This is a genomic window from Acinetobacter sp. YH1901141 (assembly GCF_013416935.1).
GTDB lineage: Bacteria > Pseudomonadota > Gammaproteobacteria > Pseudomonadales > Moraxellaceae > Acinetobacter > Acinetobacter towneri.
The window spans coordinates 1-57,671 of sequence record NZ_VPEY01000006.1; the positions used below are offsets into that span (position 1 = coordinate 1).

Consider the following 57,671-nt stretch of genomic DNA (forward strand, 5'->3'; position numbering starts at 1 on the left):
TACATTAGCCAACCATTGAAAGAAACACTTAAAGAGCAAGGCATTGATTTAATTACTTATCCAAGAAAAAATATGAGAGTGACCTTATTGCCATTTTCTGATGAATTTCATCTACGACAACGTAAAAAAATTGAAACATTGATAGGATTATTGAAAGAAAAATATCACTTAGTTACGAGTAAACATCGTTCGATTGCTGGTTTTTTAGCAAGCGTATTTTCTTCACTATGTGCGTATCAACTTTGCCAAAAGAATAAGCCTAAAATTCATGTGATTAAATCTTTGGCTTATCCGTAACTGGGGTTATAGTAAGTTATTAAAAAATATCCAATTTCATTAAAATTAAAACTAAGTAGTTCATTTCAATAAAGTTTTTACCAAAAATTATAATTAAAATTGAATACCAGCATTAATCCATTATATTTTGTGACGCAGTTTACATTATTTTATGACGAACGGTATTGATAGGCAAATTTATATTGTTTTAATAAGTTAAATCCTAATTTATTTCATAGCTTGCGCCCCTATTTTTAAAATCAGCTAGGCAAGCTGAAATATCACAATCTATGCTGTTTTAAATGTCATTCATTATTAGATTGAAATTTTACACATAAAAATAAGGGCTGAATAATCAGCCCTTATTTGATCTTGCTTATCGCTCAACACTCGAACAAATCATAGATTTGCTCTTGCGTTTGCTTTTCCTAACTTAGGTCAACTGAGCAGCAGCAATTTTCTTGGTGTCTACATTCGCAGCAGCGTCTGTGTAGCTTTCCATCTGGTCAAAGTTCAAGTACTTGTAGATGTCAGCAGACATGCTGTCGATTTGAGAAGCGTACTGTTGGTATTCTTCTGGTGTTGGTAACTTACCAAGTACCGCTGCAACAGATGCAAGCTCAGCAGAAGCTAAGTAAACGTTTGCACCTTGACCTAAACGGTTCGGGAAGTTACGTGTAGAAGTAGATACTACAGTTGTGTTCGGTGCTACACGTGCTTGGTTACCCATACATAATGAACAACCTGGCATTTCTGTACGCGCACCCGCTTTACCATAAGTGTTGTAGAAGCCTTCTTCCATAAGTTGACGCTCGTCCATACGAGTTGGAGGCGCTAACCATAGACGAGTAGATAAAGAACCACCAGGAACTTTGTCTAATAACTTACCAGCAGCACGGAAGTGGCCGATGTTTGTCATACAAGAACCGATGAACACTTCATCAATTTTGTCACCTTGAACGTCAGAAAGAAGTTTTGCATCATCTGGATCGTTCGGGCAGCAAAGGATTGGTTCTTTGATGTCTGCAAGGTCAATTTCATACACTTTAGTGTATTCAGCGTCAGCATCAGCTTTAAGAAGTGATGGGTTCGCTAACCATTTTTCCATGTTCTCAACACGACGAGCCATAGTACGCGCATCGCCATAACCTTCAGAAATCATCCACTTAAGCATGGTGATGTTTGAACGAAGGTATTCAGCAACTTTCTCTTCAGAAAGTGTGATAGAACAACCTGCAGCTGAACGCTCAGCAGAAGCATCAGACAATTCAAATGCTTGTTCAACTGTTAAGTCAGTTTCCATTTCTGTTAAGTCGATTTCTAAGATACGACCAGAGAAGATGTTTTTCTTACCTTTCTTCTCTACAGTTAAGTCACCTTCTTTAATTGCGTAGTAAGGAATCGCATGTACAAGGTCACGTAAAGTGATACCAGGCTGCATTTTACCTTTGAACTTCACAAGTACAGACTCAGGCATGTCAAGTGGCATAACACCAGTTGCTGCAGCGAACGCTACAAGACCAGAACCCGCTGGGAAAGAAATACCAATTGGGAAACGAGTATGCGAGTCACCACCAGTACCTACTGTATCTGGAAGAAGCATACGGTTTAACCAAGAGTGGATAATACCGTCACCTGGACGTAAAGAAACACCACCACGGTTCATGATGAAGTCAGGAAGCGTGTGTTGCATTTGAACGTCAACTGGTTTTGGATACGCAGCTGTGTGACAGAAAGATTGCATTACTAAGTCTGCAGAGAAACCTAAACAAGCTAAATCTTTTAATTCGTCACGTGTCATTGGACCTGTTGTATCTTGAGAACCAACAGTAGTCATCTTAGGTTCGCAGTAAGTACCTGGACGAACACCTTGACCTTCTGGAAGACCACAAGCGCGACCTACCATTTTTTGAGCTTGAGTGAAGCCTTTGCCTGTGTTTTCAGGTTGTACTGGAGTACGGAACAAAGTAGATGGTGCAAGACCTAAAGCTTCACGCGCTTTAGCTGTCAAACCACGACCAACGATCAAGTTAATACGACCGCCTGCACGTACTTCGTCTAGAAGCACTGGAGTTTTAAGTTCAGATTCAGCGATTTGTGCGCCGTCTTTGAACGCTGTTACTTTAGCAGCAGCATGGTCGATTTTAAGCGTGATTTCATCACCCATGTTCATGTTAGAAACGTCGATTTCTACTGGTAAAGCACCCGCATCTTCCATTGTGTTAAAGAAGATTGGCGCAATTTTACCGCCTAAGCAGTAGCCGCCATCTTTTTTGTTTGGAATATGCGCGATTTCGTCACCGAAGAACCAAAGTACAGAGTTAGTTGCAGACTTACGAGAAGAACCTGTACCAACAACGTCACCCACGTAAGCAACTTGGTTGCCTTTCGCGATAAGGTCTTTGATTTGGTTTAATGGACCAACTTCACCAGGAACTTCTGGGTTGATGCCATCACGTACGTTTTTCAACATTGCATTTGCGTGCAATGGAATGTCTGGACGGCTCCAAGCGTCTTGTGCAGGTGACAAGTCGTCAGTGTTGGTTTCGCCAGTAACTTTAAACACTGTAAGTTTGATTTCTTCAGGAACATCTGGACGCGATGTGAACCACTCAGCATCAGCCCAAGATTGTAAAACTGCTTTCGCGTTTTCGTTACCTGCTTTTGCTTTGTCTGCTACGTCATGGAACGCATCAAATACAAGCAAAGTGTTTTTCAATGCTTCAGCTGCTAAGCCAGCCAATTCAGCATTGTCTAAAAGCTCTACTAAAGGTGCTACGTTATAACCACCAAGCATTGTACCTAGTAAGTAAACTGCGCGCTCTTTAGAAACGAGTGGAGAGGTTGCTTCACCTTTTGCTACAGCAGCTAAGAAAGCAGCTTTAACGTATGCCGCTTGGTCAACACCTGCAGGTACACGGTTTTCAATCAAATCAACCAAATAAGCTTCTTCGCCTGCTGGTGGATTTTTTAATAATTCAACTAATGCAGCTGTTTGCACATCATCAAGTGGCTTCGGTGGGACTCCGAGTGCGGCACGTTCTTCAACGTGTTGGCGGTAAGCTTCTAGCACGGTGTTATTCCTCTTTTTTAAAAAATTATTTGTGAATTCCTGCTTTTAAAGCATCACAAACAATATGGACTGCAAAATTTTACTAAACTTCTGGTTAAAAGTTAATGCAACTAGAGTGTTTCTTTGTGATGCCCATTATTTTATAACTAAATGATGCGCATATTGTTCAATTTACAGACAAAACACGACTTAATTTTAACTTTGTCTGTATGTACACTAACTTTTCGCCTAAAGTTTAACTCGTAAAAAAGGCAACACTCATGTTGCCTGTTCTAATGAATGAATGATATTCCACCTTAGTGTACTGTTGTGGCTTGAAGATAGTGCTGTAATTGTTCACGACTACCTTCAAACTTGAGTTGAATTTCATCTTCATGCAGCATGCAATGTTCTGCACTGGTAAACGAAATTTGAACTTGATATATCTTTGCAGGTGCATCAATTTGCTGACGTAAATACACCCGATCACCTAAACTTAAAACATAATGACTGCCGCCAATCACTGCGACACCTTGTTCATCTTCTAAGAGCAAATCTGCATTATGCAGGTAAGCAACCACTTCCATTATGCGCTCCTACTGTTTTTGTTATCTTTTTAATTATTCATGAAAAAGATAAGCTTTGCCAGTTTTAAGATTTAGAACTTGTCACAATTTATTTGTTATTTATTTTAGTTTTAGACGTTTTATTTACTTAGGCTATTTTTGATAAAAGATATAGAGGTACAAAACATATTTCAATTTTAATTCATAAAAAAACCGTTCTTTTAGAACGGTTTGTAATCAGGCATTTTATCATGCGGGGTCGCGATACATTTTTCAGTAAATTGCGTACGGACTTTTTCACGTGCCGCATCAACATCACCATTAATTTCTTCAAGTGGCAATGCATATACTTGCTCAATAATCTCTGAGATAAAATTACGGGTAATGTCATCTTCAATTTTATTGGCATGCTCAATGGCACGTTCTTTTTCAATCGCATTTTGACGATCTAGCATGATGGTACGCGCAGCATTGCCAACACTTCGGCAATAGCCTTGCCATTGTTCTTCAGGGGTTAAGGGTTTCTTTTCTGCACAGCCCATTAATGCAAGCACTGCAGTCACCACCAAAATCTTTTTCATTGAAGCTCTCCTGTTGTGCTTATGATAATCAAAAGTTTGCATAAATACGAAACTATCCATGTACAAGCTTAAAAAATGCGCTCTGATTGAACGCATTTTTAAGTGAAGTTGCCGTTAGAAGCGCCAGTTATAGAAAATATCCACGGCGCGTTCTAAAGCTTGACTAGCTTCCAAATACAGTCGTTTATTCATTTGATAACGCAAAGTCAACTTATTGACAGGTGTGAAAACCCCCACGCCATAACGAATAAACAAGTCTGGGGTGATATAACCCGTCAAACTGACTTGGGTATCATCGCCTGTACCTTGGGCATCAAGTGCCAAACCACTTAAACCGAATGTACGTCCAATTTGATTGGTCAAGGCACGTGTACCACCCAATCCCATACTAATACCTGCCGCTGCAATAGTATTGTTGACGTCTGACTTAAAGCTTTCGGTCTGACTCAAACCACTGGTACCTTCATTGATACGACCTGTAATCAAAGCATTTAATGCTTCTTGTTCAGATAAGCCTGCATCGTTATACACTTGAATGTTCGGACTGCTGGCTGTGCCTGTAACTCTAAAGCCGACCATGCTGCCCTGTACATTTTTATTGGCATCCATATCTAAAGTTGGGTTAGAAATTGGGCCATTAAAACGCGCAATGGCACGGTTCAAATCCAGACTTTGTCCATAGGCTTCAATTTTCACACGCTGGCTGACCCCAATCGCACCATTGGCACGCATCGCAGTTTCTAAACCACGTTGAGATAAATACAAACGTCCAATCAGTGGAATACGGCTATTAAAACCTTGGAAAATGACCCGATCACCCAAATTCAATTCAAGATCGGCACGAATATCCCATGGACGAGCTGAACGTAATAATGCCAGTTGATCTTGTCCTTCATGTACCACACGCACATCCGAAGACACGTTAACCACAGGTGCAGACACTTCAGGCATAGAAATTAAAGCCCGAGGTACATCTACACGTCCTTTTAAACTCAGTTTTTTCTGGAAAGGTAAAACATCTAAGGATACATCTGGCGTAATCATTGCAGTAATTAGCGGTGCTTGACGAATTAATAAGTCTTTACCGTTTAAATTTAACTGAATACGCGGATCATTTTTCCAATCCACACTGCCCGTTAAACGCCCTACACCACCACCGCTGTTAAATGCGCCATTAATGCTGGCTTGATCTTGGCGGATAGAGGAATAGACCTGCACATTGGTCAGATTTACAGGTAACGAAATCATGCTGATCGCACCATCTTTCAGGCGCATTTCACCTGTGAGCAATGGTGAAGTTAAAGTCCCATTGATCTTGCCAGCAAAGGACAAAATGCCTGCCATTGAGCGCACATCGGCAATAAACGGTTTAAAAACTTTAAGTTGTACCTGATCAAAGGCAATTTCACCGCGCATTGGCATATTTTTGGTGTAAGGATCAATCAGCACATTGGCATAACCCGTACCAATTTCAGGCGTTTTCACATCTATACGTAATTTCAAGCCTTCGGCAATACTTTTTGCGACCACTGCCACTTGTTCATAACGCAAGGTAGAGCCGATATCTTGTGGATCGTCCGCAGCAAGTCCAATGACGCCATCACGCGTGACCAAATGTGCATCAATTTTTGGCTTCTGTCCTTTTGCCCACGCCGCTTTGGCATACCCATTAACCTTGCCTGTAATCGCCAAACCTTCAGGCATAAATGCAGAAAAGTCATTTAAGTCTAAGTTTTGAGTCACAAATGATGCATTGGCTTTGGTTTTACTCACACGAATAGGTTGATCAAAACACAATTGGCTTTGCTGACTCATCCAACAATGCGCACCAACATACAACTCACTGGTTCTATGTTGATAAATCACGGCTGCGTTTTGGCGCTGTGCCAAGTGGGTTCTTAAGGAGTCAAAATCTCCTTTCTGAATTTGTCCCATCCAATCATTTTGTGCATTTAAACCACCCGCCAATTGTACATAAAACTTACTCAGCTTATTTTCGGCTTCTAGTTTTAAAATATGTGCCTGACGTGTACCTGCTAAAGAAATCTGCCCTTGCTCGATGCCACGGTTGCCACTGCGTAAATTTTCCATGGATGCCGTCATCAGCGTTGGCGTATTTTCAGAGGTTGGCAATTCACCTTGTAGGCGCAATTTACGCACGCTGAAAATATTATTTACACTGAACTGATCAACAGCGAAATTGGCAGTGGCTTGTAAGCGTGGCTGCGACTGCACATTGATATAGCCATACGCACGTCCACGTAAACCTGAATAGATTTCGTATAAAGCAGGCGCATTGACTTTAATACGCAGATTTTGTGCATTCCCCGTTGCTTGTAACTGATTTTTGGCATAAGACAAAAATAGATTATTGGCTTCAAACTGTTGTGGTAAAAAGCCTTTTTGATTAGCATCAATCAACATGGCTAAATTCCCCGTACCACGTACAGGTTTATTATTGAGCATGCCTGCCAAATTCAGACGTTCAATGTTGATCCGTTTTTGAGTGTCTGACCAAATACCTTGAGTGCGAATATTGCCCGATAATTCACCACGTACACTGGACACAAAATAGTGCGGCTTAAAGCGAATTAAAGAAGCGTTTAAATTCCAGCTCACCCCCTGATTCAAATGCAGCAAACCATCCGCCACAATTTGCCCTGCAACACCATTATGGCGTAAGTCGCTAATTTTAATTAGTTCCGGCGTACCCGATAATTTTAGTTTTAAATGTCCTTCACTGCCTTGAATGGCACTGGCATTTAACCCACCATCATAATTCACGGCAAAACTTTTAAAGCCACCACCAGCTTTCACATCATGGAACAATAAAGCGATGGTGCTTTGCCCAGTTAAATGTACGTTTTCATTTTGATTGACCAAACGCCCTGTCAAATTAATATCTTTCAAATGAATAATTTGCTGATTCGGCAATGCAAAACCATTGGCTTTAAACTGCCCATTTAACACATTAACAGGTGCTGCGGTGCTGATACTTTGCGGATTAAAGTTTTTCGCAGCCAATACCGCATTCCATTTCAACTGACGTTTATCAGTTGGTAAATCAATGACGGCGCTGCCTGCCAAATGACTATCTGCAGTATCAAATTTAAAATTAGGAATATTTAAACGATTATTCTTTAAATTCAATTTGGCTTGGTACATGCCCGCAGGTAACATGGTTTTTTCATGTGTGCTGACTTTACTCGCCACAAAAATATCTTGCTGACCTTCTACCAAGGCCAATTGCACATCACCCGATTCACTTTTCAACCAACCCACATACGGCACAGCACGGTCTATGTTGTTCCAGCGCACATCAAGCAACATCGGATTTGCCGCTTTGCCCTGCGCAGGTTTTTGATCGAGTTTTAAATTCCAAGTTTCATATTGGTCAAAATCGACTTGTGCAGTTAAGTGTGTGCCTTTTTCCAAATGACCTTTAGATGCTAAATTGGCATCTAAACTTGGCGGTAAAAAGTCTTTGACCACTTGAGGAATTAGTGGATCTTTAGGATTAATTTTATCCAGACGTCCTGTTAAATCCCAATTGACTTTTTTATCCCAACTGACAATGCCCGCTACATTGGCAGCACCTTGCATAAGTTGTGCATTTAAATTACTGATATTCAGTTGATGAACTAAATCGGTATACATCAGACCTGTATATTGACCTTTAGGGATGTGTTTACCGCTCAAATCCGTATTGACATCAATATCTAAACGCTTGATATCGCCTTTAAATTTAGCTGCACCTGCTTGGGTAAAAAGTTCCTGCTCGGTCAAAATAGGCCAACGGTAGTTTTTAAATTGTAACTCACCAAACATTGGCACTTGCTTACGCATTGGATGCAACACTACCCATCCCGTGAGCAAATCAGGCGTATTTGTTGCAACACCCGCCTGAATCGTGTCGAGTGTGCCTTTGCCTACTACTTTAATATCGTGAATATTTAAGCTGTCATGTAAAGAGGGAATATTTAAATCACCCACCACATTAAGCGGATATTTACCTTCAAATTTCATATCGCCTGTGGCATTGCGTACATTCAAATATCCCATATCCATATTGGAATCTTCAAATTTCAGTTCTGTACCCGACCACAAGGCATTATTTAAATCAATATCGTAAAAATCGACCTGCGTACCAGAGGCGGTTTGAATCAATAAATGATCGACATCGGCAGTATCTAAACGCAAAACAAAAGGTAAGCGAATTTCATTGAATTTGAATGGATCATCACTTGGTGGGCCTTTCGGATAAATCCGCAGATTACGCACATCGGCACGATTGAGATGGATTTCTTTATCTAAAATGGCACGCCAACCAAGAATGACATCGGCACGGTCAATTTTGACATCAACAGGCTTTAAACTGACGATGATATTGCGCAGAATAATCCCGCGCCATAAATTACCGCCTTCATATTCATAATGAATAATTTCTTGGCGCTGCAATACGCTGTCTAATAAGAACTTTGAGCCACGGTCTGTTGAGAACATCACCACCAAAGCGGACACCAATAAAACCAGCATCAACAGCAGTGACAGTAAAACACTCCTGAGTATTCGACGCTTTTTAGGTGGCGTTACTGGAGTTTCTGGTTGCTGTTCAACTTCAGCCATAATGTTCTCTAAGTCTTAAATTTATAGTTGAGAGCCAATAAAGAAATGTAAACGGATTGGATGGTTATCATCTGAAATACCAGAAGCCACATCAATCCGAATTGGGCCAATTGGTGATGCCCAACGTACCCCCAAACCTACGCTATATTCGGTGTCGTTGCTAAAGTCTTTATCGTAAGCATTACCAAAATCACTAAATACTGCTGCGCGCCACCCCTCTTTAAATTGAAAGTTATATTCTAATGAACCAACCGCCAAAGCCTGACCTCCAATTTTAAAGCCTTCAATTTGTGGTGTTAAAGACTTGTAGTCAAAGCCACGTAAAGACTGGTCACCACCAGTAAAATAACGCAAATTATAAGGCACTTTATTAAAATCTTCGGTGTAGATATAACCTAAGTCACTGCGTCCGACAAACTGATGATCGTCATTTTCACCCAATGAATAAATAAAACGCCAACCTGCATTTAGAATGGCTAAATCTGCATCGCTGAGCAGTGATTCACTCCCCAGTTCTATTTTATAAATTTGGCGGAAACCTTTGCTTGGGTTAACACGACGGTTACTGTCGGTACGTGAAACTTCATAGCCAAGCAATAACGATTGTTGCTCGACATCACCATTGGCAATAAACGCATCAGGCACTTTTTCCAAAAATACAGTGCCATCTTCAGTTAAGCGATCCAGTCGATAACGCAAGCCAAAAGTATGTTGCCAACTGCCCATTGGGTTTTTAATCACACGGTCTACACCTGCAACCGCAGATTCAATCATCAAGCCGCCACCTTGTGCAACATCGTCACGTTCTTCACGCTCATAACCGCCAACCAACGCGACATAATCATTCAAGGGATGGTTATAAGGAATATTATAACGTCCATCAATGGCTTGACGAATTTGCGAAAGCTCTAAGTTGGCATCGAAAGAGTGACCACGTTTATTGACAATGGCACGGCGATATTGCCCACGCAAACGCACGCCTGTGTCAGTTCCGTAACCTGCACCGACTTCGGCACTATTTAAGCGGTCTGCATTTAAAGTCACAACCACAGGAATTTTTTTGTCTATGCGTGCTTGCTGTTTTAAGCGTTCTTCTTCTGATTGTTTGTCTTCTTGCTGTGCTTGTAGCATGCGCAGCTTATCATTGCTCGCACCTTCTTCTGTGCCAGCAAATTCAGCTTCGTTCACCACAGATTGCGTCACTTCCTGAGATGACGCCACCCGTTTTTGATCGACGACTGTGGCATCGTAAACTGAGATTTTTTGTTGATCGACCAAAGCCTGAATATCAGGTGGCAATTCCAAAGGATGCTCTACAGGATCAGGACGGATCGTATCAACTAAGGTGTAGTTGAAATAACGCGAGTTGGTGAGGTTATTGGCCAAACCATTTACACGCCAAAAAGTATAGTCAGCATTGTCCTGCCAAGTGACCATACTTTGCAGAATATCCATATCCAAAGGGAATTCTTGATTTGGATCGCTCATACGAAATTCAACATTTCCGAGTTTATAACGCTCGCCTGTTTCATAACGTAAATTGATATCGGCTGTATTTTGAGGTTGAGCGACTTTAACGTCATGCAAACGCCAGTAACTGTCAAAATAACCGTTATCTGAAGCGGCATCGGTAATTCGTTTTTTGGTTTGCTCATACAAACCATGATTAAACACATCATCTACTTCTTGATCAGGCAAGACACCAATAACCTGAAATTGTGCCTCGTATTGTCCTTCACCTGTAAATTCAATATTTTGCTGTTTAATCGCCACAGGTGGATTTGGCACAACCTGCACACGCACGCGGCTATCACTGAGTTTTTCAAACTTAAACTCGGCATTATAAAAACCCACCGCCTGCGCAGCCTGATTTGACAACGTACGCAGTTGCGGCAATGCCGATGGAAAATCTGCAAAAGACTCCTGGGTAAAACTGGACAGTTTGGCCTTAATATTGGCACTTAACTGATCTACCGCTGTACGATAAGCATCGGGCGATACCTCTCCAATTGAGTTTTGTGTACCATTGGCGCCTTTTGCGGTAATGACTACATCTGCACTAATACGCGGCACTTTGGCTGTATTTAGCTCACGCGGTGGACGGACTTTATACAGTAAACGTCTGAAAAAACCGGGTTTATCGGCATTTTCCACCTGCGTCATCCAGCCCAATTCAGCCATTAAGGTATCGTTAGGATTGGCTTCCACTACAAAATTACTGTCTGCCTGAATATTGGTTATGAGCTGATCGACATTTACAGGCGCTTGATCAATTTGCAGTAGCTCCTGCTGTGTTGCGTCTTTAACCAACGTTTCTGGCACTTGACCATTGCGGTCTAGCATCGCTTCTTGTTTGGCTTGTTCTGCCACCTGAAAAATTTCATTGGCAAGCCCCTGATCTACAGGTGCAATGGGTAAATCTTCTAAGTCTTCAAATTCGATAGGCTGAAATTCAGCAAAAGATGCCCCTGCCTGTTGTTGCTGTTGCAGCATTTCTAGACTATTAAATTCAGGTGTTTGCGCTTGCTCTAAAGCTTCTTCTATTTTTTGTAGATCTTGGGCACTGTCTTTACCTTGTGCTGCTGCCAGTTGTTTAATTTCTGCAGCTAAATTTTGTGCTTCTTCTGCAGTTGGAGTCTGTAGCGGTACAGGATTTTCAGCAAGCTGAGCGTTTGAATTGGGTACAGTAAGACTTTCTGCAAAACTTGAAGATGCAACTAAACCTAAAAACAGACTTAGTCCGAGCTTTTTCGGCATATTCCAGCATAAAATTGCATGCATACTGGAACACAGTACTGATTTTTTAAAGTTTGTATTTACAAGCATAAAAAACTCTAAACTGATTTAATTTTTATGGAAAAACCCCAATGAACCCGCGTACAAACACCAATTTATTTGATTTTTTCATCAGTGAAAAGACTTGAAACATCATACATGATTTTCTGTACTATTATATCAAGCGGTCACATTTCTTAATAAAACTAAACGAAGTTAATCACGCATGGAAAAAAATGAACATTTGTTGAGGAGTCGTCGCTTTTTGCCGACGTTTCTCACTCAATTTTTTGGCGCACTCAATGATAACGTGTATAAACAAGCGCTGCTTTTAGTCTTTACCTATGGTCTGATTAGCCAGCAATCTGCAAATGTCAGCACCTTGAATAATTTAGCAGCCTTGTTGTTTATTTTGCCGTATTTTATTTTTTCTGCCACCGCAGGACAATTAGCAGACAAGTATGAACGTGCCCAATTGGTGCGTGCCATCAAACTGCTTGAAATTGTCATCATGCTGATTGGTACCGTTGGTTTTATTTTAGGAAATTTGTGGCTATTGCTGATTGCCTTATTTTTAATGGGCGCACAATCGACCTTTTTTGGCCCAATCAAATATGCCATTTTGCCTGAAGTACTCAAACCGCATGAACTGATGTCGGGCAATGCAATTTTCCAGTCAGGTACATCCATTGCAATTTTATTGGGGATGATTTTAGGCGGTGCAGTGATTTCGGTATCTGCAGGCAATTTAGTCTGGATTAGCTTAACTGTGGTGATTATTGCACTAATTGGTTATGCCTCAAGTCGTTTTGTGCTGACGCAGCGCGTCACGGCACCCGACATTCAAATTGACTGGAATTTTTTCCGTACCAGTTTCCAGACTTTAAAATATGCCAAAAGCCTGCCGATGATTTTTCTAATATTATTGGGCAATTCTTGGTATTGGTTTTATGGGGCAACGTATTTAACCCAAATTCCACAGCTCACTCAACAAAACTTGCATGCTTCTGAAAATGTGGTGAGTTTATTACTGACACTCTTTTCTGTCGGTATTGGCGTAGGTTCTTTGCTCTGCCGTAAAATAGGCGGTACCGAGGTCAATATTAAAATGGTGCCTATTGGCGCAGTCGGTTTAACCGTCTTTGCTTTTTATTTGGCAGGCACATTGGCTTTTGTACCAGAAAAAACAGGCGCACTACTGGGCTTAGCCGAAGTCTTTCAGCAAGGCTGGAGTTATTATCATGTCATGTGTGCAGTCACTTTACTGGGCATTAGTGGCGGTTTTTACATTGTGCCCTTGTATGCCATGATGCAAGCCTATTCCCCTCGCTCGCACCGCGCACGTGTGGTCGCAGCCAACAATATTTTAAATGCGGTATTTATGGTGTCATCTGCCATTTTTTCGATTTTAATTTTAAGCATTTTAAAAATTGATTTAAAAATTTTATTTAGTATTACGGCTGTTTTAAGTGCTGTTTTCACCTTTTGGCTCTTGTTAAAGCTCAAGCCAATGTTAGATACTGCACAGGACTCTTTGGAGGATTAATTTCATGCGTCATTACACAGGCATCGACAAGTTTATTCATTCATTTGACCAAGCCTTGCGTAGTTTAGTACCTGGCACAACTTCGGCTCAACGTGAAAACCCAGGCAATACGGTTGAAACCAAATTGGCAGTGAGTGAAGCACGTCATGTTGCAGGCTTAATGCGAGTAAACCATAGTGGTGAAGTCTGTGCACAAGCCTTATATCACGGTCAGGCTTTAACTGCGAAATTGCCCAATGTACGTCGTGAAATGGAACAGGCTGCAATTGAAGAACAAGACCATTTGGCGTGGTGCGAAGACCGCTTAAAAGAGTTAGACAGTCACACCAGTTTGCTTAATCCTGTATGGTATGGCTTGTCTTTTGGGATGGGTGCAATTGCAGGTATTGCGGGCGATAAATACAGTTTGGGTTTTGTGGCAGAAACTGAACGTCAAGTCAGCTTGCATTTAGAACATCATATTAGCCAATTGCCTGAACAAGATGATCGTTCACGTAAAATTCTAGTCCAAATGAATGAAGATGAATTGCATCATCGCGATACGGCGCTCAAAGCAGGTGGTGTAGATTTGCCTGTACCTGTACGTTTGACCATGACTGCGATTTCCAAGCTCATGACCAAGACCAGTTATTATATTTAATGAATTGATAACACTTAAACGCTCACAATTGTGGGCGTTTTTTTATGTCATTGGAATAGAAAACATCTCGATTAAAACGATCAAAAAATAACAGAGAAAGAGCCGATCTTGAGTTATCCCAAGATTTATCCGCAGATTTTGTGGATATTTTTTAAGTGCAAAGCCGTATAAATACAGAAAAATATTGTTTTTGATGGTTTTTCATACAAATATATCAGAAAGATATGACACGGTGATGTTAACCGAAACGAGATCACAGATCACAGCCAAAATTTAAAGATGTGTAGTACGAATCTACCCCTTTTATTGGCTGATTTATTCTTCACAACTCACAATGGGATAGTCATGCGCAGAATGCACAAAAGCCTCATCTTGCCAAATATCCCACATTGGAATTTTAACATCTAAAGCAAGTGGCATTTTTTTCGGATTGAATTGCATTTGAGCTAAATTTTCACCCCACGCAATAATATCAATATCCAGCGGAATATCATGCGATGGGCGCACACGCCCTGCTGCAACTTCCAATTCCTTAAGGATGACGTTTAGATGCTCAAAGCTTAAACGGCTTTTTAGCAAACAAGCAGAATTCCAATAGTCTGCACCAATTCCATCACGGCATGGAATCAGATAAATGTGCGAAAAATGCACTTCACCCAATGCAGCAATTTGCTGATAGGCATTTTTAAACTGACGCGGTGCTTCGCAGTTACTCGCCAGAGCGAGGGCAAAAATCGTTTCGGTGGCGTTCAAGACGAATTCCTACAGAATTGGCTTCTGGAATAATGGCAGGTTTGCGAATGGTGATGGTAATGGATTCAATGGCGGCAAAAGTCGTAAAAAGTGCATCCAATACCAATTGTGCGGCATGCTCAATCAATTTGGGCGCAGCCTGCTGAATCACTTGCGCTGAAATGCTGCAAATTTCTGCATAATTGAGCGTGTCTTGCAACTCATCTGAAGCTGCAGCTTGGCTTAAATTGGTGGCAATAATCAAATCCAACATAAGCGGTTGTTGAATCTGACGCTCCCATGCAAAACAGCCGACGACTGTTTCTACCTTTAAGCCTTCAATGATAATTGCATCCATGACCACACTCTATATTTCATTTTAAATCCTTCTATCTCTGTCTATTGAAAGGGATATTTGCCGTATTTTAAAGCCACACTGAACTCATAAAACAAAAGATCGGTGGCTTTAAAATATGCAACCAGAAGGCTTGATTCGCCCAATATGGATAATTAATGCTTTAACAACAAATTCGGATCAATACTTTGTACCATCTGCAGTCGTTGATCGGCATAAATATCGGTATAAGGTGCTAAAACGCGCATGAAACGGTCAAAGTACAACATTTGCTTGAACAGTAAAGCAAAGTCACGTGGGAAACGAATCCCATGACGCTCACCCACAGCAACCATATCAAGCATGATGTCATTTAAATCTGCAGGGTTAGAAGTCAGCAATTCTTGAGGATCAGCCAGCAATACGCCACTAAATAAACGCTCTAAATCTGCTGCCAAAACCTGAGTATCAATTTGCGTGTCAGTCATGCCCATTTTGAGCATATTTTCCGCCATAAGCGTGTAGTTGGTATTTTGCAAGGCATCCATAAAGGCCATACAAGCAGTCCACACTTCAGGATTTAGCTGTCCGACAATACCAAAATCAATAAAGCCGACACGCCCATCTTCAAGCAACATCAGGTTGCCTGCGTGTAAATCGGCATGGAAACTGTTACACATCATCAAGCTACCAAACCATGTATTCATGGCAGTAATCAACACTTGCGATGGATCGTTAGATACTTGTTTCACCACGTCAAAATCGGTCAAAGGTACGCCATACAAACGCTGCATGGTCAATACGCGACGGGTGGAATATTGATGATAGACCTTAGGTGCAGTGGCTTTTGTATTCTGGGTTAAATTCAGATAATTAATAAAATCATCTAGGTTACGTGCTTCTTCAATAAAGTCGACTTCACGCACCATACGGGTTTTGATTTCTTCGACAATATCGGCCAATGACGCAAATTTGACTTTAGGTACAGCTTTTTCGAGCAGTTTAGTCGCCCAGTGCAAGACGTTTAAATCGGTATAGAGAATAGTTTCTACCCCCGGTTTTTGCACTTTAATCACCACATCTTCTCCACTTACCAATTTTGCAGCATGCACTTGTGCGATAGATGCTGAAGCTAAAGGCTTTTCATCTATTGAGGCAAATATTTCATCTAAATTGCGCCCTGCAAATTCAGATTCCAATACTTGCTGCACATAGCTAAACGGTAAAGTTGGAGTTTGGTCTAAACAACCTTGAAACTCTTCGACATATTCACGCGGGAACAATGACGGTGTACTGGCAATAAACTGCCCAAGTTTAATGTAGGTTGAACCTAAAGATTCAAATGTTTCGCGCATGAGTTTGGCATTACTTGGCTTTTCAGTGGCATATTTAATGCCTGCTTTGGCTGCCACTACGGCAGTTTCACCCATGCGAGCAACTGAACGTAAACCATCTAACCAGATATTATTTTTCATCATGTCTGAGTCATATTAAAGTAGTGAGAGTTTAACAAAAAATTGCCAAGTAAAAAGGCTATCTTGCCTGACAAACTGGACAGTTGTGGTCTTGATCAAACGACAATAAGCGTTGTTTCATGCTTAAACCATCCCAAAGTAATAGCTTTTGTTTCAGCGCGGTGTTGCCTAAACCCAAGTACAATAAGGCATGATGCGCTTGTAAACTGGCCATGACGTTGGGAGTGGTTGCCAATACGCCACTGTCAGCGCAGCGCAAACTCTCATTGGCATGTTGTTCTTTCGGGAACAGACATTCATAGCAAGCAGAATCACCTTCGACCATGAACATTTGCCCTTGAAAACCAATGGCAGAGGCACTGAGTAAAGGTACATTCAATTGTCGGCAATATTGATTGACCAAATATCGGGTACTGAAATTATCACAACCATCTAAGACTAGGTCTTGTTGGGCAACTAAAGTGCCTGCATTTTGCGCATCTAACAGCGTGGTTAAACAAACAATCTCGATATAAGGATTAATTTGCATTAATCTTTTTGCGAGAATTTCGGCCTTATAAAAGCCTAAATCTGCGGGGGTATAGGCGATTTGTCGTTGCAAATTACTGGTTTCAATCACATCAGCATCAATCAGAGTGATTTTTCCCACGCCTGCACGTGCAAGTAATTCTGCGCTTAAACAGCCAATCCCGCCACACCCCACAACAAGTACGTTGGCCAGTTTTAATTTTTCTTGGGCTTCAATATCCCAGCCATCCAATAAAATTTGTCGGCTATATAGATGCATTTCTGCATCGCTCAATTCCAACTGAGTATCGAATATGCTTTCCAAGAAAATGCCCTATTCTGCAAAACCAAAACGCCAAGTATAACGGGTATTCAAAGCAAACCGCCATGACGGCGGTTGAATTGTTGCGTATTTGAACAGATGGAGATGTGCAACGACTTGCTTAAAAGTGCATCCGCATGCCTACGTTATAAGTAACGCCATCGGCATCGCCTATATATTCATTATAATAGGCAATTCCACCATTCCAGTAACATGCCGTATTCCCGACTTTGTCTGAGGTTGTCCCATCTTTACAGGTGGTATTCGAGGTGCTGTCATATAACCATTTATAACCAGCAGTGGCGTAAATCGAGAAATCAGGAACAAAGTTCAAACCGACTTCTACGCCCACAGGTAAAGTGACAAAATTGACATCATTGGCAAGCAGCTTTGAACTTGCGCCGCTATAACCTAGACCTGCGTATGTATTGAAATAAAAACCATGATAGCTGATCAGGTTTAAATTCCCGCCCATATTGAATTCATAATAATCCAAATCGTATTCATTGTTTTTTAAGAATTCCAATCTGCCATAAAAACCTGAGCGATGTGGCGTGGTGGAAACACCCAAAGCAAAACCATCTAGTTCTACTGTATCGCCACTGTCAAAATCTGCTTCAAAATTGGCGTATTCGGCAAAGACTGCATAATTTTTTTGTGGCGTTTTTGCTGCTGGATAGCTGGAATAGGCTGTACTTTCAGCAGTTGGCGCTGGGTTCCAGTTTTGTGCATAACTGCCAGAGGCACACAACAGTAAAGCTGCGCCCATCCATATCGACTTCGTAAATATCCGCTTTGACGGCTGCGTGAAGTTTAAATGAGCTGTTACCATGATGTTCTCCCCCAATATGTATTGCGCTGCCTACATGCTTTTATCGTAATCGAAGTACATGCAGCCTTGTTCATTGTGTCAGCATAAAGTTGAAAATATCACATCACCAATATGATGCACACATTTTCTATCGATTGAGTTCGTGCTTGCATAATCGGGTGGTTTAAATAAAGAATACAGATTTAAAAAAACGCCAATCTGTATGAATGGCGTTTTTCTTATGGCGCAATAATTAACAGGGCCTATTGGCTGAATTTAGCTCACTTTTTTAAAAGCATTTTGTTTTGCAATTTCTTGTTGCTTCAATAAATTACGCTGAATTTTTCCACTGGATGTTTTAGGCAAACTGCTGACAAATTCAATTTCTTTAGGATAGGCATGTTTCGATAAGCGTGAACGCACATACTGTTGCAGCTTTTCCTGCAATGCAGTGCTTGGTTGATATTGATTTTTTAACACCACAAAGGCTTTTACCACTTCTGTACGCTCTGGGTCTGGCTTACCAATTACTGCGGATTCAAGCACTTCCTCACATTCAAGCAAAGTACTTTCTACATCAAAAGGCCCGACACGATAACCCGAAGTTGTAATGACATCGTCTGCACGACCAATAAAATCAATCCCACCAAATTCATTTAAACGTACCGTATCACCCGTTAAATAATACTGTCCCACAAATGATTTACGGTCATCCCCATCGTAACCTTTGAACCACATTAAAGGCGATTGTGATTCATCCAGTGCAAGTGTGCCAATTTCGCCGTGAGCGACTTCCTGATGCTGTGCATTTAAAACCGCGAAACGATGTCCGGGAATAGCATAACCCGCAGAACCTACTTTTTTCTGATGTTCCAGTGCATGATGATTGGCAATCACCATCCCCAATTCGGTTTGTCCATATTGATCATAAATATTGACTTGTAAATCATGCTTAAACCAATGAATCACTTCTGGTGTGAGCGGCTCGCCTGCACTGCTAACCACACGCAGATGTCGTTGAATATCACCATCAAACTTTTCTTTAAAACCAAAGAACATTCTAAATGCTGTTGGTGAACCTGTTAAATTACTCACCTGATATTTACGGATAATTTCCAGTGCATGATCAATACTAAATGGACGTTCATCCATAATAATGCTATGCCCCAAACTCAGTGGCCCTGTAATACCGTAATACAAGCCATAAGCCCAACCAGGGTCGGCTAAATTCCAAAATGAATCTTCTGCTCTTAAATCGACTGCATGCTGCATATAACCTTTAAATGCCACAATGGCTTTTAAAGGCACAGGTACAGATTTAGCTAAACCCGTAGTGCCTGATGTAAACATCATCAGAAAATCATCTTCAAAACTGCGATACACGGTTTCAAAGTAGGTGTCTTGAGTGCTTAGAACTTGCCAAAAATCTGTATCATGGTTTTGAGCTTGATTTGCTGCGTCCACAGTTAAAATTTTCACATTAGACAAGGCATTTAGTTTTGGACGCTGCTCAGTATTGGTCACAATGAGCTGCGTCTTTGCAGTTTGAATACGGTGCTCAATCGCTTTAGATTCAAAGGCTGTAAATAAAGGCTGATACACTGCCCCAATGCGCCATGTGGCAAAAACCGTAATTAACAATTCAGGCGTACGCGGCAATAATCCTGCAATACAATCACCTGCTTTTAAGCCCAGTTGAGTAAAATAATTTGCCAATTTTCCAGATGCTTCTGCCAGTTGATCAAATGTCCACGATGCAGTTTGACCGTGTTTGCCTTCCCAAATTAAGGCAGTTTGTTGAGTACCCGTATAGCGTCCGCAACATTCTTCATAGGCATTAAGTGCCGTTGGCGTTCCTGCCAATTGGGTTTGAATCAGTTGCTCAATATCAAACTGTTGATATGCCTCTTGCAAAGTTTTCATTCTTTTAAGCTCCGTCTTAAACTGATGACACTGCAATTCATTTGCAGCAATATGCGTTATTGTTTTAACCGTTTTTACAAGTTAGGATTGAATCGCTCTTTAAAATTTAAATTAGGTTTGCTGTGTTGAAGTCGATCATGCAACGCAATCACGACATGATCTTCGCGTATTTTTCAATCAAGTTAGCTAAACATGATTTGAACATTTTCTCAATTTCCACATCCTGCAATAACCTTGCAAGCTTTGGACACCGACTAAAGTTTTAGATACTCAGCTTTAACGCTTAGTCACTTCACGTGCAATCACCAAACGCTGAATATCGGATGCACCTTCATAAATTTGGCTAACGCGCACATCGCGGTAAATACGTTCAACTGGGAAATCAGATACATAGCCATAGCCCCCATGTATTTGAATCGCATCTGAACACACACGCTCTGCCATGGTTGAAGCAAAAAGCTTGGCCATAGATGCTTCTTTTAAACACGGTAAGCCTGCATCTTTGAGGCTTGCGGCATGTAGAATAAGCTGTCGTGCAGCTTCAATCTGTGTTGCCATATCTGCCAAGCGAAACGCGACTGCCTGATGTTGCACAATTTCAACTCCAAAAGCTTTACGCTCATTGGCATAGTCCACGGCTGCATCTAAAGCTGCTCGCGCCATACCCACCGATTGCGCGGCAATACCAATACGCCCCGACTCTAAATTAGAGAGTGCAATTTTGTAGCCTTCACCTTCTTGCCCCAATAGGTTTTCTGCAGGAATACGGCAGTTTTCCAACACGATGGTGGCGGTATCGGAACAGTGCTGTCCCATTTTGTCTTCTAAACGTGCCACGATATAACCTGGTGTGTTCGTCGGGACTAAAAAGCAGGAAATGCCTTTTTTACCCGCAGTTTTGTCCGTTACAGCAAAAACTAAAGCAACATCTGCATATTTGCCTGTGGTGATAAACTGCTTGGTGCCATTTAAAACCCAATCCTCGCCATCTTTTTCAGCTTTACATTCAATCGCGCTGGCATCAGAGCCGACTTGTGGTTCAGTTAAACAAAAGCAGCCTAACCATTCGCCTGTTGCCAGTTTAGTTAAATATTTTTGTTTTTGCGCCTCTGTGCCGTAGCGTTGTGTAATTCCGCATGGCAATGAGTTTTGCACACTCACAATCGTTGAAATTGCACCATCACCCGCAGCAATTTCTTCTAAGGCTAAAACGAGAGATACATAATCTAAACCTGCACCGCCCCATTCTTCTGCAACGGTCATGCCCAAAGCACCTAGCTCACCCAGTTCTTTTAACTCCTTTGCAGGGAATTCAGCAGTTTTATCACGTGCCGCTGCAGTTGGTTTAAGCTTTTCCTGTGCATAACTGCGCAGCATATCCTGAATCATTTTTTGTTCATGGCTTAAAATCATGGTGACCCTCTGTTTATATGGTAGATGTTGTTTTTGTCAGGAATGCGCGCAACATCCTTGTGCTGTATTGCAACGGTTTTTTAGTATCCAGTTTTTCAATACTTGAATTTTTGCTTAGGCTATTTTATGGATATAGCATCGTCATAACTTATTTCGGTTGCATACGAATTGCGCCATCCAAACGAATCACTTCACCGTTTAAATAACCATTTTCAAAAATATGACCCACCAATTGCGCAAATTCTTCAGGCTTTGCCAAACGTGGTGGAAATGGCACCATTTGCCCTAAAGCATCTTGCACATGCTGTGGAAATGCTTTCAGCATCGGGGTTTCCATAATACCGGGGGCAATCGTCATCACCCGAATGGCTTCACGTGCCAATTCACGTGCCAAAGGCAGCGTCATCCCCACAATTGCACCTTTCGATGCAGAATACGCACTTTGTCCAATCTGCCCATCAAATGCTGCAACCGAAGCAGTATTCACAATCACACCACGCTCTTCTTCATCGGCGGCTAAGTCATATTTCGCCATCAGTTGTGCCGCAAAACGGATCATATTAAAACTGCCCGTGACATTAATATTCAGCACTTTTTGGAACATTGCCAAATCATGCAAACCATCACGTCCCAAGACTTTGGCAGACGGTGCAATGCCTGCACAATTCACCAAGCCATTTAACTGTCCGTATTTTTGCTCAATATGGTTAAAAAGCTGCTGTACTTGGTTTTCATCGGTCACGTCTACAGCTACGAAGTCTGCATTTTCGCCCAATTGCTGTTGAAGCTGCTGCCCAAGTTCTTGATTCATATCAACCAAAATAACTTTTGCACCTTGCGCAACTAAATGTTGTGCAGTCGCAGCGCCTAAACCCGATGCACCACCCGTGACCACACAGACTTTTCCTTGAATTTTCATTTTATTTTCCTTATAAATTTTCAGGTTGATACAACTTAAGAAACAGATTAATCACACTCAAGCTAGAGTACAATTTCCAAACCCTGCATCGACTATGATGTATTTGAACACTCAACTTGTAAATGGAATACCACGCCATCCCATGAATGCAACTCAGCTCACTTACAGCAAAGGTACAATTTCAATTGCTTTAGTCCATGAAGCTTTGCATACTGCACAGCAACGCGGTATGGATACGCATGCGATTTTGCAGACGGCGGGTATTCCTGCAGAGCTGTTACATTCCAACAAAGCGAGGGTGTCAATTCTGCAATATGGTCAATTGTGGATTGCACTGGCAGATGCCATGAACGATGAATTTTTTGGCATGGACAGCCATGCTATGCGTCGTGGCAGTTATCAACTCTTGTCTAAATGGGTGTACCAAGCAGAGCATTTAAAGGCCGCATTACAGGACATTTTAAATTTCTTTAATTTAATACTGGATGATTTTTCAGGTGAATTAAACGTAGATGGTGAATATGCAATCTTAACCATTCACGATAAAGATCAAGTGAAACCGATGTTTAGTTATGCCACTTATTTAATGCTGATTCATGGCTTGATGTGCTGGCTGACAGGACAACGTATCGCTATTTTAAACATGCAACTCAAATGTGCTGCCCCGCAGGATGATGCTGATTATCGTGTCCGTTTCTGTGATGAAATTGAATATGCGTGTACAGCGCATAAGATTTATTTTGAGGCAAAACATCTTGATTTAAAAATCAAGCAGGATAAAAAAAGTTGGAAACGCTTTTTAAAACAAACACCTTTTAACCTTTTGGTGCGTTATAAAAACCCACATGCGCTGAGTCATAAAATCCGTAAACAATTAATGCGATTGCCGCCGAGTGAGTGGTTAGAACTGAACGAATTAACCCAACATTTCAATATGTCTGAAGCGACGTTCCAACGGCGTTTAAAGCAGGAAGGCACCAGCTATCAGCAATTAAAAAATGAAATCCGTCGAGATACGGCAATTGAATTGTTGAGCAAAACCCAACAATCACTTCAGGAAATTAGCGATCAATTAAATTTCCATGATCCTAGCGCTTTTCATCGTGCCTTTAAAAAATGGACTGGGGTCAATCCTGGTGCATATCGACAATATACCGAAAGCTCATAATTGAAAGCTCATAATTGCGTGACTTATCACCTACTACTCAGCCACTATTTTGTGTATTTTACAAACAACTTAATTATAAAAGAAAACTCATCGCTGTGATTTCAAGGTTGAGCAGTGAACTGGACGTTCATCGGCACTGCATTGTCAAAGTATTAAATTTAGTTTACTTTTCAATCAATTTGAAGCATAAATTTTATGCAATTCGGCTGTCATACTCCCCCTGTAATATTAAATGTACGAGCATCTTTGGAGGTTTCCCCATGCTTAAGATGATGGATGTACTTGAACACAATCTAGTTCAAAATTTCTCTCACTCCCTCAACCAAGCTTCTGACCAATTAGATGAATTACTCAATCAAAGTATTCTAAATACCTCAGAAGAACAGTTACGCAATGTCATGTCTGCGTTTTTCAAACGTGAAGATGCACTTGAAGCAGCGCAAGCCCTAGATATTTGCCAAGAACATTTACAATCTTTACAAGCAGGTTTAGCACTCAAAGATGAACACCTGTGCGATACCGCTAAAATTGTTGCACTATGTTTAGCTTTAGAAACAGACAGTTTGGCACAAGTTGAAATTCCAGACTGTTTGCAAGATTACCCGATGTAAGCTAAAACTTTGAGCATTCAGTTGCTGAAAGTATTTAAAAAGTGATGTCTTCATGGCATCACTTTTTTATTGGCTGTTGCAATAATAAATAAGAAAAATTGACTTTAAGCCGCTTGCTGCTTTTTGAATCAAAAGCTAGCTATCATCTTGCCAAGCGTTGTTTGTCTATGAAACACTAAGGACAGCTTCAAGGATGCATCAAGATGATTATTCGCAATAAAAACAACAGTTTTACCCTACTGTTTGCATGGTATGGGACAATTTTACCCACGGTCTTACCTGCACTTGCAATTGTGGTCTTCCTTTCTACGGTCTTAGTGTATTTGTCTTCTCACCACTTTTTTCAAGTGCCGAGCGTACCAGCCATTGGCTTTACCATTTTCGGTATTATTTTGTCTATTTTCCTCAGTTTTAGAAATAACGCCAGTTATGAACGTTGGTGGGAAGGTCGAAAATTGTGGGGGACGTTAATTGCAACATCACGGCATATTTCACGTGACTCATACGTACTGCCAGATCAACAGCGTCGGGTCTTGATGTATCGGGTCATGTTGTTTAGTAATTTATTGCGTAACCGTTTACGCAATCAAAACCAACCTATCGATTTTTATCAAAACAAAGTCAACCTCACATCTGCAGATTATGAAGCATTATTTCCGCATATTAATGCCGCACAGTTTATTTTAGAAAGCATTCAAAAAGAGTTAGTCAGCGCACTGAAAACAGGTGAAATTTCCGATATTATTTATCAAGGCTTGAATCAACATATTGTTGAATTGGGTAATGTGCAAGCAGGTTGCGATCGAATTCTCAGCACACCCTTGCCTTTTTCTTATTCAGTCTTGTTGCACCGCACTGTGTATTGCTTCTGCTTTATTCTGCCTTTTAGTTTAGAAGCAAGTTTAGGAATCTGGACACCAATTTTGGTGGGTTTAATTGCCTATTTATTCTTAGGTTTAGATGCTCTCAGCGAACAACTTGAAGAACCTTTTGGCCTGCAAGACAATGATTTACCGCTCAACTCCATGGTGCGATTAATTGAACGGGAAATGCTGAGTTCACTTGGCGAAGAACTACCACCTGCAATTTTGGCAGTGAAAGGCAACCTAAGCTGACATCAGTTGAGTTGAGGCTCATAAATTGGTCTTGCACTTAAACTTTGCTAATCATTCGTCTATGTTTGCAAGCTGATAAATAGATCTCACAAGATTTTTAACTGATATAACACATCAGCCAGCAAGCCATTGTGCTAAAGTCACCCGATCATTGCCTGCATAATCTTTGACTGTACGAATGTCAGAAAAACCGTGTTCTGCAAAAATCGCTTGCACTGCTAAAGCTTGGTCATAGCCATGCTCTAGTGCAATCCATCCATTTGCTTTCAGCCAGTGCTTACCCTGCGAAATAATCTGCAGAATATCTGCCAAACCCTGATCTGCTGCCACCAATGCACGTTCAGGCTCTGCTGCCAAAGCAGACATGTGTGCATCATTAGCATCTATATACGGCGGATTAGATACAATTAAATCAAAACGTGGCTCGGCTGCTGAACCCAATGCCTCAAACCATGCACCACAGGCAAATTGCACCTGATTTAAAGCATGCTTGCTTGCATTTTCTTGAGCAACTGCAAGCGTTGGCAGGTAAATATCGGTTGCGGTTACCTGCCAATCTGGACGTTCAGATGCTAAAGCCAAAGCAATCGCCCCTGTACCTGTGCCTAAATCGACAATTACAGCATCACGTTGTAATGACAAAGCCAACACAGTTTCGACCAAAACCTCGGTATCAGGACGTGGCACCAAAGTATCGTGCGTGACTTTTAAATCCAGTGTCCAAAATGGCTGTGAACCTGTGATATACGCCAAAGGCTCGCCTGCTGCTATACGTGCCAAAGCCTGCACATACATCTGCTCTTGCGCGGCACTCAATTCCTGATCTGCACGATATTTTAATTCAAGCGCACTGAGTCCTAAAAAATGCTCTAACAACCAAATATTTTCTTGACGCTCATAGCTATCGACTTCACCACGTAGCGCCAAGGCTTGTGCAATATTCATTAACCACCGTTTTGCTGAGCAAGCATCGCCAACTGATCTGCCTGATATTCACGATGCAGACTATCTAGTAGTTCAGTTAAATCACCTTCCATCACCGCATCCAACTTATATAAAGTCAGGTTAATACGATGATCTGTCATACGTCCTTGCGGATAGTTATAGGTACGAATACGCTCAGAACGGTCACCCGAACCCACCAAATCACGACGCATTTCTGAAGTTGCTGCATCTGCTGCAGCACGTTTGGCATTTTCCAAACGTGATGCCAACAACGCCATCGCTTTCGCTTTGTTTTTATGCTGTGAACGCTCTTCCTGACATTCCACCACAGTACCCGTCGGAATGTGGGTTATACGCACTGCAGAGTCGGTTTTGTTAACGTGCTGACCACCCGCACCCGAAGCACGATAGGTATCGATACGCAAATCGGCAGGGTTAATATCTACCGTGGTGTCTACATCTACTTCAGGTAAAATTGCCACAGTACACGCTGATGTATGCACACGACCTTGCGATTCAGTCGCAGGAACACGTTGCACACGATGCGCACCACTTTCAAACTTCAAACGGCCATACACGCCTTCGCCATTCACCAAGCAAATGACTTCTTTATATCCGCCGTGTTCACCTTCATTTTCAGATAAAATTTCGATTCTCCAGCCCTGACTTTCGGCATATTTGCTATACATGCGGAATAAGTCACCCGAGAAAATCGCGGCTTCATCGCCACCTGTCCCTGCGCGAATCTCCAAATAAGCCGAGTTGGCATCATTCGGGTCTTTTGGAATCATTAAAATATTTAAGTCAGCTTCAAGTTGCTGAATCAGCGCTTTATTGTCTTTAATTTCTTCTTGCGCCATTTCCTTAAAGTCAGGATCAGACAACATTGCTTCGGCTGTTTCAATATCGGCTTCGGCTTGTGTGTATTGTGACCACACTGCCGTAATTTCGTCTAAATCACTGTGTTCACGTGATAATTGACGAAAACGCTTGTTATCTGAAATCACTTCAACATCTGCCAACAAAGCAGTCAATTCTTCATGGCGGTCAGAAAGCTGATCTAATCGTAAACGTAACGATTCTTTCATTGTTTAAAAAATCTCAATGCAAAGGCTGTTACATGCAACACGCAGCACAGCGAAATAAAAAATTGCGCATAGTTTACCGATTCTACCACCCAAATAACATCATTATTAAGTCTGTACGATGTTTGAAATGCCTATCTGCAGATGTTCTAGCAGTATTTCTGCTTGATGATGCTGTGCATTGCGATGAATGTACAACTCACCAAGTACCGCAATTAGCATCCGCATTTGGACATTTTTTTAGCAATTTTAATCAAACTCATACAAAGCCCACACCAAAGAACACCAATCTCGTCTGCACTCTCCACATTTTAAAAGCGGCGCTTTGTTAAATTGAGCCCATCAAAATTGATCATAAATAAGTCCTATAAATGGACATGGAGTTCAACATGAAACTTAATGCAATGTTAATGACAGCAGCTTTAGCCACAGCTTCAATGCTCAGTGCCAACGTTTATGCAGACAATACTACGCGCGTTGCCGCAGCCAGTGCTTTAGGCAGTGTTGCAGGTACAGCTATTGGTAAAAATATGGGTGGTACTACGGGTGCAACACTAGGCGCTGCCTTAGGCGGTGCTGGTGGTGCAGCCGTGGCGAGTGATAAGCGTCATCGTACTGAATCTGCAATTGGTGGTGCTTTGGGTGGTGGTGCGGGTTATACCGTAGGTAAAAATATGGGCGGTACCAATGGTGGTTATATTGGTTCAGCTTTAGGTGCAGCAGGTGGTGCAGCACTCGGCAATAAAATCTCGAAAGATAAAGAATATGACCGCTATCAAGAACGTAAATGGAAGAAAAAACGCAACCGTCGTTAATCTTGAACGATAGGCATAGAGCAGCAAAAAAGCATCAACACAGGTTTGATGCTTTTTTATAGGATTAATTTTTCTTCATATATCAGTTCAAAAAAACGACCATAATCAATATGAAGAAATTTAGCAGTGCAATTACAAAGTCTTTACCAAACTTTGCAGATTTACCTCATTGCCCTTCACGATCTTTGCCATCTGTTTCTATATCTTCATTACAAAACATATTAATCAATATTTGGAGCATCCGCATGAAACTTAATCGTATTTTATTGGGTAGCGTTATCGCAAGTTCTGCCTTGCTTATGAGCACTGCGCATGCGAACGATACACGTGTTGCCGTAAGTTCTGCCTTGGGTGGTGCTGTCGGAGCAGCAATTGGTCAACAAATGGGTGGACAAACAGGCGCGATGATTGGTTCAGCCATTGGTGGTGCGGGCGGTGCTGCAGCTTCTGCCAATAAACGTGACCGTAACGGTGCCATGATTGGTGCTGCCTTGGGCGGTGCAGGTGGATATAGCGTTGGTCGCAATATGGCAGGCAACAATGGTGGTTATGTCGGTGCAGGACTCGGTTCTGCAGGTGGTGCAGTATTAGGTCAAAAAGTTAGCGAAGACCGTCGTGATGATCGTTATGACCGCCGCTATGATAGCCGTGGCTATCGCTACAATGACTACCGTTATAATGACCGTTACCGCAAAGACAATGGCTTACATTTAGGTCACTATAAAAATGGTAAACGTCGTTAATTTCTCACGATACTTCTAACAATCAGCACCTTCGGGTGCTTTTTGTTTGCTGACTACTTGCTTGGATAAATGTTTTTTTATAAAGCGTGCTTTTTGGATGAATGTCGCGCGTTGTTAAATGGCAATATCTCATGACTCGCCCATATATCGAAAATTTTCGATATACAAAATCAGTGCAGCATCGTATGATAAAACTCTCTTTAATCAAGCTGGAATAAATGATGCGTTCCCTGCAAGACACAAAATTTGCCATTCTTGAACTCGCACCTGTACGTGATGATCAATCAGTACAGTTTTCACTGCATCATGCACTTGAATTAGCACGACACGCAGAACAACTCGGCTATGACCGTTTGTGGTTGGCGGAACATCATAATATGGATGGCATTGCCAGCTCAGCAACCGCAGTTCTTTTGGGTTATTTATTAGCAAATACGCAAAAAATTAAACTCGGTTCTGGCGGTATTATGCTCCCCAACCACGCACCGTTAGTGGTCGCTGAACAGTTTGGAACTTTAGCGACTTTATATCCTAACCGTATTGAACTCGGTTTAGGTCGCGCACCAGGCACAGATCAAGTGACCATGCGTGCGCTGCGTCGTGGGCGACAGGAAACTGAAGATCAATTTCCGCAAGATGTTTTAGAAATTTTGCATTACTTTAAAGATGCTGAACCACAACAACGTATTGTTGCTACGCCAGGACAAGGGACACACGTTCCTGTATGGTTGCTTGGTTCAAGTTTATTTAGCGCACAACTTGCTGCAAAATTAGGACTACCCTACTCATTTGCCTCACACTTCGCCCCGCGTATGCTTGCTCAAGCCATTCAGTTATATCGTGACAATTTTGAGCCTTCAGAATATTTAGAGCGGCCTTATGTGTCTATGGGTGTGCCAACAGTGGTTGCAGATACCGACCAAGAAGCAGAATTTTTGGCGACTAGTGCCTATCAGCGTGTTTTAGGTTTAATGCGTGGACAAAGCCTAAAACTCAAAGCTCCAGTCGAAAGTATGGATGGCTTATGGTCACCTGCAGAAAAAATGTCAGTTGATAGTTTTTATGCCATGGCGCAAATTGGCTCAAAGGCGACTGTCAAAGCAGGATTGGAAAACTTATTGGCGAAGTATGATGTCGATGAGTTTATTTTTACCTGTGACATCTATGACACAGAAAAACGCTTACATAACTTTGATTTGCTCATGCAAATGAAGAAAAATATTTAATTCATTCAACACACCTTACAGCCAAATCAAGGGCTGTAAGGTAACTAAATTCTTAAGGTATTATTGGATCATATGTTAATTTTTAAACAGAAGCTTCTACCCGTTTTCTTTGGCACTTTGCTTACAGTGCTAGGCTGTTCTGAATCGTCACTGAATAATCAAACAGAAATCATCATACCAAAACTACAATATTCAGGTGATGGAAGTAATGCTAGCTACAGTGAAGCAATAATTACCCTTGAAGGAAAATGCTTGTATTTCACAGCAAACCAGACGAATTTTCTTCCTATTTTTGCGACTCAACAAGCTTACTGGGATTCGAGAAATGATGTATTAGTCGTAGATAATAAAACGTATAAAAATGGCGATAGAGTTGCCTATGGTGCAGGTGAAGCCTCTAATATTGATTTAGATTCATATTCATGGATCATAAAACCAAACTCTGCTTGCGTTGAAAATAATTCTATTATTATCAATAAATTAACACCTCCTTTACCAACTTCTGACTAAGAGTGTAAATAATTATAATTACAAAAAATTTGTATTTTCTTGTTTTCTCCCGCTTAAATCTCAGTTGAATTAATTTTCAATCTTTAGGAATGACTGGCTCGCCTGCACAAAAGACTTTACCAAACAGTACTGCCCCAACAAAATAGAGTAAATGTTCTAATTTATAAAATGAATAAATCAAGAGATTCAGCATGGTCAGTCCTAAACACGACGTACATAGACACGCTTTTCAAAACTGCTTGGCAGATTTTCAAGAATTCCAAGGCGAATGCATTCCTGCAACTGAAATCAAACAGCATGACTTCACAGGTTTACGCGTTGCAGTTATTGGTGCAAATCAGGACAGCGTGGCACAACTCGATAGAATTTGTCAGCAAGCAACATCTGTTCAAGTCTTTCAAATTGCACCGCATTTTGTCCTGCCAAGTACAGAACGTGGCATCCATCGCCTAATTAGCCATCCTTTAGTGTTTAAAAATCGACGTTTGTTTAATAACCGCGTCAAAAATATTTTGGCTTTACGCTTTTTAGATGCTCAAGTCAAAGACACGTGGCTTAAACGTCAACTCACACCAAACATTGCAGATACACATCAACGCTATTTTAAATCTGATCATTATTATTCAGCTTTACAACGCGAAAATTGCCATTTGATTACTTGGCCAATTGTCAAAGTCTGTGCACATAGCGTGCATAGTATTGATGGACAAGAACATCCAATTGATACCATTATCACTACATTTTAAGTCACACTAAAAGCATTATCATTTAAATAAATAGTAGCTTGATTTTTATTCTATTTAAATCCAATAAAAAAGAGCCAAAATAAAATTTTGGCTCTTTTAATACATATAGTTTCATTAACCAATACGACGTTTTAAACCTGTCATTTGTAAAACACGTGTTGAAATTTCTTCAATCGACATTTCTGAAACATTTAAATATTTAATCCCTTCTGAAATATAAATACCTTCAATCGCACGCAATTCCATTTGGCATTGATTAAAACTTGCATAACGGCTATTGGCTTTACGTTCAGTACGAATTGCCACAAGGCGTTCAGCATCAATCATCAAGCCAAATAACTTATGTTTATGCGGCTTTAATACGGCTGGCAAACGGTTGTCATCGAGGTCTTCTTCAGTCAATGGATAGTTCGCCACACGAATCCCGAACTGTAAAGAAAGGTAGATGGAAGTTGGCGTTTTACCCGAACGCGACACCCCAATCAGAATCAGATCGGCCTTGTCGTAATGGCGTGTACGTGCGCCATCATCGTTATCTAAGGCAAAATGCACCGCATCAATACGTGCCTTGTAAGATTCAGAATCTGTTACGGCATGCGTCTGCCCGACCAAAGTGGTTGGTGGTGTTCCTAACTCTTCAGAAAGCTTACTAATTAAGCCTTCAAATACATCTAAATTAATTGCTTTGGCAGTGTTGATAATGTCACGCACATATTGGTCAACCAAGGTATCAAACACCAAAGGTAATTGACCATCAATTTGTGCTCGGGCATTAATCTCTGCCACCACATTCATAGCCGCTTCTTCAGACGTAATATAAGGATGAATATGAATATCAAAGTCCACATTTGGAAATTGCGCTAAGAGTGAATGTCCAAGGGTTTCAGCCGTAATTGCAGTTCCATCGGAAATAAAAAAAACACTCCGCTTAATTTGTTTACCATCTGACATTAAAATTCTCCTTAAACATTTGTCTTAGTGCTATATAATCTTTATAGTAAACCGATCTTACATGACTGTCGCTTAGTAAAACCAAATTGCTAAGTAGATTTATTATAATTTCATGACAAGATAGTGATTAATACTGCAAAAGTGGAGTAACAACTTTGGAAGCGCGCGTAATTGGTCTGGAAAAATTAGGGAAACACGATGTTGAGCTCGTGGGTGGGAAAAACTCATCTTTGGGCGAAATGATCAGCCACTTATCTAATGCTGGTGTATCGGTACCAGGTGGCTTTGCAACAACAGCTGCTGCTTATCGTGAATTTCTCGAGCAAAGTGGCCTAAACGCTAAAATTCAAGCAGAGCTAAAAACACTCAATGTAGATGACGTGAATGCGCTTGCTGAAACTGGTGCAAAAATTCGTCAATGGATTGTCGACACTCCGCTTACTGCATCACTAGAACAAGAAATCCGAGTTGCTTTTGAAGCACTCTCTAACGGCAACCCAAACATCGCGGTTGCCGTTCGTTCATCTGCAACTGCAGAAGATCTACCAGACGCATCTTTCGCAGGTCAGCAAGAAACATTCCTAAACATCCGTGGCATTGACAACGTATTAATTGCCATTAAAGAAGTTTTTGCATCTTTGTACAACGACCGCGCGATTTCTTACCGTGTACACCAAAACTTTGACCACGATGTCGTTGCTTTGTCTGCAGGCGTACAACGTATGGTACGTTCAGAAACTGGCGCTGCTGGTGTAATGTTTACCCTAGATACAGAATCTGGTTTCCGTGATGCTGTATTCATTACTGCTTCTTATGGTTTGGGTGAAATGGTGGTTCAGGGTGCAGTTAACCCAGATGAATTCTATATTTCTAAGCCTTTATTAAAAGCAGGCAAACACTCAGTTTTACGTCGTAACCTTGGCTCTAAACACCAAAAAATGATTTATGGTGAAGAAGGCGCGGCTGGTAAATCTGTAGTTGTGGTCGATGTTGAAAAACAAGATCGCCAACAGTTCTCTTTAAATGATCACGAACTACAAGAATTAGCGAAACAAGCGTTAATTATTGAAGAACATTATCAAGCGCCTATGGATATTGAATGGGCAAAAGATGGTGATGACGGTCAAATCTACATCGTTCAAGCACGTCCTGAAACTGTAAAAAGCCGTGAAAACGTCGGTACTATGGAACGCTACCTATTGAAACAAAAAGGTACGGTCATTTGTGAAGGTCGTTCAATTGGTCAGCGTATCGGTTCTGGTAGAGTCCGCGTTGTAACGTCTATTAAAGAAATGGACAAAGTTCAGGAAGGTGACGTTCTTGTTTCAGACATGACTGATCCAGACTGGGAACCAGTGATGAAACGTGCTGCTGCAATTGTCACTAACCGCGGTGGTCGTACTTGTCACGCTGCAATTATTGCCCGTGAATTAGGCGTACCTGCAATTGTAGGTTGTGGTAATGCAACTGAAGTTTTGACTGATGGTCAGGAAGTTACAGTTTCTTGCGCCGAAGGCGACACAGGTTTCATTTATGAAGGTGCTTTAGATTTTGAAGTTCAAAAGAACTCAATCGAATCTATGCCTAAACTTCCGTTCAAAATCATGATGAACGTTGGTAACCCAGACCGCGCATTTGACTTTGCTCAAATTCCAAACGAAGGGATTGGTCTTGCACGTTTAGAATTCATCATCAACCGTATGATTGGTGTGCATCCTAAAGCATTGCTTAATATTGACAGCTTACCACGTGAAACACGTGCAGCAGTTATGGCGCGTACTGCGGGCTATTCATCGCCAATCGAATTCTATGTAGAAAAATTGGTTGAAGGTATTTCTACCCTTGCTGCTGCATTCGCTGACAAACCAGTGATTGTGCGTATGTCTGACTTCAAATCAAACGAATACGCAAACTTAATTGGTGGTAAGTTATATGAGCCAGAAGAAGAAAACCCAATGTTGGGCTTCCGTGGTGCAAGTCGTTATGTGTCTGACAATTTCCGTGACTGCTTCGAGCTTGAATGTCGTGCCTTGAAAAAAGTACGTGACGAAATGGGCTTAACCAACGTACAAATTATGATTCCATTTGTACGTACCGTTGCTGAAGCAAAACGTGTGATCGAATTGCTTGCGCTGAATGGTTTAAAACGTGGTGAAAATGGTCTGAAAGTGATCATGATGTGTGAATTACCAACCAACGCATTGTTGGCTGAACAATTCCTTGAGCACTTCGATGGTTTCTCTATCGGCTCAAATGACTTAACTCAGTTAACACTTGGTTTAGACCGTGACTCAGGCATTGTTTCTCACCTGTTCGATGAACGTGACCCTGCAGTGAAAGCATTACTTTCTATGGCAATTCACGCATGCCGTAAAGCAGGTAAATATGTCGGTATCTGTGGTCAAGGCCCTTCAGATCACCCTGACCTTGCACGTTGGTTAATGGAACAAGGTATTGAATCTGTATCTTTAAACCCAGACTCAGTTTTAGACACTTGGTTCTTCCTTTCTGAAGAAAAAGCTCAACAAGCGTAGTAAAACGTGTTAAAAGAAAACCCATGCACCTGCGTGGGTTTTTTTTCAAATTCATTTTTTGAGATTTTATATTTATGCAAATTTACTTGGCACGAAATAATCAACAAGCTGGGCCATACACCTTAGAGCAGCTCAACCAAATGCTCGCCAGCCAACAAGTGTTGCTGACAGATTTGGCTTGGCACCAAGGCATGAGCGAATGGAAAGCTTTAGGTGAACTCACCCAAGGTAAACTTGTATATGAACCACAAGGCTACGTCAGCACACCACCTGCCCCTGAACATTCACCTTTTCAAAATACAGATTACACGGCTACAAACACATCACGACCAAGCTCAGCATCATCAAATTCAAGAACACAGGCAACAAAAAATGAATTGGCGAGCATTAACCAACGTGCTTTAGCCAAAATTATAGACATGTTGTTATGGTTGCCTGCAGCAGCACTTCCCTCTTTTTTCTTAAATGCGGACCAGTTTGAACAATTGTCTGGTTTACAACAAAAAATGCAGGCAGCGACAACGTCTGATCAAGCCATGCAATTGCAAACTGAACTCTTTCAGCTCATTCCAATGCAAGCTTGGCAAGCGGTGGCAATTTATTTATTGATTATGCTGGGCATACAAGCCTTCCTGCTGGCTAAAACTGGACAAAGTATTGGCAAACGTCTGACTAAAATTAAGATTGTCGATGCTGAAACCGATGAAAAAGTCAGCCTAATGCGTGTGTTTACTATTCGCTCTATCATTTTCATTATTTTGAATATGATGTTTATGCCCTTCATCACAATTTTAGATTATGGCTTTGCATTTGGTGCAAAACGACAGGCTTTGCACGATAAACTCGCCAAAACCAAAGTCGTAAAGCAATAATTTGATTTTATTTATTCAGGGATGATTGATCATCCCTTTTTTCTTATAATATTGATAAATATAAATAAATTAAAATTAACACAAATAATTCCGAGTATAAAAATTGGTTTTCATTCCCTCCACTTAAAGCCGCTTTATGTGTAGCTTAGTTTGTCGATATCAGGCATAATGCCCTACAACGTAGCGGTGTCCGATGATTAAGAAGACTTTTTCATCTTTTTTGATGTCTTTTTAATCATGCGACACTTTAATCGCTATCCCATATTAAATTAGGGAATGGGACTCTTCACCGAGGTTGTAAAATGAGACAAACGATTTTAGCTGTATTGTCTTTATCTACGATGGCTGCACTCTTAACTGGGTGTGGCGGTGATTTAGTACTTCTGAACTCAAAAGGTCCAGTTGCAGCAGGTCAAAGTAACCTGATGATGACTGCGATTTACCTAATGCTATTGGTGGTTATTCCATCTGCAATTATGGCATTGTGGTTCGGTTGGAAATATCGCGCATCGAATAAAGACGCAGACTATCAACCAACATGGTCACACTCTACTGCAATTGAAATTGTAGTATGGGGTATACCTGTTATTATTATTTGTATTTTAGCTTGGTTAACTTGGTGGGGTTCCCACAAGTACGACCCTTACCGTCCGCTAGAATCCGAAAAAGCTCCTTTAACTGTTCAAGTTATTGCTGAACAATTTAAATGGATCTTCATCTACCCAGAACAGAACATTGCTACTGTTAACGAATTACGCTTCCCAGAGCAAACGCCTGTAAGCTTACGTTTAACATCTAACTTCACAATGAACTCGTTCTTTATCCCTGCATTATCTGGTCAGATTTATGCAATGGCGGGTATGCAAACTCACTTGAACGTTTTAGCAGACAACACGGGCGAATTCCGTGGTTTCTCATCTAACTACTCAGGTTATGGTTTCTCGCAAATGCGCTTTAAAGCTCACTCTGTAACTCAAGCTGATTTTGAGCAATGGGTAACAGCTGTTAAAGCAGGTCAAGGTACGACTATCAATCCTCAAGCTGTTCAAAAAACAGTTTTAGATCAAGCTGAATTTGCTTCTTTACGTGACGGTAACCGTTCACAGAAACAAATTGATGCAATGGTTCGTAACGCCAAAACTGAATTAGAGAAAAAACTTGCTGCAACGGCTTTAAAAGAAGGTCCATATAAGACTCAGCCACATCCTGTGACTTATTACTCTTCTGTTGAGCAAGGCTTGTTTGAATCAGTGATCAATAACTATATGAGTAACTACCATGGTGCTGACCATTCAGCTCCTGTAGTGGCTGGTGAAGCGCCTGCTTCTGAAACTCATGTAGCAGTTGAACATGCGACTGCTTCTCAAGGGGAATAAGACATGAGCTTATTAGGTAAGTTAGGTCCAGATGCAATTCCTTACGATCCAATCGTATTGGTAACTGTTGCAGCGATGATCTTAGGTGGTCTTGCAGCGATTGCTGGTATTACCTACTTCAAAAAATGGGGCTACTTGTGGAACGAATGGTTCACATCTGTAGACCATAAAAAAATTGGTATCATGTATATCTTTGTATCTGTAGTCATGTTACTTCGTGGCTTCGCAGATGCGATCATGATGCGTCTTCAACAGTTCCTTGCGAAAGGTGGTGGTGAAGGCTATTTACACCCAGAACACTATGACCAGATTTTCACCGCACACGGTGTGATCATGATCTTCTTCGTGGCAATGGGTCTTGTTGTTGGCTTAATGAACATCTCTGTACCATTACAGATTGGTGCTCGTGACGTAGCCTTCCCGTTATTAAACTCTTTAAGCTTCTGGTTATTCGCTGGTGCTGCAGGTTTAATGATGGTTTCACTTGCATTAGGTGAATTCGCTGCTACAGGTTGGATGGCTTATCCTCCTCTATCTGGTATCGAATACTCTCCAGGTGTTGGTGTTGACTACTATATTTGGGCACTTCAGGTTTCTGGTCTAGGTACGCTTCTTACTGGTGTTAACTTCTTCGTTACCATCATCAAAATGCGTGCGCCTGGCATGAAACTTATGGACATGCCTGTTTTCACTTGGACAACATTAGTTACTGCGGTACTTATCATTGCAACATTCCCAGTTTTAACTGCGACAATTGCAATGTTAACGCTTGACCGTTACTTCGGTTTCCACTTCTTTACGAACGACATGGGTGGTAGCCCAATGTTGTATGTAAACTTGATTTGGACATGGGGTCACCCAGAAGTTTATATCTTAGTATTACCAGCATTTGGTATTTACTCAGAAGTAACTGCGACTTTTGCTCGCAAAACATTGTTCGGTTACAAATCAATGGTGTACGCAACTGTTGCAATTGGTGTGTTATCACTTGTTGTATGGGTTCACCACTTCTTTACCATGGGTGCAGGTGCCAACGTTAACGCGTTCTTCGGTATCATGACCATGATTATTGCGATTCCTACTGGTGTGAAAATCTTCTCTTGGTTATTCACCATGTACAAGGGTCGTATTACCTACACTACCCCAATGCTTTGGACACTTGGCTTCCTTGTGACTTTTGGTATCGGTGGTTTAACAGGTGTATTAATGGCAGTTCCACCAGCGGACTTCCTTGTACACAACTCTTTATTCCTAATTGCTCACTTCCATAACGTAATTATTGGTGGTGTAGTATTCGCGATGTTCGCAGGTATCATTTACTACTGGCCAAAAATGTTTGGTTGGAGACTCAATGAAACTTGGGGTAAAGCAGCATTCTGGTTCTGGTTCTTCGGTTTCTACTTTGCATTCATGCCACTTTATATCCTTGGTTTCATGGGTATGACTCGTCGTTTGAATACATATGACAACCCAGAATGGGATCCATACTTGGCAATTGCGTTCTTCGGTTCTGTGTTAATTGCTATTGGTCTATTCTGCTTCGTTATGCAGATTGTGGTTGGCTTCCTACAACGCAACCAACGCTTAGACCTTACTGGAGATCCATGGGATGGCCGTACGCTTGAGTGGGCTACTTCTTCTCCAGCACCGTTCTATAACTTTGCTCACCTTCCAAAGATCAATGGTATTGATACTTTCTGGACTGACAAAGAAAATGGTGTTGCATACGCTCGTCCAACTAAGTATGAAGATGTCCATATGCCAACTAACCGTGCAGCTGGCTTCATAATTGCAATGTTTATTACAACTATGGGCTTCGCATTAATCTGGCATATTTGGTGGCTAGCAATCGTTACGTTCATTGCGGCAATCATCAGCTTCATCGTGAGTTCTTTCACGAAGAAAGTGGACTACTATGTTCCTGCTGCTGAAGTTGAGCGTATTGAAAACGAACGCTATGCGATCCTTGAAAAACACTTGAAGAAGGACTAAGACATGGCTGAAGTACTTCATCACGACAACCACGGACATGATGATCATCACCACGATGATACAGACATCACCGTCTTTGGTTTCTGGACCTACTTGATGAGTGACCTTGTAATTTTTGGTACACTTTTCATCGCGTTCGCTGTATTAAGTAGCCACGTTCCAGTAGGCACTCCAACAGCTAAAGATTTGTTTGGCGAGTCATTAGGCTTCGTTTTAACAGAAACTTTTGCCCTGTTGATTTCTTCTGTAACTTTCGGTTTTGCCGTTTTAGCTGCTTACAAGAAAGATGTTGCTAAAGTTCTAACTTGGTTAGGCGTGACTTGGGTTTTCGGTGCGATCTTTATTGGTATGGAACTTTATGAGTTCAACCATTTAGTTCACGCTGGACATGGTCCAAGTGCGAGTGCGTTCTTATCTGCGTTCTTTACTTTGGTTGGTACGCACGGTATTCACGTAACTTCAGGTTTAGTTTGGATGATCGTGTTAATGGTTCAAATCAAGAAATATGGTTTGACTATTCCGAACATGCGTCGTTTAGCTTGCCTAAGCTTGTTCTGGCACTTCCTTGACATCGTTTGGATCTGTGTATTCAGCGTAGTTTACTTGATGGGAGTTCTCTAATGAGTCACGATCACAACTCTGCTGGTGCATCACACGGTAACACTAAGCAATATACGATTGGCTTTATCCTTTCTGTTATCCTTACCATTATTCCTTTTGGTATGGTTATGGCAGGTGGTTTTGGCCGTGGTATTTTGATTACTGTTATTTCGATTACAGCAGTTGCTCAGATTCTTATTCAATTAATTTATTTCTTGCATATGAATTCTTCTTCAGAGCAACGTTGGAACGTGATTGCATTCGTGTATACCATTCTGACCATTGCCATCCTTTTGGTTGGTTCTGTATGGATCATGAACTACCTACACTACAACATGATGATCTAAACTGGTTGTCATGCTGAAAAAGTATTTATTCCTGACAAAGCCAGGAATTCTCTTTGGTAATTTTATTACCACTTTGGGTGGCTACTTTGTAGCTGCCCAAGGTTCTGTAGATTTCCTTCTCCTACTGCTTACTCTGCTTGGTACAACGCTTGTTGTCGCCTCAGGATGTGTGGTCAACAATATTATTGACCAAGACATCGACCAAAAAATGCAACGCACACAAAACCGTGCTTTAGTGAAAAAAACTGTTTCTGTTCCTATTGCGCTGATTTATTCAGTGGTATTGGGCATAATTGGTTTTAGCATTTTATGGTTTGGAGTTAACGCATACGCTTTTCTTTTTGCACTGATTGGTTTCGTGGTTTATGTCGGCTTTTACAGTCTATGGACCAAACGCACAACAATTCATCAAACCATTATTGGCAGTATTTCAGGCGCAAGCCCACCTGTCATTGGTTATACCGCTGTTGCAAATCAATTTGACTTAGCTGCACTACTTATCTTTTTAGGTTATGCACTTTGGCAAATGCCCCACTCTTGGGCGATTGCAATTTACCGTTTTGATGATTACAAAAATGCGGGGATTCCAATTTTGCCAGTTGCTCGTTCAATTTTACGAACGAAAATTGAATCACTAATTTATGTGGTGTTATTTACCGTTGCCATGAATGGACTGTTTGTATTTGGTTATGCAAACTGGCTATATCTGGTTATTTTGAATGCACTTTGTATTTATTGGTTCTATATTGGCGTCATTGGCTTCAAAGCAGAAAATGATCAATTATGGGCAAAACGCTTTTTCCTATTTTCGGTTATTTTAATTACTGTTGTGAGTTTATGTTTTAGCTTTACAGCAACCGCACCAAGCACGCAAATCATACTTTTTTAAAAGATAGAGTTTAGCTCTATCTTTTAATGGAGTGCCTACCCTCTCCACACTTCAATATTTAAATAATAACAATTTATCTGTCTTTGATTTATTCGTCCTTAATAATTTTCGAATTAAACACTCTAAAAGTTAGTGACATACAAATACAAAGTATAAAATTTAAATTCCAATCATAGATGCAAAATATTACATTCCCTTTTTACCCAAGCCGATCTTTTCTTAGACCAAGCCTTGTATTTACTTGGTAAAAGCTCTAAAATTCACGCTTCGCAATTTTGCGACACAACTTCGGTTGTGACTCCTTGCTTCTGGCTCAATTTAGTCAGGGGCTGCATAAACCGTAAGGAGCTGACAATGCGTCACTACGAAATCGTACTTTTGGTACACCCAGACCAAAGCGATCAAGTTGTGGGTATGGTAGAACGTTACCTAACTCACATCAAAGAAGCTGAAGGTCAAATTCACCGTTTAGAAGATTGGGGCCGTCGTCAATTGGCTTACCCAATTAACAAAATTCACAAAGCGCACTACATTCTTATGAACGTTGAATGTGGTCAAACTACGCTTGACGAGTTAGAAGAATTGTTCCGTTATAACGACGCGATCCTTCGTAGCTTGATCATCCGTCGTGAAAACGCTATCACTGAAGAGTCATTATTGGCTAAGAGTGCTGAAGAAAAACGTGCGCGTAAAGCTCAACGTGAAGAAGCACAACACGCTAACCAAGACTCTGCTGAAGCTTAAGGAGAACATCAATGGCACGTTTTTACCGTCGTCGCAAGTTCTGCCGCTTTACAGCTGAGAACGTTACGTACATCGACTACAAAGATATCGATACACTAAAACAGTACATCACTGAAAATGGCAAGATTGTTCCTAGCCGTATTACAGGTACTAAAGCTCGTTACCAACGTCAATTAGCGCTTGCTATTAAACAAGCTCGCTACTTAGCGTTGATCCCTTACACTGACAATCATAAGTGAGGTTGAGCTGTGGATATTATCTTATTACAACGCATTAAGAACCTTGGTAAATTAGGCGATAAAGTTTCAGTTAAAGCTGGTTACGGCCGTAACTACTTGATCCCTCAAGGTAAAGCAGTTGCTGCAACTGAAGCAAACACTGCTGCATTTGAAGCTCGTCGTGCTGAACTTGAGAAGCAAGAAGCTGAAATTTTAGCTGCTGCTCAAGCACGTGCTGACCAATTGAACGAAGTTAACATCGTAATCACTGCTAAAGCTGGTGATGAAGGTAAACTTTTCGGTTCTATCGGTACTCGTGACATCGCTGACGCGTTAACGAATGCTGGTCTTGAAGTTGACCGTGCAGAAGTTCGTTTACCAAACGGTGCGCTTCGTCACACTGGTGAATTCAACATCGCAATCCAATTGCACCATGATGTTGTTGCTGAAGTTCTCGTTACTATCGTATCTGAGTAATTTGCTGCAAAAGAAAAGAGCATGCCTAATCGCATGCTCTTTTTTTGTCTTTAGAATATACGATTAGTACAATTTTCCTAAATCGTCCTGCACGCTTTGACTTATCCTTCGCCAAAATCTACTCGCTTTTTTTTCTAGAGGGCGTATCATCGGGAAGTGGAAAGAATATGAGTTTCAAATTCTATCCCCGTGCATTATTCAGCATTTACTGTTTTAAAAATCAGGGATTTATATGTCACAGGCGACTGCTAGCGCAAAGCAACATACTGCAAAGTCTGATCTAAAACCAAATGAGAACAGCCCGCTTAAAGAGTTTCGTACCCCACCGCATAACTTAGCCATCGAACAAGCTGTTTTGGCTGCGTTGATGACTGTAGCCGAATCTTTTGAACAAGTGGGTGATGTGCTACAAGAATCTGATTTTTACGCGACACGCCACAAATATATTTTCCGCGCCATTGATTCTTTGTCTAAAGAAAACTCACCTTATGATGCCGTATTGGTGAATGACTGGCTGATTAAACAAAATTTACTTGAAGCTGCAGGCGGGGAAGAATACTTAATGCAGCTCATGGCAGACTCGCCTTCTAGTTTTTATAACCTAGAAACCTATGCCACGAAAATTAAAGAATTCTCAACCCTCAGAAACATGATTAAAGTCAGTTCTGAAATTTTACAAAATGCCTATGACACCAAAGGTCGTAGCGTAAGTGAAATTTTAGACTTGGCCGAAACCAATATTTTCCAAATTGCCGAACAACATAATAACAATGCCAAAGCACAAGGCCCAAAAGCCATTTCGAGCGTGGTTGCCGATGTATTCGACAAACTTGATGAACTTTCTAAAATGGAAGGTAACATCACAGGCTTAACCACAGGCTTTGTGGAGTTAGATAATAAAACTTCGGGCATGCAAGCGGGTGACTTGATTATTGTCGCTGCGCGTCCATCTATGGGTAAAACCACCTTTGCCATGAACTTGGTCGAAAGTGTTTTGTTTAACAATGATTTGCCTGCCCTTGTCTACTCTATGGAAATGCCTGCAGACTCAATCGCAATGCGTTTAATTTCTGCATACGGCAAAGTGCATCAAGGGAATTTACGTTCAGGTAAACTCAGTGGCGATGAATGGTCAAAAGTCACAGGCACGATTTTACAACTGCAAGAAAAGCATTTGTATATTGATGACTCATCTGCCCTGCCGCCTACGGAAGTACGTGCACGTGCGCGACGCATTGCCAAACAACATGGCGGTAAAATTGGCTGTATCATGGTCGATTATTTGCAGTTAATGAAAGTCCCAGGCATGGGCGATAACCGTGTCGGCGAAATCTCAGAAATTTCACGTAGCTTAAAAGCCTTGGCCAAAGAGATGAACTGCCCTGTGATTGCTTTGTCACAGCTCAACCGCTCATTAGAGAACCGACCTAATAAACGCCCTGTGATGTCTGACTTGCGTGAATCTGGTGCAATTGAGCAGGATGCGGACTTAATCATGTTTATTTACCGCGACGAAGTTTACAATAAAGAATCTAAAGAAGCAGGTACTGCCGAAATTATTATTGGTAAACAGCGTAACGGCCCAATTGGTACGGTACGTCTTGCTTTTGAAGGGCAATATACGCGTTTTAGTAACTTATCTCCTGAGTATTATGCTCAGTATGATGATGAAGAGTAATGCTTGCATTGCTCTTTTTTATTAAAACCATGTTTTAATCTGACTTATTAACTTTGCCCACCATAGTTTCCAACTTGAGAGTAAATTATAATCTTGACTATTTTCTTCCATTTCAAGTGATGGAAATGCTTTATTTAATTGCTTGCATGTCGGATACTTTTGTTGCAGTTGCGCCAAATAATGTGTCTGATCATAGTCTATAAAACCATCTAAAATCCCAACCTCTGATCTATCGACTGTAGAACAATTTGAGGTCTGCTTATTCCAAGCTAAAAATGGGACAATCGGTTTAGATAAAACAAGCTGGTCATTCTTACAGTTTAATGTTGCAAATGAAACTACTTGATATTGCTGGGGTTTAGCACCATCTGGTGCATAAGCTAAACCAATAATTAATTGGTTTTTAGCTGTACTTTTACCTGAAAATCCACTGTACCATTGAGTAGGCTTTTTATATTTAACCTCATCTAGTATTGAGCGAAAAATAAATTGACCTGAACTGAGTTCAAAAATGAAGTCTGAACTCTCCTGTACTGCCAGTGAACCTTGGTAACGGGCAATAAAAACGTCATTGGGTGAATGTGGCATACAAGCCATAACTGACTGACAAAAAAATAAAGTACTCCATCCCAGATAACAAAATATTTTCATCATTTATTCAACATATCCAAGTTTAAAATGCATTGTTTAATCTCTCTTTGAGTTCATTTAAATTACGAACCCACTCTCCACAATCATCTGAATCTTGCCATAACTCGTACAGTTTAGAATTTCCTGAGTGAGAGCATCTAACACCATAATAGCTTTTAGAACGTATAGTTTTATATGAAAAATAAAGCCTGAAACTTTTACAAATTATTTGCAATCAATAACCTAATAGATTTTTCGATCTTAAGTTAATTTATGATCAAAAACTTAAATGTTCATGTCTATTTGAGGTTGATAGGTCTACAATAGTGAATATTTTTAAATAGAACTATTTTTAGTATTTATTTATCACTCCACAGTGTATCTAACACAAATTACCAATTGTCATTCCCAAGGAGTAACGAGGGTGCGCCAAGCAACAGTTTATATTGACAGTCAGGCACTGCAATATAATTTAAACCGTGTCAAACAACTTGCCCCAACAGCGAAAATTGTTAGCATGGTCAAGGCCAATGCTTACGGACATGGTGTAAAAGACTGCTTAGCAGCCTTAAAAGACAGCGATGCCTTTGGTGTCGCTTGCGTTGAAGAAGCCTTAGAAATTCGTGAATTGGGATATACGCAGCCCATCACCCTGATTGAAGGTGTTTTTTCTGCCGATGAAATGCAAAGTGTGTTAGCACACAAATTAGAATGTGTGGTGCATCATCAAGCACAGCTCGACTGGCTGCTACAACATAAAGCTGATTACATCACACAAGGCTTAAAAGTCTGGGTCAAACTCAACAGTGGCATGAATCGTTTAGGTTTTAAAATTCCTGAAATTATTGATGTGATTCACATGCTCAAAGCCGAAGGTTTTACCTGTGTGTTGACCATGCATTTTGCCAATGCCGATGGTGATCATGCTTTAAATGATCAACAAGTCGCGCAATTTTTGCATGTCAAAGACAATTGCAGCCCTATTCTTGCTTCTTGCTGTAACTCTGCTGCAATCTATCGTTATCCCGAATTGCATTTTGATTATGTACGCCCAGGCATTATGCTTTACGGTGCAACGCCTTTTGCCGCACATAATGTGCATACACTCGACTTAAAGCCTGTGATGACTTTAAGCGCAGAAGTGATCGCACTAAATGAAATTGATGCAGGCGAACACGTCGGCTACGGTTCAACCTTTACTGCAGAACAAGCCATGCAAATTGCGATTGTTTCAATTGGCTATGGCGATGGTTATCCACGTACATTTGTGCAGCCAAATTTTGTTGCGATTGGTACAAAATTAACGCCTGTACTTGGTCGTGTGTCTATGGATATGATTGCCATTGATGTCACAGGTTTAGACGTTGAATTAGGCACACAAGTTGAACTATGGGGCAAACACCGTTTGGTGGATGATGTTGCCACAGCCAATGGTACGATTGGCTATGAGTTGTTGTGTCGTTTAAGCCCTCGCCCACAGCGCAAGGCAACCAGCATTTAACTTTCTTTTTTCGATCTGTTGCATGTAGCAGTTTTGCTGCATGCAATCGTCTAAGCCATTCTCTTTTTCTTTCTTATATTTTTCTTTTCGCTTTTTATTTTCTTAAATTCACTGTATTTCCATTCATATTGATAAAAATTTGTGGTCACCCACATTTGCATTTAGCGCTTTACAGTCATCCAAATATTTAGCTGAAAATCACACTCAAAATCTCAAGAAAAAACAATATGCTCGCGCACTGTCTTTAAACTGCCACATCGCTTCAAATTCATGGATTAATCACATTTCACCAGTTCTCAGAAGTTTGTGCTGCGCGCTACGATGAATCAATGACTTCACGACTATTTAAGCCATTTATAAAAGCATCCACATGATAAGAAAATAATCTATTACCAATATTTGTTTACTTTTGACTTCAAAGCATCATCAAACTGCAGCCTCTTTGAAATATAAAACGCTTAATTTCTAAACAAGAATAAAGAGGAAAAACTCCTTAATTTTTATAACCTTATTCTGCTTAGGAAAAGAATATGTCTGAACAAAAAGTAGCTTTAGTGACGGGTGCATTAGGTGGTATTGGCAGTGAGATTTGCCGTCAACTGGTTACAGCAGGCTATAAAATTATTGCAACGGTTGTACCAAGAGAAGAAGATCGCGAAAAGCAATGGCTTAAAGACGAAGGCTTTACAGAAAGTGATGTGCGCTTTGTTTTAACCAACTTAAATGAGCATGAAGCGGCTACAGCAGCCATTCAAGAAGCAATTGATGCTGAAGGTCGTGTAGATGTGTTGGTCAACAATGCTGGTATTACCCGCGATGCAACTTTCAAAAAAATGAGCTATACGCAGTGGTCTGAAGTGATTGAAACCAACTTAAAAACACTTTTTACCGTGACTCAGCCTGTATTTAACAAAATGTTAGAACAAAAGTCTGGTCGCATTGTGAACATTAGTTCGGTGAACGGTTTAAAAGGTCAATTTGGTCAAGCCAACTACTCTGCAACTAAGGCAGGCATCATCGGCTTTAGCAAAGCTTTGGCGCAAGAAGGCGCACGTTCAAATATCTGCGTGAACATCGTTGCACCAGGTTATACCGCAACCCCGATGGTCACAGCCATGCGCGAAGAAGTAATTAAAAGCATTGAAGCACAAATTCCTCTGCAACGTCTTGCCGCCCCTACCGAAATTGCGGCAGCAGTTATGTATTTAGTGAGTGATCATGCTGCATACGTAACAGGCGAAACCTTATCAATCAACGGCGGCTTATACATGCACTAAGCGTGTAACACCTCATTTTAATCTACAAGTTTATTTACTGGAGTGACACCCATGCTATACGGCGACTTATTTTCAAACATGAATGCTCAATACAAAAACGTGTTTGAACCGTACACCAAATTCAACAGTATAGTTGCAAAAAATTTTGCTAACTTAACCAACCTACAATTAGAAGCAGCACGCAACTATGCCAACATTGGTTTAGCAAAAATGTTTGCCAATAGCGAAGTGAAAGACATGCAAAGCATGGTGAACTGCACCACCAAGCAATTAGAAACTATGAACAAACTCAGTCAGCAAATGATTGAAGATGGCAAAAAATTAGCAACACTGACTTCAGAATTCAAAGCAGAATTTGAAAAGTTAGTCAGCGATTCAATGCCAAATAATAAATAAACACTGCTCTGAAAACCATGCGTTATCAGGACGAATGTTACGGGGAAGTGTGAAAATTTCCCCGTTTTAGTTTCAGCCTTGCACTCAATTTGATTGCTAAAAGCCATGTGCTATGGAGCGATGAAATGAAACAGAACTCATTTCAATTCAAAGAAAATATATTACAATTTTTCTCTAGCCACGATGATATCTGGAAAAAACTACAAGAATTTTATTATGGGCAAAGCCCTATTAATGACGCCTTAACACAGCTCAACAAAGAAGATATGTCTATGTTCTTTGAAGCTTTGTCTAAAAATCCAGCACGCTTGATGGAAATGCAATGGAGCTGGTGGCAAGGTCAAATGCAAATCTACCAAAATGTGATGATGCGCAGTGTGGCAAAAGACATCGAACCATTCATTCAACCTGAAAGTGGTGATCGTCGTTTTAACAGCCCATTATGGCAAGAACAACCCAATTTTGACCTGTTATCGCAGTCTTATTTGCTGTTTAGCCAACTGGTACAAAATATGGTGGATGTCGTAGAAGGCATTCCAGACAAAGTGCGTTACCGCATTCACTTTTTTACCCGTCAAATGATTAATGCTTTATCACCAAGCAATTTTCTTTGGACTAACCCTGAAGTGATTCAGCAAACCATTACCGAACAAGGCGAAAACCTTGTCCGTGGTATGCAAATTTTCCATGATGATGTGGTCAATAGCGGAAAATATTTATCTATTCGCATAGTCAATAGTGACTCTTTTAGCTTGGGTAAAGATTTAGCCTATACACCAGGCGCAGTGGTCTTTGAAAATGAAATTTTCCAGTTGTTGCAATATGAAGCAACGACAGAAAATGTATATCAAACCCCGATTCTAATCGTGCCGCCATTTATTAATAAATATTATGTGCTGGATTTACGCGAACAAAACTCATTGGTGAACTGGTTACGTCAGCAAGGTCATACGGTCTTTTTAATGTCTTGGCGTAACCCAAATGCTGAACAAAAAGAACTCACTTTCGCTGATCTGATCACCGCAGGTGCGGTTGAAGCTTTGCGTGTTATTGAAGAAATTACAGGAGAAAAAGAAGCCAACTGTATCGGCTATTGTATTGGTGGTACTTTACTTGCTGCAACGCAGGCTTATTACGTGGCAAAACGCCTGAAAAGTCATGTGAAATCTGCCACGTATATGGCAACCATTATCGACTTTGAAAACCCAGGCAGCTTAGGCGTATTTATTAATGAACCTGTGATTAATGGTTTAGAAACCTTAAATAATCAATTCGGTTATTTTGATGGTCGCCAATTGGCAGTTACGTTCAGTTTGTTACGTGAAAATACCCTGTACTGGAACTACTACATCGAGAACTATTTAAAAGGCAAAGAGCCTTCAGATTTCGATATTTTGTATTGGAACAGCGACGGCACCAATATTCCTGCCAAAATTCATAATTTCTTATTGCGTAATTTGTATTTGAATAATGAATTGATTTCACCAAACGCAGTGAAAGTAAACGGTGTTGGACTCAACCTTTCTCGTGTCAAAACACCAAGCTTCTTTATTGCAACGCAGGAAGATCATATCGCACTTTGGGATACAAGCTTCCGTGGTGCAGATTACTTAGGCGGTGAATCTACACTGGTACTTGGTGAATCTGGACACGTGGCAGGCATTGTGAATCCGCCAAGTCGTAATAAATACGGCTGCTATACCAACTCTGCCAAGTTTGAAAATACCAAGCAATGGCTAGATGGTGCAGAGTATCATCCTGAATCTTGGTGGCTACGCTGGCAGGCTTGGGTCACACCGTATGCAGGCGAACAAGTCCCTGCCCGCGCCTTAGGTAATGCGCAATATCCAATGATAGAAGCAGCACCAGGTCGCTATGTTTTGGTAAATTTATTTTAATCAGTCATATAACAACAGCAATGCACATGCTATATATCATGTGCATCCACAGAAACGTAAACATAAAATTTAAGGATATAAAATGAAAGATGTTGTCATTGTTGCTGCAAAACGTACTGCAATTGGTAGCTTTTTAGGTAGTCTCGCTTCTTTATCTGCACCACAATTGGGGCAAACAGCAATTCGTGCAGTCTTAGACAGTGCTAAAGTACAGCCTGAACAAGTCGATCAGGTGATTATGGGTAACGTACTCACTACAGGTGTAGGACAAAACCCTGCACGTCAAGCCGCAATTGCTGCAGGTATTCCTGTACAAGTGCCTGCATCAACGCTAAACGTGGTGTGTGGTTCGGGATTACGTGCCGTACATTTGGCTGCACAAGCGATTCAGTGTGATGAAGCAGAAATTGTAGTTGCTGGTGGTCAAGAATCAATGTCACAAAGCGCACATTATATGCAGTTGCGTAACGGTCAAAAAATGGGGAATGCCCAGTTGATCGACAGTATGGTGGCTGATGGTTTAACCGATGCTTATAACCAATATCACATGGGTATTACTGCAGAAAATATTGTAGAAAAGCTTGGTTTAAACCGTGAAGAACAAGACCAATTGGCACTGACTTCACAACAACGCGCGGCTGCAGCACAAGCGGCTGGTAAATTTAAAGATGAAATTGCAGCTGTAAGCATTCCACAGCGTAAAGGTGACCCAATTGTATTTGCTGAAGATGAATACATCAAAGCCAATACCACCCTTGAAAGCTTGAATAAATTGCGCCCTGCGTTCAAAAAAGATGGCAGCGTAACCGCAGGCAATGCTTCTGGTATTAACGATGGTGCAGCAGCAGTGTTGATGATGAGTGCAGACAAAGCTGCAGCATTAGGCCTACAACCTTTAGCACGTATTAAAGCCTATGCAATGTCGGGTATTGAGCCTGAAATTATGGGTCTTGGCCCTGTTGAAGCGGTAAAGAAAACCCTGAATAAAGCAGGCTGGAGCTTAGATCAGGTCGATTTAATTGAAGCCAACGAAGCCTTTGCCGCACAAGCACTAGGTGTTGCCAAAGAATTAGGCTTAGACCTAGATAAAGTAAACGTGAATGGTGGCGCAATTGCCCTCGGTCACCCGATTGGTGCTTCAGGTTGCCGTATCCTCGTGACGTTACTACACGAAATGCAACGCCGTGATGCGAAAAAAGGCATCGCAACGCTTTGCGTAGGCGGTGGTATGGGTGTTGCACTTGCGGTTGAACGCGACTAAGTAACCGAGCCGAAAGTACTGCACGAGTCAAAGCTATTGAATTTGATAGCTGTTCAAAGCCAGTAATAAGTTAAGACATAATGGGAGCTTCGGCTTCCACTATTTTTTTAACTACACAGAGCTTAAAATAATATTGTTGTCGATTAATTTGACATGACAAGTTCTGCTTAATCCACCGAAAGTAAGTGCTGAATATGATCACTAAAGTGATAAAAATGCATGGTATCGGGTTGCTGTTTCAGCTGTTGCCATGCGTCTACAAACGACGTCCAACCTAAATCTTTTAGGCATTGCACAATCATTTCCAATTGCGACAAAGTCTTTTCAGTCGATTGTTTTAACCGAATTTGTCGGTCTAATTGTTCAATTTTTTGCCCCAATTGGAAAAATAAATATATCTGCTGTGGTTCTGCATCTAATAGTGCTTCGCAGTCTTGTACCACATCACAAATATAACTCGCGTTATCGCACGCATTTTGAATACATTGCTGTAATTCAACATAAGTAGCTTTAGAAAACACCTGTGCCAAGTTTTGAATTTTTGTCCGTGTTTGCTCAAACTGCATCGCAAATGAAGCAGGCTGTTCTTCGTTTAAAATCAATTCATTTAAAGAAGCTGCATCAAATGCAGGCAAACAAAAGGCATGTGCATAAGTCAAAGCAGCATCATTTTGTTTAAATGGAAATTGCTGACATACATATTGAATACGGGTTAAATATCGGGCTAACCAAAAAATTTCTCGCGCATCGCTGCTAGATAAATTCACGGTTGTTTCATCCTCCTAACTCTAAGGTCTGTTGATAATTCATCGCGATAAAGCACCTCAATCGCCTTGCCCAATTAACCTACAGCACTCATCCACTCAGACCGCTTTTATTTACATAAACCTGTATCTACCATACAAAACAATGACAGGTTTTCACTTAAACACAACTATTCAATCTTGCTTTTCTAATTGATCCAATTATGGCTTGAGGTCATAGTTTCTGATTCACTTCTATTATTTGATTAACTTTGCCCGTCCAAATTTTGTGATATTTACTGCAAAATCTGCGGTTATATTTTGCCCTTTTTCAGTAAAAAACTTGCTAATCATTCCGAGTTTTCTTATTGTGTGGAAGAACAAGTTTTCATCCGTATGAATTGACCTAGTAAATATTGAATATGTCTATACAAGAAAAAGAAACATCGAATAGTTTATATCGCCAATGGCAAATTTTATCGCGCCTTTCTACAGGTAAATGGATGGGCACACGTGAATTACACGATGTCCTGCAACGTGAAGGTATCGACATTAGTTTGCGTACGATTCAACGTGACTTAAATCAAATTTCTCAGCGCTTTCCAATTGAAAGTAATGGTACCGTACCACAAGGTTGGCGCTGGCGTTCAGATGCACCGATTCAAAGTTTACCGCACATGACCAGCTCTCAAGCGGTAACGTTTATGATGGTCGAGGAACATTTAAAACATCTGCTGCCGCCAAGTTTGATTGAAGAAATGAACCCATGGTTTGATTTGGCACGACGCAGTCTATCGACCCAAAACAATGTCCGCCAATGGATTAATCGTGTGCGAATTGTGCCTGCAACACAACCTTTAATTCCACCAGTCGTAGACCGCAATGCACAACAGGCGATATATGAAGGCTTGCTCCAAGACAAACAACTAGAATGTATTTATCAATCACGCAGCAATTCAGGCGAAGAAAAAACTTATGTGCTGAATCCTTTGGCTTTGGTGCAAAAAGGTGCGGTGATTTATTTAATCTGTACTCGATTTGACAAAACCGACATTCAAACCTTTGCCCTGCATCGTTTTAAAGCAGCCAAAGTTTTAGATTCACGCGCCTTGCATCCTGTTAATTTTGATATTGATGCCTATATTGAATCTGGCGAATTAGGTTTTAGAGTCGATTTCAGTAAAGCTACTGAAAATATTCAGCTCAAACTTACCATGCAAAAAGCTGATGCCATATACTTCGATGAAAGCGAATTAAGCAAAGATCAAACTATGGAAACACTGGAAAATGGTAATGTGTTGGTGACTGCCACTGTGCCGTTTACCTCACAATTGGTTTGGTGGTTGCGTAGTTTTGGTAAAAAGCTAATTCAGATTGAACCTGTAGAAGTTGCCAATGCGGTGCATCAAACTCAGGAATAAAAAAGCCCCAAATATATTGGGGCGATAGCATTATCGTTCTCTTTTAAATCAAATTATTGTGATTGCTGATTGAAGTTAAAATTAAAATTGACTCGGCATCGTTCAGCGTGGGCATGCCAGTTCAGCTGTACTATAACGAATGCTTTTTAAAGTCATATTTTGCTCCTATCTATGTTGATAAGTGTCACTTTAAATGCTCCTGATCTAGCTGTGAAATCATAAGATATGCAGTCGAAATCAGATTTATTCTTATACGCAACTTCTTCTTTGCTTAGCATCTGATTTACTTTGGCGCATAAAAAAGCCCGCAATTTAAATTGTGGGCTTCTTCATCAATCCATCAAACCTTAAGCAGATTTACGTGACTGTGCATTTTTACGAATGGTGATCATCACCAATTGAACTGCGGCAGGTGTCACACCTGGAATACGACTGGCTTGTGCCAAAGTTTCAGGCAAAACATGCTTCAATTTTAGCGTGATTTCACGCGATAAACCTGACACTGCATCATAATCAAAATCGGCAGGGATTTTGGTTTCTTCCAAGCGTTTTAATTGTGCGACATCTTCATGCTGACGGTTGATATAACCTGCATATTTCACTGCAATTTCAATTTGATCGCCCACTTGTGCAGAAACGTCTGAACCCGTTAATTCTGCGATTTGCGCAAAACTGATATTTGGACGTTTTAACAGATCAATCGCAGAACATTCTTTGGATAAATCTGCACCTGTCATTTCAACAAATTTTTTACCCATTGGGTTGTTTGGTGCAGCCCACAAATGTTGTAAACGCCCTGTTTCACGTTCTACTGCTTCCATTTTTTCACAGTAAGCTGCCCAACGAGTGTCATCCACCAAACCAAGCTCACGACCAATTGGCGTCAAACGCTGATCGGCATTATCTTCACGCAACATCAAACGGTATTCCGCACGTGAGGTAAACATGCGGTACGGTTCTTTGGTACCTAGCGTGATCAAATCATCAACCAATACACCAATATAAGCTTCGTCACGTTTTGGTGTCCATTGTTCCTGATCCCAAGCGCGACGTGCCGCATTCAAACCAGCTAACACACCTTGCGCACCCGCTTCTTCATAGCCAGTCGTACCATTAATTTGACCTGCAAAATACAAGTTATTAATGGCTTTGGTTTCCAAAGTGAATTTCAAGGCTTGTGGATTGAAGTAATCATATTCAATCGCATAACCTGGACGCAAAATATGCGCATTTTCCATACCACGAATTGAACGAACTAACTCGAACTGCACATCAAACGGTAAAGAGGTTGAAATCCCGTTTGGATACAATTCATGTGTATCTAAACCTTCAGGCTCCAAAAATACCTGATGCGAGTCTTTATCAGAAAAACGGTGAATTTTATCTTCAATCGATGGGCAGTAACGTGGGCCAACACCTTCAATCACACCTGTATACATCGGTGAACGATCTAAACCACCACGAATAATTTCGTGAGTACGTTCATTGGTATGGGTGATATAGCAGTTCACTTGTTCAGGGTGCATCGACACATCACCCATGAATGACATGGTTGGTGATGGGAAATCACCTGGCTGCGGAATCATGACCGAAAAATCGACTGAGCGTGCATCAATACGTGGTGGCGTACCTGTTTTTAAACGCCCAACAGGCAAATTTAATTCACGTAAACGTGCCGCCAAAGCAATTGATGGAGGATCGCCTGCACGACCACCGCTCGATTTTTCTAAACCGATGTGAATCACACCACCCAAGAATGTACCTGTGGTCAATACCACGGTTTTCGCATCAAAACGAATCCCCATTTGAGTGACTACACCTTTTACAGTATCGCCTTCTACAATCAGGTCATCGGCTGCTTGTTGGAAAATATCTAAATTGGCTTGGTTTTCTAAAGTGGCGCGAATCGCAGCTTTAAAGCGAACTCGGTCTGCCTGCGCACGTGTTGCACGAACAGCAGCACCTTTACGCGAGTTTAAAATACGGAATTGAATCCCGCTTTTATCGGCAGCCAATGCCATTGCGCCGCCTAAGGCATCAATCTCACGTACCAAATGTGACTTACCAATCCCGCCAATTGCAGGGTTACAGCTCATCTGCCCTAAAGTCTCAATGTTATGAGTTAAGAGTAAGGTTTGACGACCCATACGTGCTGCTGCAAGCGCCGCTTCGGTGCCTGCGTGACCGCCACCAATAACAATGACATCGTAAACTTTAGGATAGTGCATAATGGTCAATGAGAGATAAAAAATAAAGACGGAATATTATAGCAAAACTTGTGGCATAAGTTGACAGATTCAGTCGATTTTATTGGCTTAACCGCGCTACAAAATTAATATTTTGTAATCCAAATTTGCATTTTTACTGTACATAAAAACATTTAGACCTAAAAATTAACCAGATCACCGTTGTTTTAATTTGTCTATTTTTTATCCTAATAGCACAGATATGAGAAACAAAGGGAAACATCATGAATAAGAAAATTTTGCTGTCCTCTATGCTTTGTGGCTTATTTTTCAGTCCATTTGCAGTGCAGGCAAATGATAAAGTAGAAACCGTCTATAACGCGCAAAAATTCCAGCAAGTCTGTAAAGGTAAAACTCAGGGCGCACCTGTAAGCTTTGCTTATCGTGGGATTATCTGGAATGGTACCTGTGAACCACAATTCTTTAGTTCATCTAAAGCAGTGCAATTACAAGGCAATGAGCCTGAATTATACCGTTCTTGTATGGCAGATGCGCAAAGCACCGTCATTACAGTCAATGGTACTGAGTTAAAAGGCAAATGTGCCTTAGGCTTTACGCCACCACGCCCTGCTGCCATGTGATCAATCACTTAATCTATATTTTCATGAACAGATCGGCTTGTATTCATTCAAACTGAAAGCATGAAAATAACACCAAAGCAGTCATTTATAAGAAGTGACTGCTTTGTTTATTGCACAAGCTCAAAAAACAATTACACTGCAAAGAGAGGGAAAATTATACCCATAAGAAAAAAATAAAGGATGTGCTATGGATTCAGGCTTTTTTACCTTTTTTCTACCACTGACCTTGGCTGTGATGATGATGGGCTTAGGCTTACAACTCACGCCTAAAGACTTTATTCGGGTCAATCAATTTCCTAAAGTCATTTTTTTAACGCTTTTTTCACAATTGGTCATTTTGCCTGTTTTAGCATTTTCAATTTGTTTATTTTTAGAATTGCCACCGCTATTGGCAATTGGCTTAATGCTGCTTGCTGCCTCACCAGGGGGGCCTACTGCGAACTTATTTAGCTATGTCTATAAAGGTGACGTTGCCCTAAATATTACCCTAACCGCAATGAACTCTGTGATGGCAACCTTTACCCTGCCTTTTATTGTTAATTTGTCTTTTCTATATTTTATGACCGATCAACAACAAATTGGCATGCCTATTGAAAAAATGGCACAGGTTTTTTTACTGATTATTGTGCCTGTATGTGTAGGAATGGCGGTGCGTAATGCGATGCCACAAATTGCATTACAGTTGGGCAAACCTATGCGTTTGATGTCCATTTATTTCATTTTCGCTTTATTCTTTTATGCGCTTTTCCGCGAACGCGCCAATGTCTTTGACTATTTCAGTGCAATTGGCATCGCAACTGCACTATTTTGCTTTTTAAGTTTACTTATTGGTTATCTGGTGCCGTATTTGGCGGGTGTGCCTGATCAACAAGCACGCTCCTGTTGTTTTGAAATTGGCATTCATAACACTGCCGTTGCTTTAACCATTGCACTATCAGTTTTGCAAAGCACTGAAATTGCCATTCCTTCTGCGATTTACACCATTTTTATGTATATGTTCAGCTTTATTTTAGGGAGTATGTTAGCTAGACAATCTGCCAAACTTGCCCTTCAAAACAAACAGGAGCAGAGTTTAAACCACAATAAAAATACAATTTAAGATGTGAGCAATATTCAATTAACCACAGATTAAACAAATAGTTAGATATTAAATAGATCATTATAGATGTAAAAACAAAGGAGTGTTTATGGATTCAGGATTAATCACAATATTTTTGCCGCTGGCTTTGGCCGTGGTCATGGCTGGACTTGGCTTAGAACTCACTCCTAACGACTTTAAACGGGTGAGCAAACACCCCAAAGCAGTGTTTATTGCTTTATTTTGTCAATTGGTCGTCCTGACAGCAATTGCATTTTTTATTTGTAAACTGCTGAATTTACCACCATTGCTTGCAGTCGGACTCATGCTACTGGCAGCATCTCCTGGCGGGCCAACAGCCAACTTGTTTAGCTACTTATATAAGGGCGATATTGCCCTAAACATCACCCTTACTGCCGTCAATTCCGTGATTGCAGCATTTACCTTACCACTGATTGTCAACTTTGCCATTCAGCATTTTATGCAGGATGGGCAACAA

At 40.9% G+C, this 57,671-nt stretch carries 50 protein-coding genes (1 of these 50 running past the window's edge); 31 read left to right on the forward strand and 19 right to left on the reverse strand.

Going from position 1 to position 57,671, the window contains the following annotated elements:
- A partial coding sequence (locus FTV52_RS04980; protein WP_306670092.1) for a transposase occupies positions 1-297 on the forward strand: 297 nt, incomplete at its 5' end.
- A gap of 412 nt (positions 298-709) precedes the next feature.
- Here the strand turns inward: FTV52_RS04980 and FTV52_RS04985 are convergent.
- The 5 genes from FTV52_RS04985 to FTV52_RS05005 form a co-directional block, all read right to left on the reverse strand.
- Positions 710-3,349 carry a bifunctional aconitate hydratase 2/2-methylisocitrate dehydratase gene (locus FTV52_RS04985; protein WP_179990143.1) on the reverse strand — a complete coding sequence of 880 codons (2,640 nt, stop codon included), beginning with the start codon at positions 3,347-3,349 and terminating at the stop codon, positions 710-712.
- A gap of 296 nt (positions 3,350-3,645) precedes the next feature.
- A complete protein-coding gene (locus tag FTV52_RS04990; RefSeq protein WP_004973220.1) occupies positions 3,646-3,915 on the reverse strand; it encodes a hypothetical protein in 270 nt (89 codons plus the stop codon).
- Positions 3,916-4,115: 200 nt separating this feature from the next.
- Positions 4,116-4,475 carry a hypothetical protein gene (locus tag FTV52_RS04995; protein WP_104852111.1) on the reverse strand — a complete coding sequence of 120 codons (360 nt, stop codon included), beginning with the start codon at positions 4,473-4,475 and terminating at the stop codon, positions 4,116-4,118.
- Between the two features lie 114 nt (positions 4,476-4,589).
- Complete coding sequence (locus FTV52_RS05000; RefSeq protein ID WP_179990145.1) at positions 4,590-9,101, reverse strand: translocation/assembly module TamB domain-containing protein; 4,512 nt, start codon at positions 9,099-9,101, stop codon at positions 4,590-4,592.
- A 21-nt stretch (positions 9,102-9,122) separates the two neighbouring features.
- Positions 9,123-11,927, reverse strand: coding sequence for an autotransporter assembly complex family protein (locus tag FTV52_RS05005; RefSeq protein WP_179990147.1), 2,805 nt, complete (start codon positions 11,925-11,927; stop codon positions 9,123-9,125).
- Between the two features lie 175 nt (positions 11,928-12,102).
- Here FTV52_RS05005 and FTV52_RS05010 point away from each other — a divergent pair, with 175 nt between their 5' ends.
- Both FTV52_RS05010 and coq7 read left to right on the forward strand, forming a co-directional pair.
- Positions 12,103-13,422 carry an MFS transporter gene (locus FTV52_RS05010; protein ID WP_167846059.1) on the forward strand — a complete coding sequence of 440 codons (1,320 nt, stop codon included), beginning with the start codon at positions 12,103-12,105 and terminating at the stop codon, positions 13,420-13,422.
- Positions 13,423-13,426: 4 nt separating this feature from the next.
- Positions 13,427-14,062 carry a 2-polyprenyl-3-methyl-6-methoxy-1,4-benzoquinone monooxygenase gene (gene coq7, locus FTV52_RS05015; protein ID WP_004973212.1) on the forward strand — a complete coding sequence of 212 codons (636 nt, stop codon included), beginning with the start codon at positions 13,427-13,429 and terminating at the stop codon, positions 14,060-14,062.
- A 315-nt stretch (positions 14,063-14,377) separates the two neighbouring features.
- On the opposite strand, the gene FTV52_RS05020 is transcribed toward coq7, so the two are convergent.
- From FTV52_RS05020 to FTV52_RS05055, 8 genes are all read right to left on the reverse strand, one after another.
- The gene (locus FTV52_RS05020) at positions 14,378-14,815 is read right to left on the reverse strand and encodes a 2-amino-4-hydroxy-6-hydroxymethyldihydropteridine diphosphokinase (RefSeq protein WP_004973211.1); all 438 of its coding nucleotides are present in this window, start codon (positions 14,813-14,815) and stop codon (positions 14,378-14,380) included.
- A complete protein-coding gene (folB, locus tag FTV52_RS05025; RefSeq protein WP_004973210.1) occupies positions 14,772-15,152 on the reverse strand; it encodes a dihydroneopterin aldolase in 381 nt (126 codons plus the stop codon). Before folB ends, FTV52_RS05020 begins: the two co-directional genes overlap by 44 nt.
- A 152-nt stretch (positions 15,153-15,304) precedes the next feature.
- On the reverse strand, positions 15,305-16,603 hold the full coding sequence (locus FTV52_RS05030) for an AarF/ABC1/UbiB kinase family protein (RefSeq protein ID WP_179990186.1): 1,299 nt from the start codon (positions 16,601-16,603) through the stop codon (positions 15,305-15,307).
- A 58-nt stretch (positions 16,604-16,661) separates the two neighbouring features.
- A complete protein-coding gene (locus tag FTV52_RS05035) occupies positions 16,662-17,390 on the reverse strand; it encodes a HesA/MoeB/ThiF family protein (protein WP_096900943.1) in 729 nt (242 codons plus the stop codon).
- A gap of 163 nt (positions 17,391-17,553) precedes the next feature.
- Complete coding sequence (locus tag FTV52_RS05040; protein WP_004973205.1) at positions 17,554-18,264, reverse strand: hypothetical protein; 711 nt, start codon at positions 18,262-18,264, stop codon at positions 17,554-17,556.
- A 255-nt stretch (positions 18,265-18,519) separates the two neighbouring features.
- Complete coding sequence (locus FTV52_RS05045) at positions 18,520-20,166, reverse strand: AMP-binding protein (RefSeq protein ID WP_179990149.1); 1,647 nt, start codon at positions 20,164-20,166, stop codon at positions 18,520-18,522.
- A 276-nt stretch (positions 20,167-20,442) separates the two neighbouring features.
- Positions 20,443-21,579, reverse strand: coding sequence for an acyl-CoA dehydrogenase family protein (locus tag FTV52_RS05050; RefSeq protein ID WP_004973203.1), 1,137 nt, complete (start codon positions 21,577-21,579; stop codon positions 20,443-20,445).
- A gap of 148 nt (positions 21,580-21,727) precedes the next feature.
- A complete protein-coding gene (locus FTV52_RS05055; protein ID WP_004973201.1) occupies positions 21,728-22,498 on the reverse strand; it encodes a 3-hydroxyacyl-CoA dehydrogenase in 771 nt (256 codons plus the stop codon).
- Between the two features lie 142 nt (positions 22,499-22,640).
- Here FTV52_RS05055 and FTV52_RS05060 point away from each other — a divergent pair, with 142 nt between their 5' ends.
- The 3 genes from FTV52_RS05060 to FTV52_RS05070 all read left to right on the forward strand — a co-directional run bounded on the left by FTV52_RS05060 (position 22,641) and on the right by FTV52_RS05070 (position 25,392).
- The gene (locus FTV52_RS05060) at positions 22,641-23,666 is read left to right on the forward strand and encodes an AraC family transcriptional regulator (protein ID WP_178865887.1); all 1,026 of its coding nucleotides are present in this window, start codon (positions 22,641-22,643) and stop codon (positions 23,664-23,666) included.
- Between the two features lie 260 nt (positions 23,667-23,926).
- Positions 23,927-24,277 (forward strand): hypothetical protein, encoded by a 351-nt coding sequence (locus tag FTV52_RS05065; RefSeq protein ID WP_179990151.1) that lies wholly within the window; start codon positions 23,927-23,929, stop codon positions 24,275-24,277.
- 203 nt (positions 24,278-24,480) lie between these two features.
- Entirely contained in the window at positions 24,481-25,392 is a 912-nt protein-coding gene (locus FTV52_RS05070; protein WP_004973196.1) for a bestrophin family protein, read from the forward strand.
- A gap of 114 nt (positions 25,393-25,506) precedes the next feature.
- Here the strand turns inward: FTV52_RS05070 and prmC are convergent, their stop codons facing one another.
- Both prmC and prfA read right to left on the reverse strand, forming a co-directional pair.
- Positions 25,507-26,337 (reverse strand): peptide chain release factor N(5)-glutamine methyltransferase, encoded by an 831-nt coding sequence (prmC, locus tag FTV52_RS05075; protein ID WP_131260809.1) that lies wholly within the window; start codon positions 26,335-26,337, stop codon positions 25,507-25,509.
- Entirely contained in the window at positions 26,337-27,425 is a 1,089-nt protein-coding gene (prfA, locus tag FTV52_RS05080) for a peptide chain release factor 1 (RefSeq protein ID WP_004973192.1), read from the reverse strand. The genes prmC and prfA overlap by 1 nt, the downstream gene beginning before the upstream one ends.
- Before the next feature lie 386 nt (positions 27,426-27,811).
- Here prfA and FTV52_RS05085 point away from each other — a divergent pair, with 386 nt between their 5' ends.
- From FTV52_RS05085 to FTV52_RS05105, 5 genes are all read left to right on the forward strand, one after another.
- Positions 27,812-28,237, forward strand: a complete 426-nt coding sequence (locus FTV52_RS05085) for a glycine zipper 2TM domain-containing protein (protein ID WP_004973189.1) — start codon at positions 27,812-27,814, stop codon at positions 28,235-28,237.
- A 245-nt stretch (positions 28,238-28,482) separates the two neighbouring features.
- Positions 28,483-28,980, forward strand: coding sequence for a hypothetical protein (locus FTV52_RS05090; RefSeq protein WP_004973185.1), 498 nt, complete (start codon positions 28,483-28,485; stop codon positions 28,978-28,980).
- A 221-nt stretch (positions 28,981-29,201) separates the two neighbouring features.
- Positions 29,202-30,206, forward strand: a complete 1,005-nt coding sequence (locus tag FTV52_RS05095) for an LLM class flavin-dependent oxidoreductase (RefSeq protein WP_179990188.1) — start codon at positions 29,202-29,204, stop codon at positions 30,204-30,206.
- Between the two features lie 72 nt (positions 30,207-30,278).
- Entirely contained in the window at positions 30,279-30,716 is a 438-nt protein-coding gene (locus FTV52_RS05100) for a hypothetical protein (protein ID WP_257221672.1), read from the forward strand.
- A 191-nt stretch (positions 30,717-30,907) separates the two neighbouring features.
- Complete coding sequence (locus tag FTV52_RS05105) at positions 30,908-31,462, forward strand: hypothetical protein (protein WP_004973179.1); 555 nt, start codon at positions 30,908-30,910, stop codon at positions 31,460-31,462.
- A 114-nt stretch (positions 31,463-31,576) separates the two neighbouring features.
- On the opposite strand, the gene FTV52_RS05110 is transcribed toward FTV52_RS05105, so the two are convergent.
- Complete coding sequence (locus tag FTV52_RS05110; protein ID WP_004973178.1) at positions 31,577-32,413, reverse strand: pyruvate, water dikinase regulatory protein; 837 nt, start codon at positions 32,411-32,413, stop codon at positions 31,577-31,579.
- 155 nt (positions 32,414-32,568) lie between these two features.
- On the opposite strand from FTV52_RS05110, the gene ppsA reads away from it, so the two are divergent.
- The 11 genes from ppsA to dnaB all read left to right on the forward strand — a co-directional run bounded on the left by ppsA (position 32,569) and on the right by dnaB (position 44,140).
- Positions 32,569-34,947 carry a phosphoenolpyruvate synthase gene (gene ppsA, locus FTV52_RS05115; RefSeq protein ID WP_004973175.1) on the forward strand — a complete coding sequence of 793 codons (2,379 nt, stop codon included), beginning with the start codon at positions 32,569-32,571 and terminating at the stop codon, positions 34,945-34,947.
- 74 nt (positions 34,948-35,021) lie between these two features.
- Positions 35,022-35,819, forward strand: a complete 798-nt coding sequence (locus FTV52_RS05120) for an RDD family protein (protein WP_004973172.1) — start codon at positions 35,022-35,024, stop codon at positions 35,817-35,819.
- Between the two features lie 302 nt (positions 35,820-36,121).
- Positions 36,122-37,195, forward strand: coding sequence for a ubiquinol oxidase subunit II (gene cyoA / locus FTV52_RS05125; RefSeq protein WP_004973169.1), 1,074 nt, complete (start codon positions 36,122-36,124; stop codon positions 37,193-37,195).
- Positions 37,196-37,198: 3 nt separating this feature from the next.
- The gene (gene cyoB, locus FTV52_RS05130) at positions 37,199-39,187 is read left to right on the forward strand and encodes a cytochrome o ubiquinol oxidase subunit I (protein ID WP_096900904.1); all 1,989 of its coding nucleotides are present in this window, start codon (positions 37,199-37,201) and stop codon (positions 39,185-39,187) included.
- A gap of 3 nt (positions 39,188-39,190) precedes the next feature.
- A complete protein-coding gene (gene cyoC / locus FTV52_RS05135) occupies positions 39,191-39,808 on the forward strand; it encodes a cytochrome o ubiquinol oxidase subunit III (protein WP_004973159.1) in 618 nt (205 codons plus the stop codon).
- The gene (locus FTV52_RS05140) at positions 39,808-40,134 is read left to right on the forward strand and encodes a cytochrome o ubiquinol oxidase subunit IV (RefSeq protein WP_004973158.1); all 327 of its coding nucleotides are present in this window, start codon (positions 39,808-39,810) and stop codon (positions 40,132-40,134) included. Before cyoC ends, FTV52_RS05140 begins: the two co-directional genes overlap by 1 nt.
- A 10-nt stretch (positions 40,135-40,144) precedes the next feature.
- Positions 40,145-41,023 carry a heme o synthase gene (cyoE, locus tag FTV52_RS05145; RefSeq protein WP_004973155.1) on the forward strand — a complete coding sequence of 293 codons (879 nt, stop codon included), beginning with the start codon at positions 40,145-40,147 and terminating at the stop codon, positions 41,021-41,023.
- 354 nt (positions 41,024-41,377) lie between these two features.
- Positions 41,378-41,767: a 30S ribosomal protein S6 gene (rpsF, locus tag FTV52_RS05150; protein ID WP_004973153.1), complete on the forward strand. Its 390-nt coding sequence runs from the start codon at positions 41,378-41,380 to the stop codon at positions 41,765-41,767.
- Positions 41,768-41,778: 11 nt separating this feature from the next.
- Positions 41,779-42,006 carry a 30S ribosomal protein S18 gene (gene rpsR, locus FTV52_RS05155; RefSeq protein WP_004719336.1) on the forward strand — a complete coding sequence of 76 codons (228 nt, stop codon included), beginning with the start codon at positions 41,779-41,781 and terminating at the stop codon, positions 42,004-42,006.
- Between the two features lie 9 nt (positions 42,007-42,015).
- A complete protein-coding gene (gene rplI, locus FTV52_RS05160) occupies positions 42,016-42,462 on the forward strand; it encodes a 50S ribosomal protein L9 (RefSeq protein ID WP_004973150.1) in 447 nt (148 codons plus the stop codon).
- A 232-nt stretch (positions 42,463-42,694) separates the two neighbouring features.
- A complete protein-coding gene (dnaB, locus tag FTV52_RS05165) occupies positions 42,695-44,140 on the forward strand; it encodes a replicative DNA helicase (RefSeq protein WP_004973149.1) in 1,446 nt (481 codons plus the stop codon).
- A gap of 21 nt (positions 44,141-44,161) precedes the next feature.
- Here dnaB and FTV52_RS05170 read toward each other — a convergent pair whose 3' ends face one another.
- Positions 44,162-44,728 (reverse strand): hypothetical protein, encoded by a 567-nt coding sequence (locus FTV52_RS05170; protein ID WP_026438364.1) that lies wholly within the window; start codon positions 44,726-44,728, stop codon positions 44,162-44,164.
- Between the two features lie 466 nt (positions 44,729-45,194).
- Here FTV52_RS05170 and alr point away from each other — a divergent pair, with 466 nt between their 5' ends.
- The 5 genes from alr (at position 45,195) to FTV52_RS05195 (ending at position 51,103) form a co-directional block, all read left to right on the forward strand.
- Complete coding sequence (alr, locus tag FTV52_RS05175) at positions 45,195-46,271, forward strand: alanine racemase (RefSeq protein WP_167846070.1); 1,077 nt, start codon at positions 45,195-45,197, stop codon at positions 46,269-46,271.
- Positions 46,272-46,801: 530 nt separating this feature from the next.
- Positions 46,802-47,548 (forward strand): beta-ketoacyl-ACP reductase, encoded by a 747-nt coding sequence (locus FTV52_RS05180; RefSeq protein ID WP_179990153.1) that lies wholly within the window; start codon positions 46,802-46,804, stop codon positions 47,546-47,548.
- A gap of 51 nt (positions 47,549-47,599) precedes the next feature.
- Positions 47,600-47,944 (forward strand): phasin family protein, encoded by a 345-nt coding sequence (locus FTV52_RS05185; RefSeq protein ID WP_179990155.1) that lies wholly within the window; start codon positions 47,600-47,602, stop codon positions 47,942-47,944.
- A 125-nt stretch (positions 47,945-48,069) separates the two neighbouring features.
- Positions 48,070-49,842, forward strand: a complete 1,773-nt coding sequence (locus tag FTV52_RS05190) for a class I poly(R)-hydroxyalkanoic acid synthase (protein WP_167846072.1) — start codon at positions 48,070-48,072, stop codon at positions 49,840-49,842.
- Positions 49,843-49,924: 82 nt separating this feature from the next.
- Complete coding sequence (locus FTV52_RS05195) at positions 49,925-51,103, forward strand: acetyl-CoA C-acetyltransferase (RefSeq protein ID WP_179988648.1); 1,179 nt, start codon at positions 49,925-49,927, stop codon at positions 51,101-51,103.
- A 167-nt stretch (positions 51,104-51,270) separates the two neighbouring features.
- Here the strand turns inward: FTV52_RS05195 and FTV52_RS05200 are convergent, their stop codons facing one another.
- Positions 51,271-51,870 (reverse strand): hypothetical protein, encoded by a 600-nt coding sequence (locus FTV52_RS05200; protein ID WP_004973138.1) that lies wholly within the window; start codon positions 51,868-51,870, stop codon positions 51,271-51,273.
- 398 nt (positions 51,871-52,268) lie between these two features.
- On the opposite strand from FTV52_RS05200, the gene FTV52_RS14620 reads away from it, so the two are divergent.
- A complete protein-coding gene (locus tag FTV52_RS14620) occupies positions 52,269-53,267 on the forward strand; it encodes a YafY family protein (protein WP_218950447.1) in 999 nt (332 codons plus the stop codon).
- Positions 53,268-53,614: 347 nt separating this feature from the next.
- Here the strand turns inward: FTV52_RS14620 and mnmG are convergent, their stop codons facing one another.
- The gene (gene mnmG / locus FTV52_RS05210; RefSeq protein WP_096900911.1) at positions 53,615-55,495 is read right to left on the reverse strand and encodes a tRNA uridine-5-carboxymethylaminomethyl(34) synthesis enzyme MnmG; all 1,881 of its coding nucleotides are present in this window, start codon (positions 55,493-55,495) and stop codon (positions 53,615-53,617) included.
- Positions 55,496-55,737: 242 nt separating this feature from the next.
- Between mnmG and FTV52_RS05215 the strand changes: the two genes are divergently transcribed.
- The 3 genes from FTV52_RS05215 to FTV52_RS05225 form a co-directional block, all read left to right on the forward strand.
- Positions 55,738-56,094 (forward strand): hypothetical protein, encoded by a 357-nt coding sequence (locus tag FTV52_RS05215; RefSeq protein ID WP_004973135.1) that lies wholly within the window; start codon positions 55,738-55,740, stop codon positions 56,092-56,094.
- 187 nt (positions 56,095-56,281) lie between these two features.
- Positions 56,282-57,193, forward strand: coding sequence for a bile acid:sodium symporter family protein (locus FTV52_RS05220; RefSeq protein ID WP_178319170.1), 912 nt, complete (start codon positions 56,282-56,284; stop codon positions 57,191-57,193).
- 88 nt (positions 57,194-57,281) lie between these two features.
- Positions 57,282-57,671, forward strand: the start of a protein-coding gene (locus tag FTV52_RS05225; protein ID WP_179990157.1) for a bile acid:sodium symporter family protein. Its footprint extends 492 nt past the window's final position; only the first 390 of its 882 coding nucleotides appear in the window; the start codon lies at positions 57,282-57,284; its stop codon lies beyond the right edge, outside the window.

Excerpts from the sequence above, each read along its gene's own strand:
- FTV52_RS05060 (WP_178865887.1), top strand. The coding sequence starts at position 22,641 with ATGAATGCAACTCAGCTCACTTACAGCAAAGGTACAATTTCAATTGCT.
- cyoE (WP_004973155.1), top strand. The coding sequence starts at position 40,145 with ATGCTGAAAAAGTATTTATTCCTGACAAAGCCAGGAATTCTCTTTGGT.
- prfA (WP_004973192.1), bottom strand. The coding sequence starts at position 27,425 with ATGAAAGAATCGTTACGTTTACGATTAGATCAGCTTTCTGACCGCCAT.
- FTV52_RS05195 (WP_179988648.1), top strand. The coding sequence starts at position 49,925 with ATGAAAGATGTTGTCATTGTTGCTGCAAAACGTACTGCAATTGGTAGC.
- FTV52_RS05010 (WP_167846059.1), top strand. The coding sequence starts at position 12,103 with ATGGAAAAAAATGAACATTTGTTGAGGAGTCGTCGCTTTTTGCCGACG.
- mnmG (WP_096900911.1), bottom strand. The coding sequence starts at position 55,495 with ATGCACTATCCTAAAGTTTACGATGTCATTGTTATTGGTGGCGGTCAC.
- FTV52_RS05215 (WP_004973135.1), top strand. The coding sequence starts at position 55,738 with ATGAATAAGAAAATTTTGCTGTCCTCTATGCTTTGTGGCTTATTTTTC.
- cyoB (WP_096900904.1), top strand. The coding sequence starts at position 37,199 with ATGAGCTTATTAGGTAAGTTAGGTCCAGATGCAATTCCTTACGATCCA.
- FTV52_RS05180 (WP_179990153.1), top strand. The coding sequence starts at position 46,802 with ATGTCTGAACAAAAAGTAGCTTTAGTGACGGGTGCATTAGGTGGTATT.
- FTV52_RS05170 (WP_026438364.1), bottom strand. The coding sequence starts at position 44,728 with ATGCCACATTCACCCAATGACGTTTTTATTGCCCGTTACCAAGGTTCA.
- cyoA (WP_004973169.1), top strand. The coding sequence starts at position 36,122 with ATGAGACAAACGATTTTAGCTGTATTGTCTTTATCTACGATGGCTGCA.
- FTV52_RS05140 (WP_004973158.1), top strand. The coding sequence starts at position 39,808 with ATGAGTCACGATCACAACTCTGCTGGTGCATCACACGGTAACACTAAG.
- FTV52_RS05055 (WP_004973201.1), bottom strand. The coding sequence starts at position 22,498 with ATGAAAATTCAAGGAAAAGTCTGTGTGGTCACGGGTGGTGCATCGGGT.
- FTV52_RS05220 (WP_178319170.1), top strand. The coding sequence starts at position 56,282 with ATGGATTCAGGCTTTTTTACCTTTTTTCTACCACTGACCTTGGCTGTG.
- FTV52_RS05110 (WP_004973178.1), bottom strand. The coding sequence starts at position 32,413 with ATGTCAGATGGTAAACAAATTAAGCGGAGTGTTTTTTTTATTTCCGAT.
- FTV52_RS05120 (WP_004973172.1), top strand. The coding sequence starts at position 35,022 with ATGCAAATTTACTTGGCACGAAATAATCAACAAGCTGGGCCATACACC.
- FTV52_RS05045 (WP_179990149.1), bottom strand. The coding sequence starts at position 20,166 with ATGAAAACTTTGCAAGAGGCATATCAACAGTTTGATATTGAGCAACTG.
- FTV52_RS05050 (WP_004973203.1), bottom strand. The coding sequence starts at position 21,579 with ATGATTTTAAGCCATGAACAAAAAATGATTCAGGATATGCTGCGCAGT.
- FTV52_RS05190 (WP_167846072.1), top strand. The coding sequence starts at position 48,070 with ATGAAACAGAACTCATTTCAATTCAAAGAAAATATATTACAATTTTTC.
- FTV52_RS05040 (WP_004973205.1), bottom strand. The coding sequence starts at position 18,264 with ATGGTAACAGCTCATTTAAACTTCACGCAGCCGTCAAAGCGGATATTT.
- FTV52_RS05065 (WP_179990151.1), top strand. The coding sequence starts at position 23,927 with ATGCTTAAGATGATGGATGTACTTGAACACAATCTAGTTCAAAATTTC.
- FTV52_RS04990 (WP_004973220.1), bottom strand. The coding sequence starts at position 3,915 with ATGGAAGTGGTTGCTTACCTGCATAATGCAGATTTGCTCTTAGAAGAT.
- FTV52_RS05070 (WP_004973196.1), top strand. The coding sequence starts at position 24,481 with ATGATTATTCGCAATAAAAACAACAGTTTTACCCTACTGTTTGCATGG.
- FTV52_RS05005 (WP_179990147.1), bottom strand. The coding sequence starts at position 11,927 with ATGCTTGTAAATACAAACTTTAAAAAATCAGTACTGTGTTCCAGTATG.
- cyoC (WP_004973159.1), top strand. The coding sequence starts at position 39,191 with ATGGCTGAAGTACTTCATCACGACAACCACGGACATGATGATCATCAC.
- coq7 (WP_004973212.1), top strand. The coding sequence starts at position 13,427 with ATGCGTCATTACACAGGCATCGACAAGTTTATTCATTCATTTGACCAA.
- FTV52_RS05085 (WP_004973189.1), top strand. The coding sequence starts at position 27,812 with ATGAAACTTAATGCAATGTTAATGACAGCAGCTTTAGCCACAGCTTCA.
- prmC (WP_131260809.1), bottom strand. The coding sequence starts at position 26,337 with ATGAATATTGCACAAGCCTTGGCGCTACGTGGTGAAGTCGATAGCTAT.
- FTV52_RS05090 (WP_004973185.1), top strand. The coding sequence starts at position 28,483 with ATGAAACTTAATCGTATTTTATTGGGTAGCGTTATCGCAAGTTCTGCC.
- FTV52_RS05105 (WP_004973179.1), top strand. The coding sequence starts at position 30,908 with ATGGTCAGTCCTAAACACGACGTACATAGACACGCTTTTCAAAACTGC.
- FTV52_RS14620 (WP_218950447.1), top strand. The coding sequence starts at position 52,269 with ATGTCTATACAAGAAAAAGAAACATCGAATAGTTTATATCGCCAATGG.
- FTV52_RS04995 (WP_104852111.1), bottom strand. The coding sequence starts at position 4,475 with ATGAAAAAGATTTTGGTGGTGACTGCAGTGCTTGCATTAATGGGCTGT.
- rpsR (WP_004719336.1), top strand. The coding sequence starts at position 41,779 with ATGGCACGTTTTTACCGTCGTCGCAAGTTCTGCCGCTTTACAGCTGAG.
- FTV52_RS05030 (WP_179990186.1), bottom strand. The coding sequence starts at position 16,603 with ATGAAAAATAATATCTGGTTAGATGGTTTACGTTCAGTTGCTCGCATG.
- FTV52_RS05000 (WP_179990145.1), bottom strand. The coding sequence starts at position 9,101 with ATGGCTGAAGTTGAACAGCAACCAGAAACTCCAGTAACGCCACCTAAA.
- FTV52_RS05100 (WP_257221672.1), top strand. The coding sequence starts at position 30,279 with ATGTTAATTTTTAAACAGAAGCTTCTACCCGTTTTCTTTGGCACTTTG.
- folB (WP_004973210.1), bottom strand. The coding sequence starts at position 15,152 with ATGGATGCAATTATCATTGAAGGCTTAAAGGTAGAAACAGTCGTCGGC.
- FTV52_RS05035 (WP_096900943.1), bottom strand. The coding sequence starts at position 17,390 with ATGCATCTATATAGCCGACAAATTTTATTGGATGGCTGGGATATTGAA.
- FTV52_RS05095 (WP_179990188.1), top strand. The coding sequence starts at position 29,202 with ATGCGTTCCCTGCAAGACACAAAATTTGCCATTCTTGAACTCGCACCT.
- dnaB (WP_004973149.1), top strand. The coding sequence starts at position 42,695 with ATGTCACAGGCGACTGCTAGCGCAAAGCAACATACTGCAAAGTCTGAT.
- FTV52_RS05185 (WP_179990155.1), top strand. The coding sequence starts at position 47,600 with ATGCTATACGGCGACTTATTTTCAAACATGAATGCTCAATACAAAAAC.
- rpsF (WP_004973153.1), top strand. The coding sequence starts at position 41,378 with ATGCGTCACTACGAAATCGTACTTTTGGTACACCCAGACCAAAGCGAT.